This is a genomic window from Polaribacter sp. 11A2H (genome assembly GCF_011379025.1).
Classification (GTDB): domain Bacteria; phylum Bacteroidota; class Bacteroidia; order Flavobacteriales; family Flavobacteriaceae; genus Polaribacter.
In genome coordinates, this window is the sequence record NZ_WTLD01000002.1 from 57,672 (window position 1) to 114,707 (window position 57,036).

General features: G+C 31.1%; 63 protein-coding genes (1 of these 63 cut by a window edge). 45 read left to right on the top strand and 18 right to left on the bottom strand.

Features of this window, described 5'->3' with window-relative positions; all coding sequences use genetic code 11:
- Window positions 1-28: the 3' end of a hypothetical protein gene (locus tag GQS58_RS02725; protein WP_166382636.1), read on the top strand. The gene continues 719 nt to the left of window position 1, outside the view; the window shows 28 of its 747 coding nt (coding positions 720-747); its start codon lies off the left edge, out of view; the stop codon is at window positions 26-28.
- Window positions 29-171: 143 nt separating this feature from the next.
- Here the strand turns inward: GQS58_RS02725 and GQS58_RS02730 are convergent, their stop codons facing one another.
- The gene (locus tag GQS58_RS02730; RefSeq protein ID WP_166382638.1) at window positions 172-1,443 is read right to left on the bottom strand and encodes a replication-associated recombination protein A; all 1,272 of its coding nucleotides are present in this window, start codon (window positions 1,441-1,443) and stop codon (window positions 172-174) included.
- A gap of 77 nt (window positions 1,444-1,520) precedes the next feature.
- Here GQS58_RS02730 and GQS58_RS02735 point away from each other — a divergent pair, with 77 nt between their 5' ends.
- Window positions 1,521-2,198, top strand: a complete 678-nt coding sequence (locus tag GQS58_RS02735; RefSeq protein ID WP_166382640.1) for a rhomboid family intramembrane serine protease — start codon at window positions 1,521-1,523, stop codon at window positions 2,196-2,198.
- A gap of 103 nt (window positions 2,199-2,301) precedes the next feature.
- On the opposite strand, the gene rlmB is transcribed toward GQS58_RS02735, so the two are convergent.
- From rlmB to GQS58_RS02770, 7 genes are all read right to left on the bottom strand, one after another.
- Window positions 2,302-3,063 carry a 23S rRNA (guanosine(2251)-2'-O)-methyltransferase RlmB gene (gene rlmB, locus GQS58_RS02740; protein ID WP_166382642.1) on the bottom strand — a complete coding sequence of 254 codons (762 nt, stop codon included), beginning with the start codon at window positions 3,061-3,063 and terminating at the stop codon, window positions 2,302-2,304.
- 134 nt (window positions 3,064-3,197) lie between these two features.
- Window positions 3,198-4,730 (bottom strand): RagB/SusD family nutrient uptake outer membrane protein, encoded by a 1,533-nt coding sequence (locus GQS58_RS02745; protein ID WP_166382644.1) that lies wholly within the window; start codon window positions 4,728-4,730, stop codon window positions 3,198-3,200.
- A 14-nt stretch (window positions 4,731-4,744) separates the two neighbouring features.
- Window positions 4,745-8,002 carry a SusC/RagA family TonB-linked outer membrane protein gene (locus GQS58_RS02750; RefSeq protein ID WP_166382646.1) on the bottom strand — a complete coding sequence of 1,086 codons (3,258 nt, stop codon included), beginning with the start codon at window positions 8,000-8,002 and terminating at the stop codon, window positions 4,745-4,747.
- A gap of 371 nt (window positions 8,003-8,373) precedes the next feature.
- A complete protein-coding gene (locus GQS58_RS02755; protein ID WP_166382648.1) occupies window positions 8,374-9,546 on the bottom strand; it encodes a hypothetical protein in 1,173 nt (390 codons plus the stop codon).
- Between the two features lie 26 nt (window positions 9,547-9,572).
- A complete protein-coding gene (locus tag GQS58_RS02760; RefSeq protein ID WP_166382650.1) occupies window positions 9,573-11,000 on the bottom strand; it encodes a SusD/RagB family nutrient-binding outer membrane lipoprotein in 1,428 nt (475 codons plus the stop codon).
- A gap of 11 nt (window positions 11,001-11,011) precedes the next feature.
- Window positions 11,012-14,263 (bottom strand): SusC/RagA family TonB-linked outer membrane protein, encoded by a 3,252-nt coding sequence (locus GQS58_RS02765; protein ID WP_166382652.1) that lies wholly within the window; start codon window positions 14,261-14,263, stop codon window positions 11,012-11,014.
- A 116-nt stretch (window positions 14,264-14,379) separates the two neighbouring features.
- Window positions 14,380-16,044 carry a POTRA domain-containing protein gene (locus GQS58_RS02770; protein ID WP_166382654.1) on the bottom strand — a complete coding sequence of 555 codons (1,665 nt, stop codon included), beginning with the start codon at window positions 16,042-16,044 and terminating at the stop codon, window positions 14,380-14,382.
- A gap of 176 nt (window positions 16,045-16,220) precedes the next feature.
- Between GQS58_RS02770 and rpsL the strand changes: the two genes are divergently transcribed.
- The 36 genes from rpsL to GQS58_RS02950 all read left to right on the top strand — a co-directional run bounded on the left by rpsL (window position 16,221) and on the right by GQS58_RS02950 (window position 38,836).
- Window positions 16,221-16,595 (top strand): 30S ribosomal protein S12, encoded by a 375-nt coding sequence (gene rpsL, locus GQS58_RS02775; RefSeq protein WP_018943587.1) that lies wholly within the window; start codon window positions 16,221-16,223, stop codon window positions 16,593-16,595.
- A gap of 137 nt (window positions 16,596-16,732) precedes the next feature.
- Window positions 16,733-17,212 carry a 30S ribosomal protein S7 gene (gene rpsG, locus GQS58_RS02780; protein WP_087522435.1) on the top strand — a complete coding sequence of 160 codons (480 nt, stop codon included), beginning with the start codon at window positions 16,733-16,735 and terminating at the stop codon, window positions 17,210-17,212.
- Window positions 17,213-17,217: 5 nt separating this feature from the next.
- Window positions 17,218-19,335: an elongation factor G gene (fusA, locus tag GQS58_RS02785; protein WP_166382656.1), complete on the top strand. Its 2,118-nt coding sequence runs from the start codon at window positions 17,218-17,220 to the stop codon at window positions 19,333-19,335.
- A gap of 19 nt (window positions 19,336-19,354) precedes the next feature.
- Window positions 19,355-19,660 carry a 30S ribosomal protein S10 gene (gene rpsJ / locus GQS58_RS02790; protein ID WP_004568745.1) on the top strand — a complete coding sequence of 102 codons (306 nt, stop codon included), beginning with the start codon at window positions 19,355-19,357 and terminating at the stop codon, window positions 19,658-19,660.
- Between the two features lie 352 nt (window positions 19,661-20,012).
- On the top strand, window positions 20,013-20,630 hold the full coding sequence (gene rplC, locus GQS58_RS02795; protein ID WP_165732597.1) for a 50S ribosomal protein L3: 618 nt from the start codon (window positions 20,013-20,015) through the stop codon (window positions 20,628-20,630).
- Window positions 20,630-21,259 carry a 50S ribosomal protein L4 gene (gene rplD, locus GQS58_RS02800; RefSeq protein ID WP_165732598.1) on the top strand — a complete coding sequence of 210 codons (630 nt, stop codon included), beginning with the start codon at window positions 20,630-20,632 and terminating at the stop codon, window positions 21,257-21,259. Before rplC ends, rplD begins: the two co-directional genes overlap by 1 nt.
- 9 nt (window positions 21,260-21,268) lie before the next feature.
- Window positions 21,269-21,559 carry a 50S ribosomal protein L23 gene (gene rplW, locus GQS58_RS02805; RefSeq protein WP_166382658.1) on the top strand — a complete coding sequence of 97 codons (291 nt, stop codon included), beginning with the start codon at window positions 21,269-21,271 and terminating at the stop codon, window positions 21,557-21,559.
- A 12-nt stretch (window positions 21,560-21,571) separates the two neighbouring features.
- Window positions 21,572-22,396 (top strand): 50S ribosomal protein L2, encoded by an 825-nt coding sequence (rplB, locus tag GQS58_RS02810; RefSeq protein ID WP_166382660.1) that lies wholly within the window; start codon window positions 21,572-21,574, stop codon window positions 22,394-22,396.
- Window positions 22,397-22,402: 6 nt separating this feature from the next.
- Entirely contained in the window at window positions 22,403-22,681 is a 279-nt protein-coding gene (gene rpsS, locus GQS58_RS02815) for a 30S ribosomal protein S19 (RefSeq protein WP_068451508.1), read from the top strand.
- A gap of 6 nt (window positions 22,682-22,687) precedes the next feature.
- Window positions 22,688-23,092 (top strand): 50S ribosomal protein L22, encoded by a 405-nt coding sequence (gene rplV / locus GQS58_RS02820; RefSeq protein ID WP_166382662.1) that lies wholly within the window; start codon window positions 22,688-22,690, stop codon window positions 23,090-23,092.
- An 11-nt stretch (window positions 23,093-23,103) separates the two neighbouring features.
- Window positions 23,104-23,829, top strand: a complete 726-nt coding sequence (rpsC, locus tag GQS58_RS02825; protein WP_166382664.1) for a 30S ribosomal protein S3 — start codon at window positions 23,104-23,106, stop codon at window positions 23,827-23,829.
- A gap of 22 nt (window positions 23,830-23,851) precedes the next feature.
- Window positions 23,852-24,283: a 50S ribosomal protein L16 gene (rplP, locus tag GQS58_RS02830; protein ID WP_165732601.1), complete on the top strand. Its 432-nt coding sequence runs from the start codon at window positions 23,852-23,854 to the stop codon at window positions 24,281-24,283.
- 11 nt (window positions 24,284-24,294) lie between these two features.
- On the top strand, window positions 24,295-24,486 hold the full coding sequence (rpmC, locus tag GQS58_RS02835; protein ID WP_100947456.1) for a 50S ribosomal protein L29: 192 nt from the start codon (window positions 24,295-24,297) through the stop codon (window positions 24,484-24,486).
- A 20-nt stretch (window positions 24,487-24,506) separates the two neighbouring features.
- Complete coding sequence (gene rpsQ / locus GQS58_RS02840; protein WP_065320234.1) at window positions 24,507-24,764, top strand: 30S ribosomal protein S17; 258 nt, start codon at window positions 24,507-24,509, stop codon at window positions 24,762-24,764.
- A gap of 1 nt (window position 24,765) precedes the next feature.
- Window positions 24,766-25,134 (top strand): 50S ribosomal protein L14, encoded by a 369-nt coding sequence (rplN, locus tag GQS58_RS02845; RefSeq protein WP_068451523.1) that lies wholly within the window; start codon window positions 24,766-24,768, stop codon window positions 25,132-25,134.
- A 13-nt stretch (window positions 25,135-25,147) separates the two neighbouring features.
- Window positions 25,148-25,450, top strand: coding sequence for a 50S ribosomal protein L24 (gene rplX, locus GQS58_RS02850; RefSeq protein WP_068451526.1), 303 nt, complete (start codon window positions 25,148-25,150; stop codon window positions 25,448-25,450).
- A gap of 8 nt (window positions 25,451-25,458) precedes the next feature.
- Window positions 25,459-26,010: a 50S ribosomal protein L5 gene (gene rplE, locus GQS58_RS02855; RefSeq protein WP_068451529.1), complete on the top strand. Its 552-nt coding sequence runs from the start codon at window positions 25,459-25,461 to the stop codon at window positions 26,008-26,010.
- Window positions 26,011-26,013: 3 nt separating this feature from the next.
- A complete protein-coding gene (gene rpsN, locus GQS58_RS02860; protein WP_165732603.1) occupies window positions 26,014-26,283 on the top strand; it encodes a 30S ribosomal protein S14 in 270 nt (89 codons plus the stop codon).
- A gap of 164 nt (window positions 26,284-26,447) precedes the next feature.
- A complete protein-coding gene (gene rpsH, locus GQS58_RS02865) occupies window positions 26,448-26,846 on the top strand; it encodes a 30S ribosomal protein S8 (RefSeq protein WP_068451535.1) in 399 nt (132 codons plus the stop codon).
- Window positions 26,847-26,855: 9 nt separating this feature from the next.
- Window positions 26,856-27,401 carry a 50S ribosomal protein L6 gene (rplF, locus tag GQS58_RS02870; RefSeq protein WP_166382666.1) on the top strand — a complete coding sequence of 182 codons (546 nt, stop codon included), beginning with the start codon at window positions 26,856-26,858 and terminating at the stop codon, window positions 27,399-27,401.
- Between the two features lie 11 nt (window positions 27,402-27,412).
- On the top strand, window positions 27,413-27,763 hold the full coding sequence (rplR, locus tag GQS58_RS02875) for a 50S ribosomal protein L18 (RefSeq protein WP_165732605.1): 351 nt from the start codon (window positions 27,413-27,415) through the stop codon (window positions 27,761-27,763).
- A 3-nt stretch (window positions 27,764-27,766) separates the two neighbouring features.
- Window positions 27,767-28,291, top strand: coding sequence for a 30S ribosomal protein S5 (rpsE, locus tag GQS58_RS02880; protein ID WP_166383213.1), 525 nt, complete (start codon window positions 27,767-27,769; stop codon window positions 28,289-28,291).
- An 11-nt stretch (window positions 28,292-28,302) separates the two neighbouring features.
- Window positions 28,303-28,485 (top strand): 50S ribosomal protein L30, encoded by a 183-nt coding sequence (rpmD, locus tag GQS58_RS02885; RefSeq protein ID WP_036783629.1) that lies wholly within the window; start codon window positions 28,303-28,305, stop codon window positions 28,483-28,485.
- A 13-nt stretch (window positions 28,486-28,498) separates the two neighbouring features.
- Complete coding sequence (gene rplO / locus GQS58_RS02890; protein ID WP_166382668.1) at window positions 28,499-28,948, top strand: 50S ribosomal protein L15; 450 nt, start codon at window positions 28,499-28,501, stop codon at window positions 28,946-28,948.
- A 13-nt stretch (window positions 28,949-28,961) separates the two neighbouring features.
- On the top strand, window positions 28,962-30,284 hold the full coding sequence (gene secY / locus GQS58_RS02895; RefSeq protein WP_166383215.1) for a preprotein translocase subunit SecY: 1,323 nt from the start codon (window positions 28,962-28,964) through the stop codon (window positions 30,282-30,284).
- A gap of 1 nt (window position 30,285) precedes the next feature.
- The gene (gene infA, locus GQS58_RS02900; protein WP_004568721.1) at window positions 30,286-30,501 is read left to right on the top strand and encodes a translation initiation factor IF-1; all 216 of its coding nucleotides are present in this window, start codon (window positions 30,286-30,288) and stop codon (window positions 30,499-30,501) included.
- Between the two features lie 13 nt (window positions 30,502-30,514).
- Window positions 30,515-30,631 (top strand): type B 50S ribosomal protein L36, encoded by a 117-nt coding sequence (gene ykgO / locus GQS58_RS02905; RefSeq protein WP_004568720.1) that lies wholly within the window; start codon window positions 30,515-30,517, stop codon window positions 30,629-30,631.
- A complete protein-coding gene (rpsM, locus tag GQS58_RS02910; RefSeq protein ID WP_166382670.1) occupies window positions 30,631-30,996 on the top strand; it encodes a 30S ribosomal protein S13 in 366 nt (121 codons plus the stop codon). The genes ykgO and rpsM overlap by 1 nt, the downstream gene beginning before the upstream one ends.
- Before the next feature lie 77 nt (window positions 30,997-31,073).
- On the top strand, window positions 31,074-31,457 hold the full coding sequence (rpsK, locus tag GQS58_RS02915) for a 30S ribosomal protein S11 (protein WP_036825729.1): 384 nt from the start codon (window positions 31,074-31,076) through the stop codon (window positions 31,455-31,457).
- Window positions 31,458-31,539: 82 nt separating this feature from the next.
- Complete coding sequence (rpsD, locus tag GQS58_RS02920; protein ID WP_166382672.1) at window positions 31,540-32,145, top strand: 30S ribosomal protein S4; 606 nt, start codon at window positions 31,540-31,542, stop codon at window positions 32,143-32,145.
- A gap of 93 nt (window positions 32,146-32,238) precedes the next feature.
- Window positions 32,239-33,231: a DNA-directed RNA polymerase subunit alpha gene (locus GQS58_RS02925; protein WP_165732609.1), complete on the top strand. Its 993-nt coding sequence runs from the start codon at window positions 32,239-32,241 to the stop codon at window positions 33,229-33,231.
- Between the two features lie 60 nt (window positions 33,232-33,291).
- Complete coding sequence (rplQ, locus tag GQS58_RS02930; RefSeq protein WP_166382674.1) at window positions 33,292-33,765, top strand: 50S ribosomal protein L17; 474 nt, start codon at window positions 33,292-33,294, stop codon at window positions 33,763-33,765.
- Window positions 33,766-33,857: 92 nt separating this feature from the next.
- On the top strand, window positions 33,858-34,976 hold the full coding sequence (carA, locus tag GQS58_RS02935; protein WP_166382676.1) for a glutamine-hydrolyzing carbamoyl-phosphate synthase small subunit: 1,119 nt from the start codon (window positions 33,858-33,860) through the stop codon (window positions 34,974-34,976).
- 127 nt (window positions 34,977-35,103) lie between these two features.
- A complete protein-coding gene (gene eno, locus GQS58_RS02940) occupies window positions 35,104-36,393 on the top strand; it encodes a phosphopyruvate hydratase (protein WP_166382679.1) in 1,290 nt (429 codons plus the stop codon).
- A gap of 177 nt (window positions 36,394-36,570) precedes the next feature.
- On the top strand, window positions 36,571-37,857 hold the full coding sequence (locus GQS58_RS02945; RefSeq protein WP_166382681.1) for a citrate synthase: 1,287 nt from the start codon (window positions 36,571-36,573) through the stop codon (window positions 37,855-37,857).
- Between the two features lie 64 nt (window positions 37,858-37,921).
- Complete coding sequence (locus tag GQS58_RS02950) at window positions 37,922-38,836, top strand: dimethylarginine dimethylaminohydrolase family protein (RefSeq protein WP_166383217.1); 915 nt, start codon at window positions 37,922-37,924, stop codon at window positions 38,834-38,836.
- 171 nt (window positions 38,837-39,007) lie between these two features.
- Here the strand turns inward: GQS58_RS02950 and GQS58_RS02955 are convergent, their stop codons facing one another.
- The 7 genes from GQS58_RS02955 to GQS58_RS02985 form a co-directional block, all read right to left on the bottom strand.
- A complete protein-coding gene (locus tag GQS58_RS02955) occupies window positions 39,008-39,703 on the bottom strand; it encodes a DUF4369 domain-containing protein (RefSeq protein ID WP_166382683.1) in 696 nt (231 codons plus the stop codon).
- Window positions 39,704-39,741: 38 nt separating this feature from the next.
- The gene (locus GQS58_RS02960) at window positions 39,742-41,049 is read right to left on the bottom strand and encodes a DUF819 domain-containing protein (protein WP_166382685.1); all 1,308 of its coding nucleotides are present in this window, start codon (window positions 41,047-41,049) and stop codon (window positions 39,742-39,744) included.
- A 544-nt stretch (window positions 41,050-41,593) separates the two neighbouring features.
- Window positions 41,594-41,758 (bottom strand): Arc family DNA binding domain-containing protein, encoded by a 165-nt coding sequence (locus GQS58_RS02965; protein ID WP_166382687.1) that lies wholly within the window; start codon window positions 41,756-41,758, stop codon window positions 41,594-41,596.
- A 1-nt stretch (window position 41,759) separates the two neighbouring features.
- Entirely contained in the window at window positions 41,760-42,683 is a 924-nt protein-coding gene (locus tag GQS58_RS02970; RefSeq protein WP_166382689.1) for an alpha/beta hydrolase family protein, read from the bottom strand.
- 1 nt (window position 42,684) lies between these two features.
- Complete coding sequence (locus GQS58_RS17030; protein WP_205860367.1) at window positions 42,685-43,185, bottom strand: hypothetical protein; 501 nt, start codon at window positions 43,183-43,185, stop codon at window positions 42,685-42,687.
- A gap of 1 nt (window position 43,186) precedes the next feature.
- Window positions 43,187-43,354 (bottom strand): DUF4177 domain-containing protein, encoded by a 168-nt coding sequence (locus tag GQS58_RS02980; RefSeq protein WP_166382691.1) that lies wholly within the window; start codon window positions 43,352-43,354, stop codon window positions 43,187-43,189.
- Window positions 43,355-43,393: 39 nt separating this feature from the next.
- Complete coding sequence (locus tag GQS58_RS02985; RefSeq protein ID WP_166382693.1) at window positions 43,394-44,254, bottom strand: SPFH domain-containing protein; 861 nt, start codon at window positions 44,252-44,254, stop codon at window positions 43,394-43,396.
- Window positions 44,255-44,376: 122 nt separating this feature from the next.
- On the opposite strand from GQS58_RS02985, the gene GQS58_RS02990 reads away from it, so the two are divergent.
- From GQS58_RS02990 to GQS58_RS03000, 3 genes are all read left to right on the top strand, one after another.
- Window positions 44,377-45,156: a S1/P1 nuclease gene (locus tag GQS58_RS02990; protein ID WP_166382695.1), complete on the top strand. Its 780-nt coding sequence runs from the start codon at window positions 44,377-44,379 to the stop codon at window positions 45,154-45,156.
- 216 nt (window positions 45,157-45,372) lie between these two features.
- Window positions 45,373-45,879, top strand: a complete 507-nt coding sequence (locus GQS58_RS02995) for a TlpA disulfide reductase family protein (protein ID WP_166382696.1) — start codon at window positions 45,373-45,375, stop codon at window positions 45,877-45,879.
- 17 nt (window positions 45,880-45,896) lie between these two features.
- Window positions 45,897-46,502: a thioredoxin family protein gene (locus tag GQS58_RS03000; RefSeq protein WP_166382697.1), complete on the top strand. Its 606-nt coding sequence runs from the start codon at window positions 45,897-45,899 to the stop codon at window positions 46,500-46,502.
- A 104-nt stretch (window positions 46,503-46,606) separates the two neighbouring features.
- On the opposite strand, the gene GQS58_RS03005 is transcribed toward GQS58_RS03000, so the two are convergent.
- Window positions 46,607-47,848: a DEAD/DEAH box helicase gene (locus tag GQS58_RS03005; RefSeq protein ID WP_166382699.1), complete on the bottom strand. Its 1,242-nt coding sequence runs from the start codon at window positions 47,846-47,848 to the stop codon at window positions 46,607-46,609.
- A 615-nt stretch (window positions 47,849-48,463) separates the two neighbouring features.
- On the opposite strand from GQS58_RS03005, the gene GQS58_RS03010 reads away from it, so the two are divergent.
- The gene (locus GQS58_RS03010; protein ID WP_166382701.1) at window positions 48,464-50,443 is read left to right on the top strand and encodes a protein-disulfide reductase DsbD family protein; all 1,980 of its coding nucleotides are present in this window, start codon (window positions 48,464-48,466) and stop codon (window positions 50,441-50,443) included.
- An 8-nt stretch (window positions 50,444-50,451) separates the two neighbouring features.
- Window positions 50,452-51,951 (top strand): aminotransferase class V-fold PLP-dependent enzyme, encoded by a 1,500-nt coding sequence (locus tag GQS58_RS03015; protein ID WP_165732628.1) that lies wholly within the window; start codon window positions 50,452-50,454, stop codon window positions 51,949-51,951.
- A 327-nt stretch (window positions 51,952-52,278) separates the two neighbouring features.
- On the opposite strand, the gene GQS58_RS03020 is transcribed toward GQS58_RS03015, so the two are convergent.
- Together GQS58_RS03020 and GQS58_RS03025 are read right to left on the bottom strand one after the other, a co-directional pair.
- Complete coding sequence (locus tag GQS58_RS03020; protein ID WP_166382703.1) at window positions 52,279-53,181, bottom strand: DMT family transporter; 903 nt, start codon at window positions 53,179-53,181, stop codon at window positions 52,279-52,281.
- A 163-nt stretch (window positions 53,182-53,344) separates the two neighbouring features.
- Window positions 53,345-53,791, bottom strand: coding sequence for a GNAT family N-acetyltransferase (locus GQS58_RS03025; RefSeq protein WP_166382705.1), 447 nt, complete (start codon window positions 53,789-53,791; stop codon window positions 53,345-53,347).
- A 545-nt stretch (window positions 53,792-54,336) separates the two neighbouring features.
- Here GQS58_RS03025 and GQS58_RS03030 point away from each other — a divergent pair.
- Together GQS58_RS03030 and GQS58_RS03035 are read left to right on the top strand one after the other, a co-directional pair.
- Entirely contained in the window at window positions 54,337-55,926 is a 1,590-nt protein-coding gene (locus GQS58_RS03030) for an FMN-binding glutamate synthase family protein (RefSeq protein ID WP_166382708.1), read from the top strand.
- Window positions 55,927-56,209: 283 nt separating this feature from the next.
- Window positions 56,210-56,638 (top strand): GNAT family N-acetyltransferase, encoded by a 429-nt coding sequence (locus GQS58_RS03035; RefSeq protein WP_166382710.1) that lies wholly within the window; start codon window positions 56,210-56,212, stop codon window positions 56,636-56,638.
- The last annotated feature ends 398 nt before the right edge of the window (window positions 56,639-57,036 follow it).

Below are 57,036 nucleotides of genomic sequence, written 5' to 3' on the forward strand. Positions count from 1 at the left end.
AACAAAACACTACACAATTAAGTTTTAATCAATTCCGTACATTAAATTAGAAATACCTCAGATTGGTTTTCTAATTTTTTAGAGTCTTGTATGTATAATAAAAAAGAGGTCACTTAGAAATTGTTTCTAAGTGGCCTCTTTTTTATTATCATATATTTATATGATTAGATTTTAATAATTATAACTGTTTTTCCATCTGTTTTTTAAGATTTCTCTAAACTGATTTTCTCTAGCATTATTACCTGGTTCATACAATTTGGTTCCAGATATTTCATCAGGTAAAAATTCTTGTTCTACAAAGTTATTTGGGTAATTATGTGAATATTTGTAGTTTTTACCATAATCTAAGTCTTTCATTAATTTAGTTGGTGCATTTCTTAAATGAATAGGAATAGATAGGTCTCCTGTTTTTTGCACTAAATTTTGTGCCTCATTAATAGCCATGTAAGAAGCATTACTTTTAGCAGAATTAGCCAAATAAATGGCACATTGACTTAATATAATTCTAGATTCTGGATGGCCAACAACAGAAACTGCTTGGAATGTGTTATTTGCTAAAATTAATGCAGTTGGGTTTGCATTACCAATATCTTCTGAAGCAGAAATAAGTAGTCTTCTGGCAATAAATTTTACATCTTCGCCTCCTTCAATCATTCTAGCCAACCAATAAACCGCCCCATTAGGGTCACTTCCTCTAATCGATTTTATAAAAGCAGAAATAATGTCATAATGTTGTTCGCCTGTTTTATCATATCTAACAGTGTTTTTCTGAATTTTAGCGAGTACTAAATCGTTGGTAATTTCAATTTCATCCTCTGCAGAGACTAATAATTCAAAAATATTTAAAAGCTTTCTAGCATCTCCACCAGATACTTGTAATAATGCATCTGTTTCTTTTAAAGTAATTTTTTTAGTTGATAAAAGTTCGTCTTTCTCCATAGCTCTATGTAAAAGAGCAACAAGATCTGTTTTATCAAAAGAATTTAAAATATATACTTGGCAACGAGAGAGTAGGGCAGGAATAACTTCGAAACTTGGGTTTTCTGTGGTTGCACCAATTAAGGTTACCCAGCCTTTCTCTACAGCTCCTAAAAGTGAATCTTGTTGAGATTTACTAAATCTATGAATTTCATCAATAAATAAAATAGGATTTTTAACAGTAAACAACCCTCCGCTTTTTTTTGCCTTTTCTATAATTTCTCGTACATCCTTTACCCCAGAACTAATAGCGCTTAAGGTATAAAAAGGGCGTTTAGATTCCGTAGCAATAATATTGGCAAGTGTAGTTTTTCCAATTCCTGGAGGTCCCCATAAAATTAATGAAGGAATGATTCCTTTTTTAATTAAATTGGTTAAAACACCTGTTTTACCTACTAAATGTTGCTGACTGATATAGTCTTCTAGAGTTTTAGGTCTAATTCTTTCTGCCAAAGGTTCATTCATTCAGTAAAAATAATAAAGATTTCTGACAGAAATTGTAAAAATCGACATTGGTTCTATTTTTGTTAATTTTATACCAGATGAAAGAGGAGAATCATTTAAATATATCAAAATCAATTTTTTTAATTCCGGTTGTATACATTGTTGCAATTTGGTTTATTTATTGGATTGAAATACAATTTGACATTAATTTTAATAAATACGGTGTTTTTCCTAGAACTTTTGTTGGTTTTAGAGGTGTTTTCTTGACTCATTTTATACATAGTAATGTAAGTCACCTTTTTAATAATTCCATTCCCTTATTTGTGCTTTTAAGCAGTCTTTTTTATTTTTATAGAGAAGTAGCTTATAAAGTACTGCTTTTCGGCGGTTTTTTTACAGGTTTCATAACTTGGTGTATAGCAAGAGAGGCTTACCACATTGGTGCAAGCGGAATTGTTTATTTGCTTTTTAGTTTTGTTTTTTTTAGTGGAATTATAAAAAGACACTTTAGGTTGGTCGCATTGTCTTTAATTATAATATTTCTATATGGAAGTATGATATGGTATGTGCTCCCTATAAAAGAAGGTATTTCTTGGGAAGGACATTTATCTGGTTTTATAGTAGGATTTCTTTTTGCAATTACGTTCAGAAATAAAGGAATTATTAGAGAAGAACATCAATTTATAGAAACAGAATTCGATACTTTATTTGACGAACATGGTAATTTTGCACCACCAAAAGTAGAGGAGGAGTTGAGTGATGAAAGTGATAACTAATTTTTTTGTTTTCTCGCTTAAGTTAGATAAAAGGAGAATTAGAAAAAGCTGTATATAATTACTTACATACAGCTTTGTTTTAAATATATACTTTCTTTAATATCTAACTACCTACTACAATTCTTTGTCTTACCGCTTCATATAGTAAAACACCACATGCAACAGATACGTTTAAAGAAGCTATTTCACCTAACAAAGGTAATTTTGCTTTATAGTCTACCATTTTTAATATAGAAGGGTTTACACCTCTATGCTCAGAACCCATAATTATGGCAATTGGTTGTTTAAAATCGATATCATATACAGAGTCTTCTGTCTTTTCTGTAGCTGCGACTGTTTTAATATCTGATGCTTGTAATAAAAACATAGCATCTTTAATGTGATCTACTTTACAAATAGGAATTTTAAAAGCTGCACCTGCAGATGTTTTTATTGTTTCTGCATTTACCGGAGCACTTCCATTTTTTTGAATGATAATTCCGTTGACTCCAGAACATTCTGCTGTTCTAATGATGGCTCCAAAATTACGTACATCAGAGACTTGATCTAACAATAAAAATAAAGGTGTTTTATCACTCTCTACTGTTTTTTCAATCAATTCTTCTAAATCGTAAAATTCTACTGGAGATATTTGTGCAACAGCACCTTGATGATTACTGTTTTTAGATAATCTATCTAACTTTTCTACAGGCACCATGCTCGTAGTAAGGTTGTTTGTTTTGATTAACTTATTCAATTCATAAAACAATTCTCCTCTTAGTCCTTTCTGTAAGTATATTTTATTAATTGAAGAACCACTTTCTATGGCTTCAATTATGGCTCTAATTCCAAAAATATTGGTTGTTGGTGTACTTTCTGTTGTCATGCAGCAAAGATAAGGTAAATCAATAAGTTAGTTTTTATAAAATTATGTTTTTTGAGTTTATAGTAAACAAAAAAAATGCAACATTGATGTTTTATCATCAATGTTGCATTAGAAATAGTTAGCCTAATTATTATTTAATTAATAAAAGGATTATTTTGAATCTCTGATAATGGAATTTCTAAAGTAAGTCTATCGTCATTATATGGAATAGTTTCACCTACTAAATATAAATGATTACTACCTCTAGTTACATTAGCCTTGTTTCTTTTTAGTGCAAAATAACTTTTACCTTCTCCAAAAAATTCAATACGTGTTTGTAAATAGATTTCATCAACTAAAGCTTGTCCTGATAAAGCATCAACATAACTATAATCAGATGCAGAATCGAAACGGTTTGCTAAAATTTCCTTTAGACGATTTTTAGCATCTGCATCAAATCCTATTTTAGCATTCATTTCTGCAGATAACATATATAATTCATCTATACGCATGTAGATATAATCATCTTCAATAACTCTTTGTCCTGCAATAGCTCTACCATTGTTATAAAACTTATTAAAAGGAATTAATAAATCTTCATTTTCTAAATCGTTATCATTATTACCATCTGCCTGAGATGCGTCAATATCTGCTTGAGTAGCAAATTGAAGTTTTCTTTGATCAGTATTTTTAATTTGATCAAATAAACCTTTGTCAATAGCTTTTTTATCTCCAGCCCATTGATAACTATAAGTATATATATCCATTTGTCCCCACCATGAAATTAAGTCTAGTGATGTGTCTGTAGTAATGTCTGCACCCCATAACCAACTAGGAGAATTAACAGAGTTAAAACCACCAGTAGTTTCTGTCTTACTAGTAAGAGGTAATCCTGCATGTGCAATAACTTTTTCAGCTAGGTTTCTTGCTAATAAATTAGTTTCAGGAGTATTCATAGATCCATATACATATGCTAGTAATGTATTTGCTACATCATCATTAACCTCAAATAATTCAGTTCTATTATAATCTTTTAAAAGCAATGCTCCTTGCTTTAAGTCATCAATCATTTGATCATATACAACCTTAGTTTCACTTTGTTCTAATGCATCTCCTTTAGTGTCTATATATAAAGGTAATACTTTACTAGATGCAGAGTATTCTGTAATGTAAAGTTGTGTAAGGTAAAAATAAGCATAAGCTCTCATTGTTTTTGCTTGTCCCATAGTTACTTTATTTGAGTCAGTAATTACGGCATCATTACCACCTAAAGCATCTATAATTTTATTAGCAGATCCTATTACTCTGTAATAATATCTCCATGCTGAATAGTTTGCTCTAGTATATGTGTTGTCTACCGTTATTAATAATTGTGCAAAATTACTGTATCTATTGTAAGTATTACGAGTCAAAGCTAAATCTCCAGAAAGAAAATCTGTATAAATATCATAACCTTTTTGTCCAAAATCTGCATGATCTGTAGTTCCACCTGTTCCAGTTGTATACATAGAGTTAAATAAACCACTAAGTGTACCTGCTAATACTCCAGGATAAATTTGTCCCGTTTCACCAACATCAGATATTGAAATATACTGTGTTGGAGTTTCTTCTAAAAACTCCGAACTACAACTTGTAGTTAACGTTACTATGGCTATTGCCAGTAGTGATTTTATATATTTTGTTTTCATTTTATATGTTTTTATTAAAATTTAACTCTTACTCCAAATGTAAGAGTAGATAAAGGTGCATAAGAATAAGTAGATGTTGCTCCTGTTTCAGAAGTATTTGGATTAAAACCTCCTCTTTTACTATTAATAAAAAGATTGTCTCCAGACACCCATAAGCTTATTGCTGCAATATTATTTTTTGTAAGATACTTACTTGGTATATTATAACCAATTCTAGCATTATTTAAAGCTAAATAGTCTGTAGAAGTAATAAAACGAGTAGATATTGAGTTAACCTGTGTGTTTCTATCGCTAATTAATTTTGGTACATTAGTTATGTCTCCTGCTTCTTTCCAACTATTTCTAATATCGGTATGCCAGTTGTTCGATCCTATTTGATCGTTGCTCAATAATCTTGAATAAGCTCCATCATAAGCGTAACCTCCTACACTATACGCAAACTGAGTACTAATTGTAAAGTCTTTTATTCTTGCATTAATTCTAAAAGCACCTCTTACATCAGGGATTACTGAGTGTCCTGTATATTTTTGAGTAGCATCTGCATAAACATTAGTTGTTGTTTTCTTAATATTAGTGTTGTTTGGATTTGCATTTTTATATTCAGTTAAACTAGATATAGCTTCACCAGAATCTAAGGCATCATTACCATTAGCATCAAAATAATATTGATTCCAAAGTGGATCTCCATTATTTACATCTACTCCAGACCATTCTCTTATGTAAAAATCATATAAACTATGACCTTTAGAACGACCATAGTTTCCACTTTGATCAAGAACTTTAGCTAATCCTGTAGACTTTTCAATTGGCATTTGCGTTAATTCATTACTTAATACTTCTCCATTTAATGATAAATCTAAGCTATAATCACTTTTACTAATAATGTGTGTTGTTATGTCAAATTCCAAACCTCTGTTAACTAGAGCTCCATCATTAACTGTAATTAAAGCTTCTGAAGTTGATGGTGATAATCTTTTATCGAATACTAAATCATCAGTATTTTTAATGTAATAATCTATATTAGCCTCAAGAACATTATTAAAAGCTCTTACTTCAATACCTGTTTGAAACATTTTAGAGGTTTCCCATGTTAAATTTGGGTCTTGAATATTATTAGGAACTAAAGATATTTCTCCTAATAAATTATTTATAGAATAAGTGTTTTGACCACTGTAGTAATCTGCACCAGCTTCATCTCCAACTAATCCGTAACTAGCTTTCAATTTCAAGAAGTTAATTGATTCAACATTGCTTAAAAAAGATTCATTACTCATTACCCAAGAAGCTCCAACAGAACCAAATGTACCCCATTTGTGTTGAAAGAATCTTGAAGAACCATCTCTTCTTATTGAACCTGTTAAGTAATAGGTCGAATCATAGTTATAGTTAACTTGAGAAAAATAACTTTCTAAAGATCTTTTAAGCATATATCCAGTAGCAGGAGATGAGTTAACAACATAATTGTTAGCTTGATCAAGTCCGTTTTGTAAGTTCACTACATTTTGCTTGCTAATTGTACCATATTCGTATTGGTTTTTATTTGTTTCGTGTGCAGCTAATACATCAAAACTATGAGAACCTAAAGTTTTAGAATATCTAATAATATTTAATAAATTTTGTGTAATATCAGTAGTACTAACTTTAAATAAACTTCCGTTTTGTCCTGCTGCAGATCCATAAAAAGGATTATTTATAACACTTCTGCTTCTATTGTAATATTGAAGACCATAACGAGTTTCAAAAGAAAGGTTTTCTGCTAAATCTAATTTTAGAGAAAAGCTACCATTTACAGAGTGACGGTTATTACCATCTTTATCATATTGAGAATCTGCAATTGCATTTGTTAATGCACCGAAACCTCTACCTACACCATAATCATATTCATTTCCACCATATCTAGTATCAGGAATAAAATTACCGCTATCATCTCTCGAGTATAAAGGGTAAATTGAAGGAATATTATCTGAAAACCAAAATACACTACCAGAATCTTCAGATTGTCCATTTGCTAATGTCTCTCCATATGTATAACCTAAATTTGCTGATGCAGTTAGCCATTCTTTTGGTTTATGGTTAATATTTAACCTTGCTGAATAGCGTTTATATGAAGAATTTTTTAAATAACCTTTATGATCTAAGAAACCAAAAGATGAAAAATACTTCGTTTTTTCTGTACCACCACTCATTTTTAAGTTAGCTTCAGTTAAGAAAGAAGTTTGAAATCCATTATCAGACCATTTCTCAGGAGTATATCTTGTTGTTACACCTGAACGAATTTTTCCAGTTGCTGGATCAATTAATTCTGATACATTACTTACGTTGTAGTTGTTATATTTAGAGTTTATACCTCTACTAGAATATAAATTAGCATTTGCATAAGCGATAGGATCACTTGTTGGATCAATTGATAAAGCTCTATTAGCCATTGCCATCCATGATAACTCAGTATACTCATTTGCACTGTCAATTACATCGTATCTTGGTAACAATTGTAAATTTACACCTGTTTTTACATCAACTTCAATAGAGGAAGCACCACGTTTACCTGTTTTAGTTGTAATTAAGATTACACCATTTGCACCTCTAGCTCCATAAATTGCTGTTGCAGCAGCGTCTTTTAATACTGTTGTAGTTGCAATATCAGATGGGTTTATTGAATTTAAACTACCATTATCAAACCTATTTCCGTTAGAGTCGAAAGAAGATGTTGTCATTGGTACTCCATCGATTACATATAAAGGGTCTCTATTACCGTTAACAGAACCAAAACCTCTAACTCTAATTTGAGCTACTGTACCAGGTTGTCCTGAAGTGTTAATTACATTTACACCAGCAATTTCTCCAGCAAGCGCTTGAGAAACATTAGAGAAATTTTTAGCCTCTAATACTTCTGCTTTTACTTCCTTAATTGAACCTGTAAAAGCTTGTTTAGTTGTAGTTCCATATCCGACTACCACTACTTCATCTAATATGTTGTCTTCATCAACGGATAATTTTACGTTTACAACATTAGAAGCTCCTACTGTTTTTTGTACAGTATTAAATCCTAAGTATCTAAATACTAAAACATCCCCTTTTTTAACTTGTACAGAGAACTTTCCATCAAAATCAGTTTCTGTTCCTTTGTTTGTTCCTTTTACTGATATACTAACTCCAGGTAAAGGGCCCGAATTTTCTGTAACTGTTCCGGAAACAGTTTTGTCTTGTGCAAAAGAAACTTGCACTATTAACGCTAAGAGTAGCGTTAATATTCCATTAAACTTTGTCTTCATTGTATAATTATTTGAATTAATTAATTCCAAAAGTCTTAAATTAATCTTAATAAAACAATTTTTTAACATTAATAGTTTTAGGTTAGATAAGGTTGTATTTGAATACTCTTGCGTTAATCAGTTGTTTTTTAGTTATTTATGTTGTTTTTTTTTGAAATATGAGGATATCTTAATCTTTTTCCTAATTTATGTTAAAGTTTAGTTGTTGCTTTATTAAGTGTGTTTAAAGCTTTTTTTTCTCTTATTAATTATTTAAAAGTAAATGTTTTATAAAAATTAGTTCAATATATTTCGGTATCTCTTGCATTTTTATATTAAAAAAAAAGAGGTTGCCAATTATGGCAACCTCTTTAAAAGAACGTTTAAGGTATTTATTGTTTAATTTCAGCTTCTCCGAATTCAATAGATATTTCTGTTAAACTGGTTCCTCCATTTGTGGTAATAATATCAGCTATTTTTATCATACCATATGTAGTAACATTAGTGTCAGGTTTTCCTTCTTCTGTAACAATTCTAGTTATTTTATAAATATATAAATCGCCATTTGCTGTGTCGCTAACTTCTGTCAGTTTAGTTCCTGCATCATAAAGCCTTTTTGCAACTAGTAAGTCTTTTTCTGCATAAAGTTTATCTACTGTATTGTAGTAGTTACTTTCAGTAGATAAATCTCCAACTTTTACAAAATCAATATCTGTAGTTCCTTCTTTTTCAAAACCACTGTTATTTTTAAATTTGATTTCACCATCCTCTGTATTAGTGTCTGTGTAAAAAGTAGCGGTACTTAAGTTTAGTTTATTTTTAGTAAGATCTGAGCTTAATGTTACCTTATTGCTAGTTGCAAAAGTTTGACTTATTATTGGCATATAAGTTTCTAATGAATCAGTTAATGATCCACTTTTAGCTATAAATCTATAATAAAGAGTATCTTTTACTGCTAAATTGTAACCGTAAGAAGCATCGGTGAAATTAAGAAAGATAATTTCATCTCCTTCAACATTTAAATTAGATCCAAGAGGTGTAGTAGATGCATAAGTTCCAGCCTTTCCTTTTTTCCACTCTAAAGATACATTATCTATTGTTGCAGATTTGGTAGACGTTTTAAATGTTAATGTATCTCCAACAGTAGAGTTGTAAACAATAGCATCTAAACCTTTTTCTAAAGAAATTGCTTTAGTGATTTTTATCGTAAAATCTTTTGAATAAGGGTTACCGTTAGAAAGTGTAGTAACAGCGTTAACATTAACTCCATCTTCTTCTTGACCGTTTAATGTGCCTAATATAGAAGAATTAAAGGTTGCTTTTTCTCCTATTATTGATGCATTAACTGTAGTTGTTCCTCTTGTTAATTGCATGTCGCTTACAGTAACATCTTCTGCCGTTATAATAGAGAATTCCATGGTATGGTTTTCATCAAGGTTACTTATAGTAGCTGTATTTAATACAATATTTGCGCCTAAATTAGCATAATTTATTTCACTTTCATCTTCATTACAAGAAGAAAGTATGCTAATAGATAAAATAAAGAATATTTTAAGTTTTTTCATAATTTATATTTTTATGATTATTTTAATTAAAGTTTATCAAAAAATAGTTTTGTTTCTAATTCATCTCCGCCAATACTTGTGCTGGCAGCATTTAAATTAGTTTCATTCAAAGAAAGTTCAACCGTTGGGTATGTTAATCTGTAAGGAGGTTGGTTGTTGGTTGTTTTAGCATCAGCAGGAGCTGTTAAAACAGGGAAATCTAAACGTCTCCATTCTGTCCAAGATTCAAAACCTCTATTATACAAAGCTAACCATTTTTGAGTTCCTATTTTTTGTTTATAGTTACCAGTTGCGCTAGCGTATGCTACGCTTCCTTGCGCTAAGTATGTGTTAGCTTCTGCATCAGTTCCTCCCCAATATTTTATAGAAGCAGCAATTGCATTATTGTAATTAGTTTCTGCACTACCAGTAATAAAACCTCTTTCAATAGCTTCTGCTAATAAAAATTCAACTTCATAATAGGTCATCAAAGGAGCTTCTAATGTTGGGTCTTTTCCAATTTTATCAGAAACGTGTGAGAATTGACTGAATGAGTTTAATTCTCCGGAAATACCTCCTTTATAAACACCTTCGTATAGTGTAAAAAAGTCATCTCTACGTGGATCATTTAAGCTTGTCATCATATCTACAATAGTATTTGTAGGAACATAATCATCACGTCCAGATAATACTAGAGCAGCGTAAATGGGGCTTGTGTAAGGAGCAGCACTTTCAAATGCTATTTTCATATTATCTGCTGCAGAAGTAAATACACCGCCGGTTATTGCTGCGTTAACTACCGTTTTTGCTTTTGCAGGATCAGAATCAGCAATTAACATACCCATTTGAAGTTTCAAAGAGTTTGCGAATTTTAACCATTGTGAAATATCTCCATTATAAACAATATCTTCTGAAGAAGAAAAACCAACTTCACTAGTTATAAACTTAGAAATTACATTAGCATCAAGTCTATCAAGTAAATCATTATAGATTGTTTCTTGATTATCAAAAACTGGGTTTAATGTATTTATATCTAATGCTTCAGTGTATGGAACGTCTCCAAATGAAGTAACTAGAACATAATAGGTGTAAATCTCATAAAGTTCTATAGTTGCTACTTTATTTGTTTGTACATCTGGTAAACCTGATACTAAACTTTTAGATTCTTTAAAGTTTTTTAGTACATCTTTGTATAGGGTTTCCCAATGAAACTCATCAATATTTCTTGTCTTTAAATCATAATTTGCTTCATCTGTATAAGTAGTTTCTGTCCAGTTCTGCATTATAAGACGGAAAATATTCTCATTTACACTAGTTTCTGTTATTTGGTTAAATAACTTATACTGTGCGCTAGTAAAAAGAGATGCATCTGTAGTGATGGCAAAATCTTTTTTATTTACGTTAAGTTCTTCTAAATCTTTAGTACAAGAAAGTGTAACTAAAGCAAAAAGGGCTATTATTATATTTTTTTTCATTTTTCTATGTATTAAAATTGAAGTTTAACATTAAGTGCAAAATTTCTAGTAGTAGGTAAAGATCCAGAAGATAAACCTTGAATATTACCAGCACCAAAACCTGTTTCAGGATCTGCATCAGGTATGTTTTTACTGATGATCCATAAGTTAGAACCGACAAGTGTTAAAGATAAGTTATCTAAAGATAATTTAGAAGCAACATCTTTTGGGAAGCTGTAAGCTAAACTAACTTCACGTAATTTAACGAAAGAAGCATCATAAACAAACTCACTTAAAGGAAGTGTTTGATAACCTGTACTACCAAAACCACTTGCATCTAATCTAGTTGTGTTTGGTGTACCGTCTGCATAAACTCCTTCATAAATAAAACCACCACCATTTGCCAGTGTATTTCTTACAGGGTTGCCTAAGTCGTTAATGTAATCTGAACTAGCTAAAACTCCTGTAGCTTGCCCATAACGTTGATCTAAAGAAAACATTTCTCCACCATGTCTAATATCTATAAAGAAGCTTAGAGATAAGTTTTTGTATGAAAATGTGTTTCTAATTCCTGCTAACCAATCTGCGTTACCGTTACCAATAATCTGGTCAGAAGCGCTAGCTACAGGTATTCCGTTTGCACCTATTATTTTCTGTCCATTTTCATTATAAGTATAATCATTCCCTTTCAAAGAACCATAAGATTCTCCTACTCTTGCTACAACTTGTGCATTAAAAGAACCTAACAATAATTCATCTAAACCTTCTGCTAAAGATACAACTGTATTTTTGTTCTTAGACCAGTTAACGTTTAAATTCCATTTTAAGTCTTCGGTTATGTCAAACTCTGTAAAAGCAGATATTTCAATACCTTTGTTCTCTAACTCTCCTGCGTTTATAATTTTACTAGAATATCCAGTAGTTTCACTTACAGAAACAGGTACAATTTGATCTGTTGTATTTGTTTTGTAGTAAGCAACATCAAAACCTAGGTTTCCTTTTTCTAAAAACTTCATTTCTAACCCTACTTCGTATGATCTAGATATTTCAGGTTTTAAATTAGGATTCTTTTTAGAGTTACTAACAGCTGCGGCAGCGTTTCCTTGAAAAGAAGTTAAACTTGTATAAGTGTCATTTATTTGATCAAAACTTGTAGCATTTCCAATCTGTGCCCAGTTAGCTCTAAATTTACCAAATTTGATAAAACTAGATTCCATGTTCTGAGAAAATATATAAGAACCAGATACTGCAGGGTAGTAGTATGAGTTATTTTCAGTTGGTAAAGTAGATGTTTTATCTCTACGCAATGTACCTTCTAAGAATAAGAAATCTTTGTATCCTAGAGTAGCACCAGCAAAAAAACTTTGAACCTCTATAGTTTCGTCTCTTTCTTTAGGGTTAGGTAATGGATCGGTAGAGTTTTGAAGAGAATATACACCAGGTACTTTTAACCCACCATTTGTTGCAGCTGTAATCATGTTTAAAGTACTGTTTCTTATGTTTCCACCTAAGAATGCGCTAAAGCTTAAATCATCAGAGAAGTCTTTAGAATAGTTTATTAATGCATCTAAATTTGTTTCTCTAGAGTTAATGTTTCTTCTTAAATATCCAGAAGTTTGATCACTTCTATTGTAACTACCGTCACTTCCTTCGTTAATACCAAACGCAGTAGGTACAGATCCAATAGCTCTTCTTTCTTCTTGTATTTCGCTATACTGATCTACAGAAGCCTTACCTGTTACACTAAGGTTTTCTATAATTTCATATTTTAACTCAGCATAACCAGTAAATCTATTTCTACCGTCACTTTGAAAGTTTTCATAACGTGTCCAGTATGGATTATCCCAATATATTGGTGTTAAATCGGTAGGTGATTTAGGGTTCCATGTAATATTTTCACGTGTTAAAAAGTAAGCATCTTTTTGTTTTTTATAATCAACGTTATTTTGCCCCCATTGACGCATAAAACCTACAATATTGTCATTGTATCCTGTAGAGTTTCTACCAACCGTTGCTGTATTAATGTAAGTTGCGTAACCTGTTGCTTCTAATTTATCTGTTAACTTAGCAGTTGCAGCTAAAGAGAATGTGTTTTTACTCTGTGAGCTATTTGGTAATAAGCCTGTAGCATCATAATTAGAGTATGAAAGTCTAAATGAACCTTGGTCAAGTCTTTTTGACACAGAAACTGAATTTGTGTAAGAAGTTGGAGTTTCAAAGAAAGTTATTGGTCCATTTTTAGTTGCTGTCCAAGGAGAAGCAACACCATAAGTGTCTGGTAATTGAGGGTATAATGCATCCCATTGTATTAAATTTAAATTAGAATCAAATTTAGGTCCATAAGAAGCATCATCGTTTACGTTAGAGTAGTTATCTATAATACCATCACCATTAAAGTCTGATGGGGCAAAATTATACTGGTTTCCACCATAACCAGCACCGTAACCTCTTTGAAATTTTGGAAAAGTACTTTTATCTATACTTCCAGTAGTAACATTAGATGATATTGATACTGAGTAGTCTTTAGAATTAGATCCTTTACCTTTTTTAGTATTAATAACAATAACACCATTTGATGCTCTAGAACCATATAGTGCAGTTGCTGCAGATCCTTTTAAAACGTTCATAGATTCAATGTCATCTGGGTTAATGTCAGAAACAGGGTTTCCATAATCATAACCGGTAGCTCCTTGAGATTGAGTTCCTGTATTTGTGTTTCTGTTAGAAATTGGTACACCATCAATAACAAATAAAGCTTGGTTTGAACCGGTTAGAGACGTTTGCCCTCTAATAACAACATTGGTAGACCCACCCATGTTATTTGTTCTTTGAATAGAAAGACCTGCAACTTTACCAGAAAGTTGGTTAAGTACATTTGATTCTTTTACCGTTGATAGCTCTTCATTTCCAATTTCTTGTGTTGCGTATCCTAAAGATTTTTTACTTCTTTTAATACCTAATGCAGTAACAACAATTTCATCAAGAACACTAGCATCTTCTTCCATTGCTATGTTAATTATGTTGGTGCTTCCAATTGTTTTTTCGATAGTTTTAAATCCTACATAGCTAAAACTTAAGACATCTCCTTGTTTTGCTGTGATAGAATATTTTCCATCAAAATCTGTTTGTGTTCCACTGTTTGTGCCTTTAATGACTACACTTACTCCAGGTAGTGTGCCAGATGCGTCTGATACAGTCCCAGAAACCTTTTTTTCTTGTGCAAAAGAAATTTGCATCAGAAACGCTAATAGTAGCGTAAAAAATCCTTTAAACTTTGTTTTCATTATTATTTGAATTTGAATTATTTTACTCAAATATCTGTATTAATTATCTATTGTGCAATTGTTTTTCTTAAAAAATGTTAAAAGAAGGTTAATCGGAGTTAAGTTGTTGCGAATAATTAAAAATAATTTTTCCAGTTTATCGTTAGTTTAATGCTCTTAAGGTCTGTTTCTTGTTGTTTGGCTTTTCCTAAAGAAAGGCTCATATTTATTTGTGAGTTACTTGTATTAAATAAATAGCCTAAGCCTAATCCTATTAGATTTTGTTTTTTAGAGTTTAAATTTACTTTAGCCAAATCTGTTATGGTATATAGGTAAGATTTTTCTGATGTTAAGTATCTGTATTCTAAATTTACAAATGTGTATTTATTAGTAAATAGACTTTGTTCATTAAAACCTCTTATGGAACTTGCGCCTCCAATTCTAAATAGTTCATTATTAATATAAGAATCAGAATTTAAGTAACCTGTTTTGTTTTTGATAAAAATACTATTTCGTGAATTTAATTCCCATAAATAAGATGTAGATCCTTCAATTTTAAATTGGTTCGTAGTTTTGTTAGTTGTTTCTCTGCTACCAAAACTAGGGTTTATGTCTAGTTGGAATTTATTGTTTAAGAAATAATCATTTTTAGGGATACTATATTTTAATTGAACCCCTAAAAAATAATTACTATAGGTTTCAATATTATTAGATAATTTTTCTTTTAGATTTTCAGATTTTTCAGCATTATAAGTCAATGATAATTTAATTTTAGAATTAATGTGGTATCCAATCTTAGAATCAAACTTTGAGTTTATAAATGTAGAGTCTTGTTTATAGATAGAGAAAGTTAATTCTGGGCTAAATCTAGAGTTGAATATGTATGGTATTTCTGTATTTAATTTTAATTCTTGTTTTTCTTCACCAATACTATTCCAGAACAAGCCAAATTTTTCACCAGTATTTAAAATGTTGTTTAATTGTATTTCTAAATTCCCATTAAATAAGAGATCTCCATTTTCTTTAGATGCAAAACCTATAATTCCATCAAAACTATTATTCTGATGTTTTTTTAAATACATATATAATAATGTAGAGTCTTTTGTAAATAAAATTTCGGGAGATTTAATTTCCTTAATAAAATCTAAATTATTAGATGCTTCAGATATTTCTGAAATTTTTTGTTGATTAAATATATCTGACGATTTTATGTTAAAGTAATTTTTTAAATAGGATTTAGGGAAATTTTCATATCCTTTTATGATTACTTTATTTAGCGTTCTTTTTTTAGAAGGATTAATTATTAAATGGGCAAAAAGTGTTTTGCTTTTAATGGTGATGTTTTTTAATTTCACTTTAGAAAAAGACTTTCCTTCTAGTTCTAGGTTTGTAGAAATTTCAGAGAGTGTGGCTTGTAGTTTTTCTATTGGAATAGAAAATGTGTTTTCTTTTATTTTAAATTTTTCTAAATAAATTTCAGAACCTTTATTTGTTGTAATAATGGCACTGTCTATTTTACTATTTAGATTAAAGTAAACAATGTATTGCTGGTTTGTGTTTTTAACGCTATCTATTGTGTTTGTAAAATAACCTAAGTTTTTTAAATACTCAGAAATTCTATTAATTTCTAAGTCTAATAAAACGGTGTCTATGTGTTTTTTTTGATAATTAATTTTATTTAAAACGGCAGCTTCTGTTTTATTTATCGAAGTAAGTTTTAAAGAAGATGCTTGTGCAAAGGTTTCTGTATAAGAAAGCAGTGCAAGTAGCATACATATATAAGGAGTAATTTTTTTATTCAAAATGGATAAAATATAAGAATCAAAAGTAAAAGAAAATCCTAATAATTAACGAAAAAACAAACATTAAGAAAAAATAACTTGCTGATACTTGAATAATTAGAAAATAATTGTACATTTGCGGACTCTTAAAAAAGAGTAAAGGTTTAATTATAAACGAAAAACAGTAATAATTTAGTATGCCAACTATTCAACAATTAGTTCGTAAAGGAAGAACCAAAATAACTAAGAAGAGTAAATCGGCTGCTTTGTCGTCTTGTCCTCAAAGACGTGGAGTGTGTACTCGTGTTTATACTACAACACCAAAGAAACCTAATTCAGCAATGCGTAAAGTTGCCAGAGTTAGATTGACAAATGGTAATGAGATAAACGCATACATCCCAGGTGAAGGACATAACTTACAAGAGCACTCGATAGTATTAGTTAGAGGTGGAAGGGTAAAAGATTTACCAGGTGTTAAATATCACGTAGTACGTGGTGCATTAGATACAGCGGGAGTTGAGGGTAGAACCCAAAGACGTTCAAAGTATGGTGCAAAACGCCCAAAGAAGTAAGAGTTATCGGTAAAGGGTTATAGTGCTTTAAGGTGGTAGTTAGTAGTTTGAGTTTTTCTTGAGCTTTTAGCTGTTGGTTTAATGTTTTGTGACAAAGAGCTAGTAACAAATTAATTAACTTTTTTAATGTAAAAGACATGAGAAAAAGAGCAGCAAAAAAAAGAGTCTTATTACCGGATCCTAAATTTAACGATCAGTTAGTAACGCGTTTTGTGAATAACTTAATGTGGAGCGGTAAGAAGTCTGTAGCGTTTAAAGTGTTTTATGACGCTTTAGAGCTAGTAGAAGAAAGAAAAGGAGAAGACGAAGAGAAGTCGGCTTTAGAAATTTGGAAAGATGGTTTGTCTAATGTAATGCCTCACGTAGAAGTAAGATCTCGTCGTGTTGGTGGAGCAACATTCCAAATACCAATGCAAATTAGACCAGACCGTAAAGTGTCTATGGCTATTAAATGGATGATTTTGTATACTCGTAAGAGAAACGAAAAAACGATGGCACAGCGTTTAGCTGCTGAAATTTTAGCTGCGGCTAAAGAAGAAGGAGCTGCAGTTAAAAAACGTACTGACACTCACAAGATGGCAGAAGCAAATAAAGCGTTCTCACACTTCAGATTTTAATAGAAATGGCTAGAGATTTAAAATATACAAGAAATATTGGTATTGCTGCGCACATTGATGCTGGTAAGACTACAACAACAGAACGTGTATTGTTTTATACAGGTGTTTCTCACAAGATAGGTGAGGTGCATGATGGAGCAGCTACAATGGACTGGATGGAGCAAGAGCAGGAAAGAGGTATTACAATTACTTCTGCTGCAACTACTTGTACTTGGCAATTTCCAAAAGAAAATGCTGAAATACTTCCAGAGACTAAAGATTACCATTTTAATATTATTGATACTCCAGGTCACGTAGATTTTACTGTAGAAGTAAATAGATCATTACGTGTTTTGGATGGTTTAGTTTTCTTATTTTCTGCAGTTGATGGTGTTGAGCCTCAATCAGAAACTAACTGGAGACTTGCTGATAACTATAAAGTGCCTCGTATCGGATTTGTTAATAAAATGGACCGTCAAGGATCTGATTTTATGATGGTTTGTGGTCAGGTAAAAACTATGTTAGGTTCTAACGCTGTGCCAATTGTTTTAAACATTGGTGATGAAGAGAACTTTAAAGGTATTGTAGATCTAGTTAAAAATAGAGCTATTATATGGCATGAAGAAGGAATGGGTGCAACATTTGATGTTGTAGATATTCCTGAAGACTTAAAAGAAGAAGCTAAATTATTACGTGCAAACCTTATTGAAGAAGTTGCAAGTTATGATGAGAATCTTTTAGAGAAATTCATGGAAGATGAAAATTCTATTACAGAAGATGAAGTGCATGCTGCACTTAGAGCTGCTGTTATGGATATGGCAATCATTCCAATGATTTGTGGTTCTGCATTTAAAAACAAAGGTGTTCAGTTTCTTTTAGATGCTGTATGTCGTTACTTGCCTTCTCCTATGGATAAGGAAGGTATTATTGGTGTGAATCCAGATACAGAAGAAAAAGAATTACGTAAGCCAAGTGTAGATGAACCTTTTGCTGCTTTAGCATTTAAAATTGCTACTGACCCTTTTGTTGGTCGTTTAGCGTTTTTTAGAGCATATTCTGGTCGTTTAGATGCTGGTTCTTATGTTTTAAATAACCGTTCAGGTAAAAAAGAACGTATTTCTCGTATTTATCAAATGCATGCGAATAAGCAAAATGCAATTGATTATATTGAAGCTGGAGATATTGGAGCTGCTGTAGGTTTTAAATCTATTAAAACAGGAGATACTTTAACTGCTGAAAAATTCCCTCTTGTATTAGAGTCTATGGATTTTCCAGATCCAGTAATTGGTATTGCTGTTGAGCCTAAAACAAAAGCGGATGTAGATAAATTAGGAATTGGACTTGCTAAGTTAGCAGAAGAAGATCCTACTTTTACAGTGCGTTCAGACGAAGCTTCAGGACAGACTATTATTTCTGGAATGGGTGAGTTGCACTTAGATGTACTTGTAGATCGTTTAAAACGTGAGTTTAAGGTTGAAGTTAATCAAGGACAGCCTCAAGTTGAATATAAAGAAGCAATCACTGCTGTAACTGATCATAGAGAAGTTTATAAAAAGCAATCTGGTGGTCGTGGTAAATTTGCTGATATTGCATTTACAATAGGGCCTGCAGATGAAGGTGTTCAAGGATTACAATTCGATTCTGTTATTAAAGGTGGTAATGTTCCTAGAGAATTTGTTCCTTCTGTAGAGAAAGGATTCAGAGAAGCTATGAAGAATGGTCCATTAGCAGGATACGAAATGGATTCAATGAAAGTTACTTTAAGAGATGGGTCTTTCCACGCAGTGGATTCTGATGCATTATCTTTTGAGTTAGCTGCAAGAATGGGGTATAAAGCTTCTGCAAAATCTGCAAAAGCAAAAATCATGGAACCTTTAATGAAGGTAGAAGTGTTAACTCCAGAAGCTAACATGGGTGATATCGTTGGAGATTTAAATAGAAGAAGAGGTCAAGTTAACGACATGAGTGATCGTGCTGGATCTAAAGTTGTAAAAGCAATTGTTCCTTTATCTGAAATGTTTGGATATGTTACAGCTTTAAGAACTATGTCTTCTGGTAGAGCAACATCTACTATGGAATTTTCACATTATGCAGAAACTCCTTCTAATGTATCGGAAGAAGTAATTGCAAAATCTAAAGGTTAATCTACTTAATATTTACAAGATGAGTCAAAAAATTAGAATTAAATTAAAGTCTTACGATTACAATTTAGTAGATAAATCTGCTGAAAAAATTGTAAAGACGGTAAAAAGTACTGGTGCTGTTGTAAACGGACCAATACCATTACCAACACATAAAAAGATTTTCACTGTATTACGTTCTCCACACGTAAATAAAAAATCTAGAGAGCAATTTCAATTAGCTTCTTACAAAAGATTATTAGACATTTATAGTTCTTCTTCGAAAACTATTGATGCTTTAATGAAACTTGAGTTACCAAGTGGTGTTGAAGTAGAAATTAAAGTTTAATTAAACTTTAATTAAACTTTAATTGAAGTTCTCATGAAAGTGAGACTCTCTAAAAAAAAAGTAATTTTATATTAACTTTCGGTTTAATTTTGTTAAACCGAAAGTTTTTTATACTTTTGCAACCCGAAATAGAGTAGGGTGACGCTGTTTTTTGAGTAAAATTAAGAAATAGTAACATGTCCAGAGCGTTTCGCGAAGGAAAAACGGAAAAAACAAAATCAGCGTTGAATTTGTTTGCGCTGTTTTTTTTGGTCGAAATTTAAAGGACGAAAATGAAACAATTGTTTCAAAAAATAAATTATTAATATAGACGCGCTGGATAAATAGATCTATCGTCTAAAATTTTAACTAAATGTCTGGGTTAATAGGAAGAAAGATTGGGATGACCAGCTTATTCGATGAGAACGGGAAGAATATTCCTTGTACTGTAATCGAAGCAGGTCCTTGCGTTGTCACTCAGGTCAGAACCGAAGAGGTTGACGGCTATAGTGCGTTACAGCTTGGTTTCGATGACAAAAAAGCAAAAAGTTCTAACAAAGCGTTAGATGGCCACTTTAAAAAAGCTGGTACCACTGCTAAGAGAAAAGTCGTTGAATTTCAAGGATTTGAAGAGAGTTTTAAATTAGGAGATTCTATTACAGTAGGTCACTTTGAAGAAGGCGAGTTCGTTGATGTATCTGGTGTATCTAAAGGTAAAGGTTTTCAGGGTGTTGTAAAACGTCATGGTTTTGGTGGTGTAGGTCAAGCTACTCACGGACAGCATAACCGTTTAAGAGCTCCGGGTTCTATTGGTGCTGCGTCATATCCTGCAAGAGTATTCAAAGGAATGCGAATGGGAGGCCGTATGGGTGGAGATAAAGTGAAAGTACAAAACTTAAGAGTATTAAAAGTAGTTGCTGAAAAGAACTTACTTGTTGTTAAAGGAGCGATTCCTGGACACAAAAATGCTTTTGTAACTATTCAGAAATAATGGAAGTAGCAGTTTTAGATATTACAGGAAAAGATACAGGTAGAAAGGTTGAGCTTTCTAAAGATGTATTTGGAATAGAACCTAACGATCACGCAATTTATTTAGATGTAAAGCAATATTTGGCTAACCAACGTCAAGGAACGCATAAGTCTAAAGAAAGAGCAGAAATTACTGGTTCTACAAGAAAGATAAAAAAACAAAAAGGAACTGGTACTGCAAGAGCAGGATCTATCAAGTCTGGTGTTTTTAGAGGTGGAGGGCGTATGTTCGGTCCAAGACCAAGAAGTTATTCTTTTAAATTGAATAAAAACTTAAAGCGTTTAGCACGTAAGTCTGCTTTAAGTATTCAAGCAACAGATAATAACTTAGTAGTTATTGAGGATTTTGAATTTGATAGTCCAAAAACAAAAAACTTCACAAATTTATTAGGTGCATTAGCTTTAGATGCTAGAAGATCTTTATTTGTTTTGAACGGATTAAATACGAATGTGTATTTATCTTCTAGAAACTTAAAAGGTACTACAGTAATAAATGCTGCAGATTTAAATACTTATGGTATTTTAAATGCTAGTAAGATTATTATTACTGAAGGTTCTTTAGAAGGAATTAATACAAATTTAACCAAATAGGGATTCATAATGAGTATTTTAATAAAACCTATTATCACGGAAAAAGCAACAAATGATAGCGAAGTATATAATCGCTTTACATTTATTGTAGATAAAAAAGCTAATAAATTAGAAATCAAAGGAGCTGTAGAAGCAACTTACGGTGTTTCTATTTTAAGCGTTAAGACTTTAAACTATCCAATACAAAGAAATACTAAGTTTACTAAAAAAGGTTTAGTTACTGGTATTAAAAGTGGATACAAAAAGGCTGTCGTTCAAGTAGCAGAAGGAGAAAGCATTGATTTTTATAACAATCTTTAAGAAAAGACAAAAATGTCAGTTAGAAAATTAAAACCAATAACACCAGGTCAGCGTTTTAGAGTTGTAAATGGGTTCGACACCATAACAACTGATAAGCCGGAGAAAAGTTTACTTGCTCCGAAAAAACGATCTGGAGGTCGAAACAGTCAGGGTAGAATGACAACACGTAATATAGGTGGTGGTCATAAACAAAGATATCGTATTATCGATTTTAAAAGAGATAAAGCAGGTATTCCCGCAACAGTTAAAACTATAGAGTACGATCCAAATCGTACTGCATTTATTGCTTTACTTAGTTATGCTGATGGAGAAAAGCGTTATGTAATTGCACAAAACGGTTTAACAGTAGGTCAAACAATTGTAGCAGGTAGTGCTATTGCTCCAGAAATTGGAAATGCAATGTCATTAAGTGAAATTCCTTTAGGAACTGCAATTTCTTGTATTGAATTACGTCCAGGTCAAGGTGCCGTTATGGCTCGTTCTGCTGGTTCTTTTGCTCAATTAATGGCAAGAGACGGTAAGTATGCAACAGTTAAGTTACCTTCTGGTGAAACAAGATTAATCTTGTTAACATGTATGGCTACTATTGGAGTTGTATCTAATTCAGATCATCAATTATTAGTATCTGGTAAAGCAGGTAGAAGAAGATGGTTAGGTAGAAGACCAAGAGTTAACGCAGTAAGAATGAATCCTGTCGATCACCCAATGGGTGGTGGTGAAGGTCGTGCTTCTGGAGGTCATCCAAGATCTAGAAATGGTATTCCTGCTAAAGGATTTAAAACTAGATCTAAGACTAAAGCTAGTAATAAGTACATTATAGAACGTAGAAAGAAATAATAAGTTATGGCAAGATCATTAAAAAAAGGACCTTACGTTCACTATAAATTAGAGAAAAAAGTGTTAGCTAATGTAGAAGCTGGTAGCAAAACTGTAATTAAAACTTGGTCTAGAGCAAGTATGATTACTCCAGATTTTGTAGGACAAACTATTGCTGTTCATAACGGACGTCAGTTTGTACCAGTTTTTGTAACAGAAAACATGGTAGGGCATAAATTAGGCGAATTTTCACCAACTCGTTCTTTTAGAGGACACGCTGGTGCAAAAAATAAAGGAAAAAAATAGTAGGATATGGGAGTTCGTAAAAAAAACATGGCAGATCAGTTAAAAGCAGATAGAAAGCAACGTGCTTTCGCGAAGCTTACTAACTGTCCTACATCACCGAGAAAAATGCGTTTAGTCGCAGATCAGATAAGAGGAGTTGAAGTTGAAAAAGCTTTACAAATCTTAAAATTTAGCCCAAAAGAAGCTTCAATTAATTTAGAGAAATTGTTGTTGTCTGCAATTGCAAACTGGCAAGCTAAAAATGAAGAGGCATCTATAGAAGAGGCTAAATTATTTGTAAAAACAATTTGTGTTGATAGCGCAGGAATGTTAAAGAGATTAAGACCAGCTCCACAGGGGCGTGCACATAGAATTCGTAAGCGTTCTAATCACGTTACTTTAGAGTTAGGTAGTAAAAATTTAAGCAATTAATCAAAGTAGAAATGGGACAAAAAACTAATCCAATAGGAAATCGTTTAGGAATCATCAGAGGTTGGGAATCTAACTGGTACGGTGGTAATGACTACGGAGATAAATTAGCTGAAGATTTTAAAATAAGACAGTATGTAAATGCTAGATTATTTAAAGCAAGTGTTTCTAGAGTAATTATAGAGCGTACTTTAAAACTTGTAACCGTTACTATCACTACTGCACGTCCAGGTATCATTATTGGTAAAGGAGGTCAAGAGGTAGACAAGTTAAAAGAAGAGCTTAAGAAAATTACAGGTAAAGAAGTTCAAATTAATATTTTTGAAATTAAACGTCCAGAATTAGATGCAAAATTAGTTGCAGTTAGTGTTGCACGTCAAATTGAAAATAGAATTTCATACAAGAGAGCTACTAAGATGGCTATTCAGGCTACTATGCGTATGAACGCTGAAGGAATTAAAATTCAAATTTCAGGTCGTTTAAACGGAGCTGAAATGGCACGTTCAGAACATTATAAAGAAGGAAGAATTCCACTTTCTACTTTTAGAGCTGATATTGACTATGCACTTGTAGAAGCTCATACTCAATACGGAAGACTAGGTGTTAAAGTATGGATTATGAAGGGTGAAGTTTATGGAAAAAGAGAATTATCTCCATTAGTTGGCTTGTCTAAAAAACAAGGTGGTAATAAAGGTGGTGGTGATAGATCTAAACGTCCTCAACCTCGTAAAAGAAAATAATTTTTAAAATTAGAAATTAAAAATGTTACAGCCAAAAAGAGTAAAATACCGTAAGGTACAGAAGTCGAAAGGAAATATGACTGGTATTTCTGGTAGAGGAAATCAACTTTCTAATGGAATGTTTGGTATCAAATCACTAGACCAGAATTTATTAACTTCTCGTCAAATAGAAGCAGCTCGTATCGCGGCAACTCGTCATATGAAAAGAGAAGGTCAGTTATGGATTAAAGTATTTCCAGACAAGCCTATCACTAAGAAACCTTTAGAGGTACGTATGGGTAAGGGTAAAGGAGCACCAGATCATTTTGTTGCAGTTATTAAACCAGGTAGAATTTTGTTTGAAATCGGTGGAGTATCGATAGAAGTAGCAAAAGAAGCTTTACGTTTAGCAGCTCAAAAACTTCCTGTAAAAACGAAGTTTGTAGTAGCAAGAGATTTTGATATTAACGCATAATTCTAAATAAAATGAAACAATCTGAAGTAAAAGAATTATCTATAGCTGATCTTAATGAAAAGCTTGGAGCGTTGCAAAAGAATTATACTGATCTTAAAATGGCTCACGCAATAACTCCTTTGGAGAATCCATTGCAATTGAGAGGTTTAAGAAGAACTGTAGCAAGAATTGCAACAGAATTAACAAAAAGAGAATTACAATAATTCTATAGTCAGTTTTAAAGATGGAAAAAAGAAATCTTAGAAAAGAGAGAATTGGTGTTGTTTCTAGTAACAAAATGGAAAAATCTATTGTTGTTGCAGAAACTAAGAGAGTAAAGCACCCAATGTACGGTAAATTCGTATTAAAGACGAAGAAGTATGTTGCACACGACGAACAGAATGATTGCAACGAAGGAGATACTGTTAGGATCATGGAAACAAGACCTATGAGTAAATCTAAACGTTGGAGATTAGTAGAAATCCTAGAAAGAGCTAAATAATATGTTACAGACAGAATCAAGATTAAAAGTCGCAGATAACACTGGAGCAAAAGAAGTTTTAGTGATTAGAGTTTTAGGAGGAACAAGAAAACGTTACGCAAGTATTGGAGACAAGATTGTAGTAGCTGTTAAATCTGCAACTCCAAACGGAACTGTAAAAAAAGGTCAAGTATCTAGAGCAGTTGTTGTGAGAACGAAGAAAGAAGTAAGACGTAAAGACGGATCATACATCAGATTTGATGATAACGCTTGTGTACTTTTAAATCCTACAGAGGAGATGAGAGGAACTCGTGTATTTGGACCTGTTGCACGTGAGCTTCGTGAGAAACAATTCATGAAAATAGTATCATTAGCACCTGAAGTGCTTTAAATCATTATACAAGATGAAGAAGTTCAAATTAAAATCAGGAGATACTGTAAAAGTAATTGCAGGAGATCATAAAGGATCTGAAGGAAAGGTTTTACAAATCATTAAAGAGAAGGATAGAGTTTTAGTAGAAGGTGTTAACTTAGTTTCTAAGCACACTAAACCTAGCGCTCAAAACCCTCAAGGTGGTATTGTAAAGAAAGAAGCTTCACTTCATATATCTAACTTAATGTTAGTAGAAGATGGTGTAGCTGTGAGAGTAGGTTATAAGGTTGATGGAGATACTAAGACTAGAGTCTCTAAAAAAACTAAAAAATAAGAATAATCATGAGTTACGTACCAAGATTAAAAGCAGAATACAAGGAAAGAGTTATAAGTGCTCTTACTGAAGAATTCAGTTATAAGAATGTAATGCAAGTGCCAAAATTAGAAAAAATAGTTGTTTCTAAAGGTGTTGGTGCTGCAATTGCAGATAAGAAATTAATAGATTATGCTTTAGAAGAGTTGACTAAAATTACTGGTCAAAAGGCTGTTTCTACAATGTCTAAAAAAGATATTGCTGCATTTAAATTACGTAAAGGAATGCCAATTGGTGTTAAAGTTACTTTACGTGGAGATAAAATGTATGAATTTTTAGATAGATTAGTTACCGCTTCTTTACCACGTGTAAGAGACTTTAACGGTATAAAAGCTAATGGTTTTGATGGAAGAGGTAATTACAATTTAGGTATTACTGAACAAATCATCTACCCAGAGATTAATATTGATCAAGTTAAAAAAATTAGTGGAATGGATATTACATTTGTAACATCTGCAGCTACTGATAAAGAAGCTAAATCATTATTAGGAGAATTAGGTTTACCATTCAAAAAAAATTAAGAAATGGCTAAAGAATCAATGAAAGCGCGTGAGCGTAAGAGAGCAGCAACTGTTGCAAAATATGCTGAAAAGAGAAAAGCTTTAAAAGAAGCTGGAGACTATGATGCATTGCAAAAATTACCTAAAAACGCTTCACCAGTTAGAATGCATAATAGATGTAAATTAACTGGACGTCCAAAAGGATATATGAGACAATTTGGTTTATCTCGTGTTACTTTTAGAGAAATGGCCAATCAAGGTTTAATACCAGGTGTTAAAAAGGCATCTTGGTAGATAATTTTAAATAAAGCTCAAATATAAAAATAGAATGTGTATCTTTGCACGCTCTATTTTTTTTGAGTATAAGAATTTTAACTGATTATAGGTTCATTTATCACAGAGAAATCTGTAGCATAAATAGAGATATTTGAAAACCGTAATCGCAATTTTATATAAATATGTATACAGATCCAATCGCGGATTTTCTTACTAGAGTAAGAAATGCAATCGCAGCAGGACACAGAGTAGTGGAAATTCCGGCTTCAAACTTGAAGAAGGAAATGACTAAAATTTTGTTTGATCAAGGGTATATTTTAAGCTACCAGTTCAATGACGATAAAGTTCAAGGGACAATTAAGATCGCTTTAAAGTACGAAAGAGAAACAAAAGAATCAGTAATTAGAAAGATTCAACGAATCAGTACACCAGGTTTACGTAAATATGTTGGCTCTACAGAGATGCCAAGAGTATTAAACGGACTTGGAATTGCTATTGTTTCTACATCTAAGGGTGTAATGACAAACAAAAAAGCACGTCAAGAGAATGTTGGAGGAGAAGTTTTATGTTATGTTTATTAATCTATAGAAATGAGTAGAATTGGAAAAAATCCTGTTAGCATTTCACAAGGTGTAGATGTTAACGTAAAAGACAATGTTGTTACTGTTAAAGGGAAATTAGGTGAGTTAACTCAGACTATTTCTAAAGGAATTACAGTATCAATTGAAGATGGTATTATCACTTTAGATAGAGCATCAGAAAGTAAAGACCATAAAGCACAACATGGTTTAATGAGAGCTTTAATCGCAAATATGATTGAAGGTGTAAGTAAAGGTTGGACTAAAGATTTAGAATTGGTAGGTGTAGGTTATAGAGCATCTAATCAAGGACAAAAATTAGATTTAGCTTTAGGTTTCTCTCATAATATTGTTCTAGAGATAGCTCCAGAAGTTAAAATAGAAACAGTATCTGAGAAAGGGAAAAACCCGATCATTAAATTATCTTCATTTGACAAACAATTAGTTGGTCAAATAGCTGCAAAGATTCGTTCTTTCAGAGCACCAGAGCCTTATAAAGGTAAAGGAGTTAAGTTTGTTGGTGAAATATTAAGAAGAAAAGCAGGTAAATCTGCATAATATATAGCATTATGGCATTATCAAAGCTACAAAGAAGAGCTAGAATTAAGCGTAGAATTAGAAAAATTGTTTCTGGTACTGCTACTAAACCAAGATTATCGGTTTACAGAAGTAACAAGGAGATTTACGCTCAATTAGTAGACGATGTAAACGGAGTGACATTAGCTTCAGTTTCATCTAGAAATAAAGAAATAAACGCAAGTACTAAAATCGAGGCAGCTACAGCAGTTGGTAAATTAATCGCTGAAAAAGCTACTAAAGCAGGAGTTGAAACAATCGCTTTCGATAGAAACGGGTATTTATATCACGGTAGAGTTAAAGTATTAGCAGACGCTGCAAGAGAAGCGGGTTTAAAATTTTAAGAAATTATGCAAGGATATAAAAACGTAGAAAGAGTAAAACCTAGTGGGTTAGATCTTGTAGATAGATTAGTAGGAGTACAACGTGTTACTAAAGTAACAAAAGGTGGTAGAGCATTTGGTTTCTCTGCAATCGTAGTTGTTGGAGATAGTAATGGTGTTGTTGGACATGGTTTAGGTAAATCTAAAGATGTTGCATCTGCAATTGCAAAAGCAATTGAAGACGCAAAGAAAAATTTAGTTAGAATTCCTATTTTAGATGCAACTTTACCTCATGAACAAAAAGGTAAATTTGGTGGAGCTAAAGTTTTTCTTAAGCCTGCATCTCATGGTACTGGAGTTATTGCTGGTGGTGCTGTAAGGCACGTACTAGAGTCAGTTGGTATTCATGATGTATTATCAAAATCTCAAGGATCATCAAATCCTCATAACGTAGTTAAGGCAACTTTTAATGCTTTATTACAATTACGTAGTGCAGCAGGTATTGCTAAACAAAGAGGGATTTCTTTAGACAAAGTATTTAACGGATAAACCTAAGAACGATGGCAAGAATAAAAGTTACACAAGTAAAAAGTCAAATCGGACGTCTACAAAGTCAAAAGAGAACTTTAGAGGCATTAGGTTTACGTAAAATGAACCAAACTGTAGAGCATGAGGCAACTCCTTCTATAGTTGGTATGGTAAATACAGTTAAACACTTAGTTTCTTTCGAAGAAATTAAATAAGATATTTAAAAAAATGAGTTTACATAATTTAACACCGGCAGAAGGTTCCATTAAAAAAGGAAAAAGAATTGCAAGGGGTGAAGGATCTGGAAAAGGTGGTACCGCTACAAGAGGTCACAACGGACAGAAATCTCGTTCTGGTTATTCTAAAAAGATTGGTTTTGAGGGAGGGCAAATGCCGCTTCAAAGACGTGTACCAAAATTTGGTTTCACAAATATTAATCGTGTTGAATATCAAGGTATCAATATCGATAAATTACAATCTTTAGTTGATAGTGGAAAGATAACAGATACAGTTACTTTAGATACTTTAATTGCTAATAGATTGGCAAGGAAAAACGACTTAATTAAAATATTAGGGAGTGGTGAGTTAAAAGCTAAATTAAATATAACTGTACATAAATTTACAGCAACAGCAAAAGCAGCTATCGAAGCGGCTGGAGGAGAAGCTGTTACTTTATAACATCCCGTAAATGATGAATTTTATTAATAGATTAAAAGAGATTTTCAGTATTGAGGAGTTGAAAAATAAAATTCTTCTTACAATCGGTTTAATAGCTGTGTATCGTTTTATGGCTTCTGTTCCATTACCAGGAATAGATCCATTACAACTTTCAGCTTTAAAAGAGAGTACTTCTGGAGGTCTTTTAGGTTTATTGAATGCATTTACAGGAGGAGCATTTGCTAGAGCGTCAGTAATGGCACTTGGTATTATGCCTTATATTTCAGCGTCTATTGTTGTTCAGTTAATGGGAATTGCGGTTCCTTATTTACAAAAACTTCAAAAAGATGGCGAAAGTGGACGTAAAAAAATTACACAAATAACAAGATGGTTAACAATAGGTATTACGTTAGTGCAAGCACCTACGTATATTACTGCTATTAAAACTCAATTTGGTTTAGGACCAGAGGCTTTTTTAGTAAGTGGAGCTACTTTTTGGGTATCATCAATTATCATTTTAACCGCCGGAACAATTTTTGCAATGTGGTTAGGTGAGCGTATTACAGACAAAGGTGTTGGTAATGGTATTTCATTATTAATTACTGTAGGTATTATTGCTAACTTTCCAGCTGCATTTTTACAAGAGTTTGTTGCTAAAACAACAAATGCGGGTGCAGGTGGTATTATGATGGTTTTAATAGAAATGATTGTTTGGTTTGTAGTAATTTTATTAACTGTGCTATTAGTTACTGCGGTTCGAAAGATTGCAGTTCAATATGCTAGAAGAACAGTTGTAGGAAATGTTCAAAACGTTGCAGGTTCAAGAGATTATATTCCTTTGAAGTTAAATGCAGCAGGTGTTATGCCTATTATCTTTGCTCAAGCAATTATGTTTTTACCAGTTGCTTTGGCTCAGAGATTTCCAGCAATTGCTAGTTTACAGGATATGAATGGTTTATGGTACAATGTTATTTTTGCATTGTTAATTGTCATTTTTAGTTATTTCTATACTGCTATTACTATTCCTACGAATAAAATGGCGGATGATTTAAAAAGAAGTGGTGGTTTTATACCAGGAATTAGACCAGGAAAAGACACAGCAGATAGATTAGATTCTGTATTATCTAGAATTACGTTCCCAGGATCGTTATTTTTAGCAGCATTATCAATCTTACCATCAATTGTAGTTCAGTTTGGAGTACAACAGAGTTGGGCCATGTTTTATGGTGGTACATCATTAATAATTATGGTTGGAGTTGCAATTGATACGTTGCAACAAATTAATTCGTACTTATTAAATCGTCATTATGATGGTTTAATGAAAGCGGGAAATAGCAACAGAAAATCGAATAAATAATATGGCTAAACAATCAGCAATTCAGCAAGACGGAACAATTACAGAAGCATTATCTAATGCAATGTTTCGTGTAGAATTAGAAAATGGACATATTGTTACGGCACACATTTCTGGTAAAATGCGTATGCATTATATCAAATTATTACCTGGAGATAAGGTAAAATTAGAAATGAGCCCATACGATTTATCAAAGGCAAGAATTACTTACAGATACTAAAAAAACAAAACAGATGAAAGTTAGAGCATCAGTTAAAAAAAGAAGTGCCGACTGCAAAATAGTTCGCAGGAAAGGTAGATTATACGTGATTAATAAACAAAATCCTAGATTTAAACAAAGACAAGGGTAATGGCAAGAATAGCAGGTATTGATATTCCAAAGAATAAAAGAGGTGTTATCGCATTAACTTACATCTTTGGTATAGGAAGCAGCAGAGCAATTAAAGTTCTAGCAGAAGCAAAAGTAGATGAGAGCATTAAAGTTCAAGACTGGACAGATGATCAAATCGCAGCAATTAGAGAACAAGTAGGATCTTTCACTATTGAAGGTGAACTACGTTCTGAGGTACAGATTAACATCAAACGTTTGATGGATATCGGTTGTCAAAGAGGTATTCGTCATAGACTTGGTCTTCCTTTAAGAGGACAAAGAACTAAGAATAACTCTCGTACAAGAAAAGGTAAGAGAAAAACTGTAGCTAACAAGAAAAAATAAGTTAGATAAAGTAATAAAGATCTAATAATAGTCTTGACTATAAAGTTAGAAAACTAAATTACTAAAACTGAAAAATTATGGCAAAAGCAAGTTCAAAAAAGCGTAAAGTAATAATTGATGCTATTGGAGAGGCGCACGTAACTGCATCTTTTAACAACATCATTATTTCTTTAACAAATAAAAAAGGTGACGTTATTTCTTGGTCATCTGCAGGTAAAATGGGTTTTAGAGGTTCTAAAAAGAATACTCCATATGCAGCTCAATTAGCCGCAGAAGATTGTGCAAACGTTGCAAAAGAAGCAGGTTTACGTAAAGTAAAAGTGTATGTAAAAGGACCGGGTAATGGTAGAGAATCTGCTATTAGATCTATTCATAATGCAGGTATTGAAGTAACAGAAATTATTGATGTTACACCTATTCCTCATAATGGATGTCGTCCACCGAAGAGAAGAAGAGTATAATTTAATTTTTTAACTTGATAGGAACAAGATTATCGAAGGAGAAAGCCTTAATTCATAATCCCTATCTATAACAACAAAAGAAATGGCAAGATATACAGGACCAAAAACTAAAATTGCTCGTAAGTTTGGTGAAGCAATTTTTGGAGAAGATAAAAACTTCGAAAAAAGAAATTTCCCTCCAGGACAGCATGGAAATGCAAGAAGAAGAGGAAAGAAATCTGAATATGCAACTCAATTAATGGAGAAGCAAAAAGCGAAATATACTTATGGTATTTTAGAGCGTCAATTCAGTAACTTGTTTAAACAAGCACAAGCTGCTTCTGGGATTACAGGTGAAATCTTATTACAATTATGTGAATCTCGTTTAGATAACGTTGTTTACAGAATGGGTGTTTCTAACTCTAGAAGTGGAGCTCGTCAATTAGTTTCTCACAGACACATTACTGTTAATGGAGAAATAGTTAACATACCTTCTTATAGTTTAAATGAAGGAGATGTTGTAGCTGTAAGAGAGAAATCTAAATCTTTAAGTGCTATTGAAAATGCATTAGCTTCTAACAGCAATGTTTTCGAATGGTTAACTTGGAACACAGATACTAAATCTGGAACTTTTGTAAAAGCACCAGAAAGATTACAAATTCCAGAAAACATCAAAGAACAATTAATCGTAGAATTATATTCTAAGTAATAAATTAATCACATTGAAATTCGGCCAAAGGGTTTATAAACATTTCTTCACGTTTATAAACCGCGCAACCGAGTAACAATTAAAACGAAGAGAATGGCAATTTTAAATTTTCAAAAACCAGATAAGGTTATTATGATTGAATCTACTGATTTTACAGGTAGATTTGAGTTTAGACCTTTAGAACCAGGTTTTGGTTTAACAATAGGAAACGCTTTAAGAAGAGTTCTTTTATCTTCTTTAGAGGGGTTTGCAATTACATCATTAAGAATTGATGGTGTAGAGCATGAATTTTCTACTGTATCTGGAGTTGTAGAAGACGTTACAGAAATTATTTTAAACTTAAAACAAGTTCGTTTTAAGAAACAAATAGAAGAAACAGATAGAGAAACTGTATCTATTTCATTATCTGGTCAAGAGCAGTTTACTGCAGGAGACTTACAGAAATTTATCTCTGGTTTTCAAGTATTGAATCCAGATTTAGTAATTTGTAACATGGATAAGTCTGTAAAGTTAAATGCAGAAATTACTATAGAAAAAGGTAGAGGATTTGTGCCTGCAGAAGAAAATAAAAAAGCTTCAGCACCTATAGGAACAATCTTTACAGATTCTATCTACACACCAATTAAGAATGTAAAGTATGCAATCGAAAATTTTCGTGTAGAACAAAAAACGGATTATGAGAAATTAGTTTTCGATATCGATACTGATGGATCAATCAATCCAAAAGATGCATTAACTGAGGCTGCAAAAATATTAATACACCACTTTATGTTATTCTCTGATGAGCGTATCACTTTAGAGGCAGATGAAATTGCACAAACAGAAACGTATGATGAAGAGTCATTACATATGCGTCAGTTATTAAAAACTAGATTAATCGATATGGATTTATCTGTTAGAGCTTTAAATTGTTTAAAAGCTGCAGAAGTAGATACATTAGGAGATTTAGTTTCTTTTAACAAAAGTGATTTAATGAAGTTTAGAAACTTTGGTAAAAAATCATTAACAGAGCTAGAAGAATTAGTGATTGTTAAAGGTTTAAGTTTCGGTATGGATTTAACAAAATACAAATTAGATAGAGATTAATTTTTCATAATTTGCTCCTCATAACGAGTTGATGCAAGATGAAATTATAAAACAAAGGTCATGAGACACGGAAAAAAGCATAATCATTTAGGAAGAACTACTTCACACAGAAAGGCAATGTTAGCTAATATGACATGTTCTTTAATAGAACATAAACGTATTAACACTACAGTGGCTAAAGCAAAAGCATTAAGAGTTTTTGCAGAACCATTAATAACAAAGTCTAAAAGTGATACTACTCACAACAGACGTGTTGTATTTTCTCACTTACGTGATAAATATGCAGTTACAGAATTATTTAAAGAAATCTCTGTAAAAGTTGCAGATAGACCAGGAGGTTATCTTCGTATTATTAAGTTAGGAAATCGTCAAGGGGATAATGCTCCTATGGCAATGGTAGAATTAGTTGATTACAACGAAATTTACAATCCTAATGGTAAAAAAGCTAAGAAAACTACACGTAGAGGAAAAAGCAAAAAAGCAGATACTCCACAGGTAGAAGGAACAGCAACAGAAGAAAAATCTGAAGAATAAAAAATGAAAATTTTTTAATTTATATAAAGGGATAAGCGTTTACGTTTATCCCTTTTTTTATATTTTTGTACTAAGAAACACAACAACTATCAATGAAATATCAAACACGAAAAAAGGCGCTTGTCTTATTAGCAGATGGAACAATTTTTTATGGTAAATCCGTAGGAATCGAAGGAACTTCTACTGGAGAAATCTGTTTTAATACAGGTATGACAGGATATCAAGAAATTTTTACAGACCCTTCATATTTTGGTCAATTAATGGTTGCAACAAATGCTCATATTGGTAATTATGGGGTAAATGATAATGAAGTTGAATCTGATGGAATAAAAATTTCAGGTTTAATTTGTAGAAATTTTAGTTTTACACATTCTAGAGTAGATTCTAATGGTAATTTAAAAGATTGGTTTACAAAGCATAATCTTGTTGCTATTTCTGATGTTGATACTAGAGCATTAGTAGCTTATATTAGAGATAATGGAGCAATGAATGCTATTATATCTACAGATGTAGATAATATTGAAGCATTAAAAAAACAGTTATCTGCTGTACCTATTATGGAAGGCTTAGAGTTGGCTTCTAAAGTATCTACAAAAGAACCTTATTTTGTAGGTGATGAGAATTCTGAAATTAAAATATCTGCTTTAGATATTGGTATTAAAAAGAATATTTTAAGAAACTTAGTAAAAAGAGGAGCTTATATAAAAGTGTTTCCTTACAACGCTAAATTTGAGGATTTATCTGCTTTTAATCCTGATGGTTATTTTATTTCTAATGGACCTGGAGATCCAGAACCATTAATTGAAGCGCAAGAAGTGGCTAAAGAAATTATAAAAAGAAATTTACCATTATTTGGTATCTGTTTAGGTCATCAGGTGATTGCTTTAGCTAATGGAATTTCTACCTATAAAATGCACAATGGTCATAGAGGAATTAATCACCCTGTAAAAAACTTATTGACTGGTAAAGGAGAAATTACTTCTCAAAATCATGGTTTTGCTATCAATAGAGAAGAAACGGAAGCTAATAACAATGTAGAAATTACACATGTACATTTAAATGATCATACTGTTGCTGGTATTCGTATGAAAAATAAGAATGTTTTTTCTGTACAATACCACCCAGAAGCAAGCCCAGGACCGCACGATTCTGAGTATTTATTTGATCAATTTATAAAAAATATTAAGGAAGCTAAATCAGTGATAAGTTAACATTCGTTAATTTGATTCAACTGAAAACGTTTTCGTAAGTAACTATTTAAAACCACTCATTTATGAGTGGTTTTTTGTAAATTAGCAGTATAAATTAAAGACATAAATTAATTAAATAATAAATATAATGAGTATAATAATTAGCGTTCACGCACGTCAAATTTTTGATTCAAGAGGTAATCCAACAGTTGAAGTAGATGTAACTACAGAAAATGGAATTTTAGGTAGAGCAGCAGTTCCTTCTGGAGCTTCTACAGGAGAGCACGAAGCAGTAGAATTACGTGATGGTGGTAAAGATTACATGGGTAAAGGTGTTTTAACAGCAGTATCTAATGTAAATAATATTATTGCACCAGAATTGTTAGGAACTTCTGTTTTTGAGCAAAATACTATTGATCAATTAATGATTGATTTAGACGGTACTCCAAATAAATCTAATTTAGGAGCTAATGCTATTTTAGGAGTTTCTTTGGCTGCTGCTAAAGCTGCTGCTAACGAGTTAGGAATGCCTTTATATAGATATGTAGGTGGTGTTTCTGCTAATACTTTACCATTACCAATGATGAATATCATTAATGGTGGTTCTCATTCTGATGCTCCAATTGCATTTCAAGAATTTATGATTATGCCAGTTAAGGCAAAAACATTTACAGAAGCAATGAAAATGGGTTCTGAAATTTTTCATAATCTTAAAAAGGTTTTACACGATAGAAATTTATCAACTGCTGTTGGAGATGAAGGTGGTTTTGCACCAAATTTACCAGGAGGTACAGAAGATGCTATTGAAACTATCGCATTAGCAGTTAAAAATGCTGGTTATGTTTTTGGTGAAGAAATTAAAATTGCATTAGATTGTGCTGCTGCAGAATTTTATGTGAATGGTAAATATGATTACACAAAATTTGAAGGTGATAAAGGTGTTATCCGTTCAAGTAAAGAACAAGCAGATTATTTAGCTGAATTGACTGTAAAATATCCTATTATCTCTATTGAGGATGGAATGGATGAAAATGATTGGGATGGTACAAAATATTTAACAGAATTAATTGGAGATAAAGTACAATTAGTTGGTGATGATTTATTTGTAACTAATGTAGAACGTTTATCTAAGGGTATTGAAAACGGTATTGCAAACTCTATCTTAATTAAAGTAAACCAAATTGGTAGTTTAACAGAAACTATTGCAGCTGTAAATATGGCTAAAAATGCAGGTTATACTTCAGTAATGTCTCATAGATCTGGTGAAACAGAAGATAATACTATTGCAGATTTAGCAGTAGCATTAAACTGTGGACAAATAAAAACTGGTTCTGCTTCTCGTTCTGATAGAATGGCAAAATACAACCAATTATTACGTATTGAAGAAGAATTAGGAGCAACTGCTTATTTTCCAGGTTTAAAAGCTTTTAACCTATAAAAATATTTTTTTTAAATATAATACTACCTCATAAGAAATTATGAGGTTTTTTTTGTTTTATATTCATATAAATTACTTTTATTTTAAAATTTCTAAAATCTATTACTAGACCCTTTTAAAATGCTCGAAAATTTGGTATCTTCGTCAAACTTAACAATACTAAAAAATCATCATTAAATGTCAGATACAGCTAAATTACAAATTGGAGATAAATCTTATGAATTTCCACTTGTAAAAGGAACAGAAAATGAAGTAGCCATAGATATTAAAACTTTAAGAGGAGTAACTAATGGAGTGATAACTATTGATCCTGGTTTTAAGAACACAGGTTCTTGTGAAAGTGCTATTACTTTCTTAGACGGTGAAAAAGGTATTTTACGCTATAGAGGTTATTCAATTGAAGAATTGGCTGAAAAAGGAGACTTTTTAGAAGTATCTTACGCTTTAATATTTGGAAATTTACCAACTAATGAACAATTAGAAAAATTTCATAAAGATATTAGAGATCATTCATTAGTAGATGATGATGTTAGAAAAATATTAGAAGCTTTTCCTAAAACAGCACATCCAATGGGTGTTTTGTCTTCTTTAACAAGTGCATTAACAGCTTTTAATCCATCTTCTGTGAACATAGAGTCTACTGAAGATATGTACAATGCTATTGTGCGTATTATGGCTAAATTTCCTGTTTTAGTTGCTTGGACTATGCGCAAGAAACAAGGAATGCACTTAAATTACGGAAAAAAATCTTTAGGGTACGTTGAGAATTTAATGTACATGATGTTTAAACAACCTAATGAAGATTTTGTAATTAACCCAATTGTTAAAGATGCTTTAGATAAATTATTAATTTTACATGCAGATCATGAGCAAAACTGTTCTACGTCTACAGTAAGAATTGTAGGTTCTTCTCATGCAGGATTATTTGCATCTCTTTCTGCAGGAATATCTGCACTTTGGGGACCATTACATGGTGGAGCTAATCAGGCTGTTTTAGAAATGTTAGAAGGTATAAAAGCTGATGGTGGAGACACTAAAAAATACATGGCTAAAGCAAAAGATAAAAATGATTCTTTCCGTTTAATGGGGTTTGGACATAGAGTTTATAAAAACTTTGATCCTAGAGCTAAAATTATTAAAGCTGCAGCAGATGAAGTTTTAAATGATTTAGGTGTTACAGATCCTATTTTAGATATCGCTAGAAGTCTAGAGCAAGAAGCTTTAAGTGATCCTTATTTTGTAGAAAGAAAATTATACCCTAATGTAGATTTCTATTCAGGTATAATCTACAGAGCTATGGGAATACCAACAGAAATGTTTACAGTAATGTTTGCTTTAGGACGTTTACCAGGTTGGATTGCTCAATGGAAAGAAATGCGTCTTAACAAAGAACCAATAGGTAGACCACGTCAAATTTATACAGGTGAAAATTACAGACCATTTGTTGAAATAGAAAAAAGATAAATTTTATTACATTTACAAAAACAAAGCTTCATATTTTATGAAGCTTTTTTTATCCATATTATCTATGTTAGAACTAAATATTAAAAACGAAACCTCAAGATTAAGGGCTGTAATTTTAGGTACTGCCAAAAGTAATGGAGGTGTGCCAAGAGTAGAAGACTGCTATGACCCTAAAAGTATAGAGCATGTTTTAGCGGGTACATACCCTAAAGAATCTGCAATGAACTTAGAGATGGAAGCTGTTGCTGAAGTTTTAAAAAAGTATAATGTAGAAGTATTTAGGCCAGATATAATTGAAAATTACAATCAAATATTTTCCAGAGATATTGCTTTTGTTATTGATGATACTTTTATAGAAGCTAATATTCTTCCAGATAGAGAAAAAGAGTATAAGGCAATAGATAAAGTAATATCACAAATAGACCCTTTAAAAGTGGCTGTTTTACCTAAAGAATGTCATATAGAAGGTGGTGATGTAATGCCTTGGAATGAGTATATTTTTGTTGGGACATATTCTGGTAGCGATTATTCAGATTTTATTACAGCACGTACTAATATGGACGCTGTAATTTCTCTTCAAGAATTATTTCCTCATAAAAAAGTAAAATCTTTTGAGTTAAGAAAATCAAATACAGATGCAAAAGATAACGCATTGCATTTAGACTGCTGTTTTCAGCCAATAGGAAAAGACAAAGCTATTCTTCATAAAAATGGTTTTTTAATTGAAAGAGAATATGAATGGTTAGTAGATTTCTTTGGAAAGGAAAACATTTTTGAAATAACAAAAGAAGAAATGTATAGCATGAATAGTAATATTTTTTCAATTTCTGAAGAAGTAATTATTTCAGAAAAAAACTTTACAAGATTAAATACCTGGCTTAGAGATAATGGTTTTACCGTAGAAGAAGTATCCTATTCGCAAATAGCAAAGCAAGAAGGATTGCTTAGATGCTCTACATTGCCTTTAATTAGAGATTAAAGAATATGTTTCAACTACTTATAATTGTTCTTAAAATGCAATCATTTTTTAGATAAAAGAAGTTTGAAATGTATTTACTATATTTTAAAATTGACTGTTTGTCACTTTTTAAAACTAAAAAAAACGAGCAATTTGCTCGTTTTTTTTAGTTAATAGAATAAAATATTTTCACTATTTTTCTTTGATTGAATTTAAGTATTCTTGAAAACGTATTCCGTAATCAGAGTTTTTTACTTTATCAGTTAAAGAATTGTTTACCGTATCTAACATTTTTAAACTAGCATCATACATTTCTGTTAAGCCAATGTAAGGCGCTACTTCTAAACCTGCATTTGTAATTGCAAAATTAGTAGTATATAGAACTCTTCTTTTTACAAGATTCTGATAGTCTCTCTCTAATTGAGTAACTAATTCTTGGTCGTTTGCTTTTTTAGCATCAAAATCTTTTTTGATGAATTCTAATCGCTGATCCTGAAATTTATTTTTAATTATATTATAATTATCTAAAATTTCTTGATTTTTAGAGCCTGTTATTTTTGGAGCGTAACCAAAATTTTCTACATTATCATTAATGGTAATAATTCCTTTTTCACCAAAAAATAAAATCCTTTTATCACTTGTATTTCCATCAAATGTTAAATAATATAATACAGGAGATTCTACATTATCAATTAAAGTAAATTTATCACTACCTAATAATTTTACAGAATCTACAGATACTAATAATGTATCTTTCATTTTTTGAAGGTATAGAGTTCCTTTTTTAAGACCTTTAATTTGACCTTGTACAGTCATATTTCCTTCTTTTTTAGAAGAACATGCCGTAATTAAAATTGATAGGACTAAAAGCGTAATAATTTTCTTCATAAATCTATATTTTTCGTATGCAAATATGCTCATTTTTTTTAAAGTGTTGCTGATAATTCCATTAAAATAGTACATAAAATTGCACCAATTGTCCCTATTGCGTACCCAAAAACGGCTAACAAAACACCAACAGTAGCTAAAGAAGGATGAAATGCTTGTGCTACAATTGGTGCAGAAGCTGCACCACCAACATTAGCTTGACTACCAAGTGCTAAAAAGAAATAAGGAGCTTTAATTAATTTGGCAACTATAATTAATAATCCAGCATGAATAGACATCCAAACAAGGCCAATAGCAATTAAACCTACATTATCAAAAATCATTGCTAAATCCATTTTCATACCAATGGTAGCAACCAAAATATAAATAAATACACTTCCAATTTTGCTTGCACCTGCACCTTCGTAATTTTTTGCTTTTGTAAAAGATAAAAGTACTGCAATAACTGTAGAAATACTAATTAACCAAAAGAAACTAGAACCTAAGAAAGTAAAGATGTTTCTCCAAGTTTCAGATTCTATACTAGCAACTAATTCACTGAAAAAAGCACTTAAATATGCTGCAGTAAAATGACCTAAACCAACGGTACCAAATGCAATAGCAAGAATTATCATAAAGTCTGTTACAGAAGGATTCCTTTTTACTTTTTTAGTAAATAAAGATACTTTATCTTTTAGATCTTCAATGGCAGAAGTATCTGCACCCAACCACTTGTCTATTTTATCTTTTTTACCAATTCCTATTAATAAGATAGCCATCCAAACATTAGCGACTACTATATCTACAAAGACCATTCCTCCATATTTTGCAGGGTTGTATTTATAAATTTCTAACATGGCTGTTTGGTTTGCACCACCACCAATCCAACTTCCTGCAAGTGTAGATAAACCACGCCAAACAGCATCAAAGTCAGAACCTCCAACCGTTTCTGGAGAGAAAATTGAAATTAGTAGAATTGCTATTGGTCCTCCAATAATAATACCTACAGTACCCGTAAAAAACATAATTAATGCTTTAGAACCTAGGTTAAAAATAGCCTTTAAATCGATGCTTAAAGTCATTAAAACTAGGGCAGCAGGCAATAAAAATCGACTAGAAATATAATACAATTGCGATTTTCCTTTTACAACTTCTCCCGCAGTGTTTAAGGTTTCCCATTCTGGGGATATGATGCCGGCAGTAGTAAAAATTGCAGGAATAAAATAGGCCATAAATAAACCAGGTACAATCTTATAAAACTTATGCCAGAAACCACTTTTTATATTTTCTGTATAGAAAACGAAACCGAGTGATAACATTAAGATTCCAAAAACGATTGCATCATTTGTAAAAGTGGGTGTTGTCATACTTAAATTGTTTTTTAAAGTCTGTTTTTAAAATAATTTCTACTTGCAACCTATAAAGATTACTATTTAAAAATTTTGTGTAAAAATAGCCTAATTTTATTCTTAGGCTTTCATTTATTTTTTTAAGGATACTTATGCTTGTACTGGTTGATTATAAGTCTTTTAGTTGATTTTTGTAAAAAGTTAGCTAAAATAGTTACATCTTGACAAAAGCAGTATTCATGCAAACCAGCAGCAATTTTTTTGTAATATTTATCTGTTATAGAGTAAATATATTATAGCTTATATAATTAAAAGCCTAAAACTATAAATTAATTAATAATTTCTTGTTTTGCATAATTATACCCTAAAAATAGGTTTTACCAAACTTTTATCAAATAGGCAATATACAAATTACTAAACGCTCAATATAAATTGAGCGTCTATTATTAATATTTAGGTTGTTTTAATCCTTTGGTTAAAGGAAATGGTTCTGCTTAGGCTTATAATAAGGGAATATTCTTGTTGATGTTATATTTGCTTAGTACTTTTCAAAGACCTACTTTTAATCTTCTTTTTTGGTGGGTTCTCTTTTTGCATTTTTAAGTGCTTGCATAAGCATCCATTCTATTTGTCCGTTTGTAGAACGAAATTCATCTGCAGCCCATTTTTCAATCGCTTTTATCATGTCTTCATTAACTCGCAACGCGAATGCTTTTTTCTTTGCCATGTTATCTTTTTATAAATAAACTGATGGTTTTAATTAGTTTATCTGAGATTTGGTATTCCGAAGAATAGTAAGATTTCATATTGTCTTCCTCTTTTTGAATGTCTTTTAAAACATGGTTCATGTTTTCTATAATCACTAATTTAGAATTTGTATTTGCTGCATGTAATATTTGGGCATCTTCTATGGATACTTGTAAATCTTTATCACCATTAATAATTAAAACAGGAATAGTTAGTTTTTTAATCTCGGTTTTGGGGTTTAACTGCATCCAATCGTATAAAAAAGGCTGATTTGGTTTGCCAAATATGCTCATTAAAAACGGGTGAACAGTTTTAATTTTACCTTTTACTCTTAAAGTATCAAATTGTTTCCTGGCAGCAATACCTAGTGGAGCATTGTTTTTTGTAATTTGTTTTATAATGGTTTCATCAATCTGTTCTCCCGCTCCAGCAATAGAAATATATTTATCAACTTCTTTAGCAGCCATCATTGCAATTAATGAACCTTGACTATGGCCAACTAAAATAATTTTAGAAAAACGGTTATTATTTTTAAAATAAGAAATTACTTTTTCTGCATCCAAAGTGAAATCTGTAATTTTTGTATGTGCTAATAACTTGCTATTATTTTTGTTTGCCGTTCTTTTATCATAACTAAAAAATGCAATATTTTCTTTATTGATAGAATCTCGAAATTGTTTAATATAGTTTGCTTTTACATTTTGTGCAGGCTGATTTCCGTTTCTGTCTATAGGGCCAGATCCATGAATCCAAATTACTAAAGGCGTGTTTTCTTTCGTAAAAGTTAAGGTTCCCGGAAGCTCTATTGCTCCATTTTTTATTAAAATTTCTTCAGATTTCACTTGTGCAAAAGAAACTGATATTCCAAAAAGGGTGATTACTAAATAGGTAATTATTCGAATCATATTAATTTATTTTTAAACTATAAGTTTTTAAAACTCTTTTTGCTTCTTCTTTTAATTGAGTTCCGATTAATAATTTTCTTCCATCTTTTAGTATTAATTGAATGCCAATATCACCAGAAACATTTACCGCTTTTTCTTTTCCTTTATTAAAGAAAAAACCACCTCTTAAGCCCCAACCACCAAATTCTGTAATAGGTTGATAGTTTCTTACATAGGCTTTAGAAATTGTATTCCAAGGAATTGATTTTATTGAAAAATGTAAAGGAAAAAATTGATAATGAATTCCTTTTTCATCAATTCTAGTGGTTAGTTTAAAAAAGAAAATTAATGAAACGGATAATACAATAACCCCAATTGTAATTAAAAACTCTTGAGTAGACAAATTTGCATCTTCTTTTAAGTATTTTTTTATCATCATTGCTACAGGAACAATGGAAGCGATAATTAATACTACAATTAACCAAGTTTGTCTAAAACTTTGTTCTTCTTTAAAAACTTTCATTTTATCTGTTTTTGTCTTTTTCCAAAACGGCATAAACGCCACCATTGGTATTTGCATATACATTAATTACGCGCCAACCTTGTTTAGCGTGTTCATTTATTTCGTCTTCAAAGTTTTTCTGGCTGTTAGACCAACTTATTTTTTGTTTTAAAAATTTGTACTCTTTCATATTTTAGTTTTTTAGGCTTCTATTTAGATATATGATATTTTAATGACTCAAAGTACCTGCATTTACAACCGGAGACGCTTCTTTATCTCCACACAAAATAACTAATAAATTACTTACCATTCCTGCTTTGCGTTCATCATCTAACTCAACAATTTGTTTTCTACTTAATTCGTTTAAAGCCATTTCTACCATTTCCACAGCACCTTGTACAATTTTATGTCTTGCAGCTACAATTGCAGTTGCTTGTTGTCTTTTTAACATGGCAGAAGCAATTTCATTAGCATAGGCTAAATACCCAATTCTTGCTTCTAAAACTTCAATACCTGCAATTGTTAAACGTTCGTCAATTTCTTTTTCTAAAGCTTCAGAAACTTCGTTAACACTAGAACGTAAAGTAATGTCTTCGTCATGGCCTTCATCTGCAAAATTATCATACGGATACATACTTGCTAATTTTCTTACAGCAGCATCTGTTTGTACTCGTACAAAGTTTTCGTAATTATCAACATCAAAAGCAGCTTTATATGTATCTGTTACTCTCCAAACCAAAATGGTAGAAATCATAATCGGATTTCCTAATTTATCGTTTACTTTTAAACGTTCAGAATCGAAATTACTAGCTCTTAAAGAAATTGTTTTTTTCTTATAAAGAGGATTTGCCCAATACAATCCATTCGCTTTAATAGTACCTACATATTTACCAAATAGTAAAATTACCTTAGAAGTATTTGGGTTTACAAGAATAAATCCGAAGAAACCAATAAAGCCAATTAGACTAACAATCATATATACAATTGTTTCTTCCATTGCAGATAATACAATTCCGCCAATAAATAATAGTAGTACGATTAATAACATTAAATAACCGTTTGCTGGTTTAATAATTTTTTCTGCTTTCATATAGATTTATTTAAAGTGATATTAAAATGATATCGTAAAGATATAGTATTATTTTTAAGATTTACAAATTTGGTGAAGAATAATTTTATAAATTTGTTGAAACATAATTTTAAAAACACAAAATGAAGATTAAAGTACTTTTTATACTATCGATATTTTTATTCTCAAATTTTTCAGCAGAAGAAACTGTTTTTTGGGGACCAACAGGACATAGAACTACGGGGAAAATAGCTGAGAATCATTTAACAAACAAAGCCAAAAGAAAAATTGATAAATTGTTAAAAGGACAAAGTTTGGCATTTGTATCCACCTTTGGTGATGAAATAAAATCTGATAAAAAATACAATGAATTTTATTCTTGGCATTATGTAAATATGGGCTTAGATGAAAAGTATGCAGATGCAGAAAAAAATCCGGCAGGAGATATGGTTACTGGTATCTATAAATGTATAGAGATTTTAAAGGATGACAATAGTTCTGAAGAAGATAAAGTTTTCTATTTAAAAATGTTGGTACATTTAGTTGGAGATTTACACCAACCAATGCATGTTGGACAAAGAGAAGACAAAGGTGGTAATACTATACAGCTTCAGTGGTTTGGTAAGGGTACAAACTTACACTCGGTTTGGGATTCTAAAATAATAGAAGAATATAACATGAGTTATATTGAATTGGCTGAAAATGCAAAAGATTTATCAAAAGCAGAAATTAAAGCTATTGAAAAAGGAACTGTTGTAGATTGGGTAGATGAAGTTCATGAGGTTACAAAAGAAGTTTATAAATCTGTAAAAGTTGGTGAGAATTTAAAATACAGATATTCTTATAATCATTTAGGAACTGTAAGAACTCAATTGCAAAAAGGAGGAATTCGTTTGGCAAAAATTTTAAACGATATTTTCTAGTAAAAACAATATTTCTAATAAAAGAGGCTGTTTAAAAAGGGCGTTTTTTGTCAATCTGAATTTATTTCAGATTCTTATGAATTTTGAAATTCAGTACGTTGAGATACTGAAACAAGTTCAGTGTGACAATATATAATCCTTTTTTAGACAACCTTTTTTTTGTTAAGGATTAGTTAATTGTTTTTTAATAAGATATCTTCTTTGTAATTTTATAAAATGCTAAAAAACGGTTTCTATACTTTGTTATTTTTCTCCCTTTTATTTTCCTGTAAAAAAGGAGAAGTAAAAGAAGTATCACAAAAAGTAAGCTCAGTAAAGTCTTATACATATAATGAGTTAAAGCCTTTGTTAGAAAAAAATGATGGTAAAACGTATGTAGTAAATTTTTGGGCAACTTGGTGTGCGCCTTGTGTAAAAGAATTACCTGCATTTGAAAAATTAAACCAAGAATATGCAGCTAAAAATGTAGAGGTTATTTTGGTGAGTTTAGATTTTCCTAAACAAGTAGATAAAAGATTAATTCCTTTTATTAATAAACATAATTTACAGTCTAAAGTGGTTTTATTAAATGATATAAATGAAGATGTTTGGATTAAAGCAATCGATTCTACTTGGTCTGGAGCATTACCTGCCACATTAATTTACAATGCAAAAGGTAGAAAGTTTTACGAACAATCTTTTGATTATGAAAAACTAGAGTCTGAATTAAAAACGATTTTATAAACGAATAAATGAACGATATGAAATATACAAAATCAATTTTAATATTATTTGTAGTTTTATTAGCAAGTGCTTTTACTATAAAAACTGCAGATGGTTACCAGGTAGGTGACACTATAGAAGATTTTAAGTTAAAAAATATTGATGATAGAATGGTTTCTTTATCAGATTATTCTGATGCAAAGGGATTTGTTATCATTTTTACGTGCAATACGTGTCCGTATTCTATAGCTAATGAAGATAGAATAATTGCTTTAGATTTAAAATATAAGAAATTAGGTTTTCCTGTAATTTCAATTAATCCAAATGACCCAAAAGCATCTAAAGGAGATAGTTTAGAAGACATGAAGGTTAGAGCAGCAGAAAAAGGATTCATGTTTCCTTATTTGTTAGATGAAGGGCAAAAGGTATATCCTAAATTTGGAGCAACAAAAACACCACATGTGTTTATTGTAAGCAAGCCAAGTATGAAAGTTGAATATATTGGTGCAATAGACAATAGTTCTAGAGATGAAGATGCTGTAACAGAAAAATATGTAGAAAATGTTATTGATGCTTTATTGTTAGGCAAAAAACCAACAAAAACAACCACAAGAGCAATTGGTTGTTCTGTTAAGGTATTATAAGAGAAATGATTTAGAGATTAATTGAACTTTTTCCTCTATTTACAAAAAATCCCAAGTTTTCACTTGGGGTTTTTTATGCTATAATTTTAAAAGGTGGGCTAAGTTTAATACCAACGTTTTTTATTCTTCTTAGAAGCTTCAGACTTTCTTCCTTTGTTATGTTTGCTTTCCGTGTTTGGTTGTTTTTTTCTGTGTTTTGGAGGAGCAATAGGGTAAGGATGTTCTGCAATAATTTTAATTCTTTTTTCAATTAAAGTTTCAATTAATTTAATATATGCATTTTCATCTGGAGAGCAGAAAGAAAATGCAATTCCAGATTTACCAGCTCTACCAGTTCTACCAATTCTGTGAATATACGTTTCTGGTATGTTTGGTATATCAAAATTAATAATGGCATCTACATTTGTAATGTCAATTCCACGCGCTGCAACATCTGTCGCAATTAAAATATTTGCTTTTTTATCTTTAAAATCTTCTATAGCTTTGTTACGTATAGCTTGGGTTTTATCACCATGAATACTCGTAACTTTATACCCGTTTTTAAGTAGTGATTCTTCTAATTTATCGACACCAAACTTTGTACGTCTAAAAATAATTATTTTCCCGTTTATGGTGTTTCTTAACAAATGCAAACATAAATCGGTTTTGTTTTTCTTTGGAAGATAATACAATAACTGACCAATATTTTTTGCGGTAGTTTCTTCTGGATTTATTTCAATCTTAATAGGACTTTTTAAAATCCTTTTAGCCAATTCATCTATTTTTTCTGGAATTGTTGCAGAAAAAAGTAATGTTTGTTTTTGCTTAGGACATAATGCTTCTATTTTTTTAACATCGGCAATAAAGCCCATGTCTAGCATTAAATCTGCTTCATCTAAAACAAAAATTTCAATAGCACTTAAATCGATGTTTCCTTGTAATTGTAAATCAATTAATCTACCAGGAGTTGCAACCAAAACATCTACACCTTCACCTAATATTTCTTTTTGAGGTTCTAAAGATACACCACCAAAAACAGCAGTAGTTTTTAAATCGGTGTATTTGCTGTAGCTTACAAAATTTTCTAAAATTTGTATTGCCAACTCACGAGTTGGTGTTATAATTAATGATTTTATCTTCTTTTTAGCTTTTTTATCCTCTTCTACTTCTTTATCTAATAAAAGCTGAATTATTGGCAAAGCAAAAGCAGCAGTTTTTCCAGTACCTGTTTGTGCAGAAACAATTACGTTTTTTTTAGCTAAAACTAAAGGAATTGCTTTTTCTTGTACTTGTGTTGGTCTGTGAAATCGCTCTTCAGCAACTGCTTTTAAGATAGATTTATGTAAAGGTAATTCAGAAAACTGCATTGATTATTTTTTATGCAAAGATAGTTTAATTGTATCAATGCATTTTGTATTTATAAAATTTTGAATAATGAACGTTTTATTTACATATATAAATGGATTTCACTTGAAATGGATTCTTGTTTTATAGCTTTTTATATTTGTAGATTTTTAATATCTATAATAAAAAGATGATTAGAATGATGTGTCTATTTTTAGTCTAACCAATTCTTACCCGAAATTTAACTGGATCTAAAAAAGACGTTATCAAGCTAAGCTTTTGTACAATTTGATGCTAATCCGGATAAAGTTGATATCTTAGTAGCTGTTTAACTTCTATAAATTAGAAAAGTTGCAGAAGGCAAATTGACCTTAAAAAGTTTAGAAAAAAAAATGAAGTTATAGATTATAAGCAAAAGCCAAATTTTAATGGTTTTAAAGTGGATTTATTTAGATCATTTTATAGGCGGAATTATAATATAATTAACCTATTAAACTTTGTAGGCATCCTTAGAAATATTAATATTGGGGCTTTAAAAAAAGGGGCTCACTATTTATGTAAAACGTAATTAGTAAGACCTTATTACTCTCCTTTAACTTAAAAGTTTTAAAAATAAAACTGATACCAAATAGAAACAGATGAAGAAAATAATTTTAATTTTATTATTAACACTTGGGTTTACATCACACGCTCAGGTTTTTGAACCTGTAAAATGGACTACTTCTGTAGAAAAAGTATCAGAAATAGAATACAACCTTGTAGCAAAGGCAAGTATAGATAGAGGTTGGCATTTATACTCACAAAATGTACCAGAAGACGGACCAATACCTACTTCATTTACTTTTGAAGAAAATGAAGGTTATTCTTTAATAGATAATGTTGTAGAAGAAGAGGGACATACAATAGATGATCCTGTTTTTAATATGGTTATTAAGTTTTTTGAAGACAGTGCAACTTTTAAACAAAAAGTAAAAATTACAAGTACAGAACTTACTGCAATAATAGGAGAAGTAGAGTTTATGGTTTGTGATGATAGCAAATGTCTTCCGCCTACCTATGTAGATTTAGAATTTAAGTTAAAAAATACAACGGTTACAAAAGATATCTCAGCTGCAAGTATAACATCAGAAAAAGAAAGTGTTATAAAAAGTACCACGACAAACACACCAAGTGAAGACAATAATCAAAGAGGTTTAATTTCAATCTTTTTAATTGCCTTTATATCTGGTTTTGCTGCATTGTTAACGCCTTGTGTGTTCCCGATGATACCAATGACGGTGAGCTTTTTTACAAAACAAAGTAAAACAAAGGCTGCAGGAATTAAAAATGCAATTATTTACGGACTTTCAATTATTGTAATTTATGTTTTATTAGGTGTTTTAGTCAGTCTTCTTTTCGGAGCAGATGCATTAAATGCACTTTCTACAAATGTGTGGTTTAACGTTATCTTCTTTGTTTTATTATTGGTTTTTGCAGCCTCTTTTTTAGGTGCTTTCGAAATTATGTTACCAAATTCTTGGGCAAATAAAGTAGATTCTCAAGCAGATAGAGGAGGTTTAATTGGAATCTTTTTTATGGCTTTGGCACTGGCTATTGTATCCTTTTCTTGTACAGGCCCTATTGTTGGTACTTTATTAGTAGAAGCTGCAGCCGGAGGAAGTCAAATAGGTCCAATTGTGGGCATGTTAGGTTTTTCTTTAGCAATTGCTTTACCATTTGCATTATTTGCAGCTTTTCCTGGTTGGTTAAATTCTTTGCCAAAATCTGGTGGTTGGTTAAACACTGTAAAAGTAGTTTTAGGATTCTTAGAACTTGCTTTGGCTTTCAAATTCTTATCGAATGCAGATTTAGTGCTTCAATTACATTGGTTAGAAAGAGAAGTGTTTATTGCTATTTGGATTGCCGTTTTTGGAGGGTTAACTTTATATCTTTTCGGAAAAATACAATTACCACATGATTCTCCGATAAAACATATTTCTGTTGGTAGATTAGGTTTGGGATTATTTTCATTAACTTTTACATTATATATGTTACCAGGTTTATGGGGAGCACCTTTAAATTTAATTAGCGCTTTTCCACCACCACAGCATTATAGCGAATCTCCTTACGGAGTAGGTTATATGAAACTAGGTTCTGGAGATGCTTCTCAGACAGAAATTCCTGATGGAGCACATTTAATGCCTCCACATAATATTTTATCATTTAATGACTATGATAAAGGTTTGGCGTATGCTAAAAAAGTAGGGAAGCCAGTAATGATGGACTTTACAGGACATGCTTGTGTAAATTGTAGAAAAATGGAGCAAAATGTTTGGGTGCAACCAAATATTTTAAAAATGCTTAAAAATGACGTAATTTTAATTTCTTTATATGTAGATGATAAACGAAAGTTAGCGGATGATGAAGTGGTAGAAAGCAAATTAAGACCTGGTAAAAAACTAAAGTATATTGGTCAGAAATGGAGTGAAATGCAAACCATTAAGTACAAGACTAATACGCAACCTTTTTATGTTTTAATGAATCATGATGAAGAAGATTTAAATGCGCCAGTAGGATATACGCCTAATAGCGATGACTATTATAATTGGATGAAAGAAGGTGTTAAAAAATTTAAATAATTTTAATTATGATTTCAGCAAATAAAAACAACATAGTAAAATCTGATTTAGAAAATTATTTTAATCAGTTTAAAAAAAATATTGTTGGTATTAACCAAACTTTTCAATCTCCGTATGGGGAACAAAAATTAATCTATACAGATTGGACTGCAAGCGGAAGATTATATCGACCAATTGAAGAAAAGTTAATAAATGAATTTGGACCGTTTATAGCAAATACACATACAGAAACCTCTACTTCTGGTGCTGCTATGACTCTAGCGTACCATGAAGCTAGAAGTATTATTAAACGTCATGTGAATGCAAATGATAATGATGTTTTAATTACTTCCGGTACAGGGATGACAGGTGTTGTTAATAAATTTCAGAGGATTTTAGGTTTAAAGGTTTCAGAAAATTTAAAAGAACATACTCATATTCCAGACGAAATTAGACCTATTGTTTTTGTTTCTCATATGGAGCATCATTCTAACCATACATCTTGGATAGAAACAATTGCAGATGTTGAGGTAGTTCCTTGTGATGATGAAGGTTTGTTATGTGTAAAGAAATTTGAAGAATGTATTAAGAAATACGAGCACAGAAAAATAAAGATTGCTTCTATAACGTCCTGTTCTAATGTTACAGGAATTAAAACAGCGTATCATGAAGTTGCAAAACTAATACATAAATACAACGGACTCTGTTTTGTCGATTTTGCTTGTTGTGCTCCTTATGTAGATATAAATATGCACCCAGAAAATGAAGACGAACAGTTAGATGCGATTTTCTTTTCTCCTCATAAGTTTTTAGGAGGTCCAGGAACTTCTGGAGTTTTAGTTTTTAATAAAAAATTGTATAAAAACGTGGTGCCAGATAACCCAGGTGGAGGTACAGTAAGTTATACAAATCCTTGGGGACAGCATGATTATTTTGTAGATGTAGAAACAAGAGAAGATGGTGGAACACCAGGATTTATGCAGGCTATAAAAATTGCACTTTCTATTCAGTTGAAAGACAAAATGGGAGTTGTAAACATTAAGAAAAGGGAAGATGAAATAAATGCAGTAGTATTTGAAACTTTAGAAAGCCTTTCGGGAGTAAAAATATTAGCACCAAACCATAAAGACCGACTAAGTATTTTTTCTTTTTATTTTGAAAAACATCACTTTAATATGGTTGTGAAAATATTAAATGATAGATTCGGAATTCAAACTAGAGGAGGTTGTTCTTGTGCAGGAACTTACGGACATTTTTTATTGAATGTAGATCAAGCAACATCTAATAGAATAAAAGATGAAATATTGCTGGGTTGTAGTACAGACAAACCAGGTTGGATTCGCTTGTCAATTCACCCAACAATTACATCAGAAGAGTTAAGCTTTATTTGTAATTCTTTAAAAGAACTGTCAGAAAATATTGAAGAATGGTCTAAAGATTATAAGTATGATAATCTAAAAAATGATTTTTTACACAAGACTGTTCCACCTATTGAAAAAGAGTTGGTAAAAAAATGGTTTTCATTATAAAGTGATCACGTTAAGCGAGGTGTTTAATCAGAAAAAGTATTAATATTAAATTAGTAAATTAGTAAATTATCTATTTTCATCATTTCTAAGAATATAAAAAAGGGATTGTAGCAATACAATCCCTTCCTTTTTTCGTGAATTAATTTCATCTATTTGATTGATTTAGTGTATTTTAATTTATTTACTTTATCAGGAAAGTTTAAAGCACTATTTTTTTGCTCAAAGAGATTTTTGTTAAATCGATTAATTCTCAAGGTTTTCTATAATAATAGCAACGAATACTTAATAGATAGATCTGCTTTATTTACTTTAAAAACAGCTTAAAGCTTACCCACGAGGAACTAATTTGGGATCTTTCTTTTTCTCTCTAATTAAGTAAATTCCTATTAAAATTAGTGCGCCACCAAAAACATACCAAAAAGTAAATTTTTCTCCATCTAAAATGCCCCAAATCACCGCAACAATTGGCAGCAAATAACTTACGGTACTTGCAAAAACGGCAGAGGTATCTTGTATTAATTTAAAATATAATAACATGGCAATTGCGGTAGCAAAAACGGTTAAAAAAGCCAAATAACTTAAGGGTTCTGTAAATTCTGGTTTCATTTCAAAATTTTGAACAAAACCAGTAAAGTATAAAATGACCAAAGATGGAATTGCCCAAATAGAATACACAGCAGCAGTTAATTTTATAGCATTTAAATTCGGGATTCTTTCTTTTATAACTACCGCGTTTACACCATAAGATGCGCCAGCGAGTACAACCAACATAACATACCAGAAATTAGAATCTTCTGCATTTGCTTCAGAAAAATAGATAATACTTGCAGCTCCTAAGAAACCAATTACGGCACCAAGCATTTGTGTTTTTTTACTATTAATTCCAAATAATAAAAAACTAAAAATCATTACAAAAATGGGTACTAAAGAATCTAAAATTCCTGCCAGAGAACTACTTACTTGTGTTTGTGCAATAGGGAATAAATACATCGGTAAGAAATTACCGAAGAAACCAGCAATTGTTACCCATAAAATTGTTTTTTTCGACATTTTAAAAAGTGCAGGAATACCAATAACGCCTAATAGTAACCCAGAGCCAACAACTCGTATTGCTCCAATTTCATAAGGTGTAAAAACTACCAATGATTTTTTTATCAACATAAAGGAACTTCCCCATGTCAATGCAATTACAAGTAATAAAAACCATTTATTATTTACAAAATTTTTCATAATATTAAAGTAATAAAGCAGTTTTTTCTAATAACTATTTCTTATAAATAGCACATTTTATAAGTCTATATAGTAGATGTTTGAATAATTATTTCTATAGTATCTTTCTAATTGTAATAGATAGACATTAAATCATTTTTTAATTCAATTGAAGTTTGTTGGTTTAGCTATTTTTTAGAGTCATAATAATTCTTTTTTCATTCTCTAGAAAATAGTCTTCTATAATTGTTTCGCCTTTAAAACCTAGCTCTTTATAAATATTAATTGCTGCAGCATTATCAGGATGAACTGTTAAGCATATTTCTAAACAATTTTCATCTTTTAAAAGGTTGACCAACTTGTTCGTTAGTTTCTTTCCTATTTGTTTAGCCCTAGCTTCTGGATGCACACCTAATGATAGAACCCAAGCTTTTTGGTTATTGGTGTTTAACGCACCTACTGCAAAGCCTAAAATTTGATTATTTTCTTTAGCTACTATAAATAAACTGTTAGAAATGTCAAACAATTGACGAATTACAAAGGCAGGGTAACTACCTGCATTAAAAACAAGTTGCTCAAGTGCTAACACATCTTTTAAGTCTTCTTCTTTTACGGCTTTAATAGTAATCATATTCTTTTTTTTATGTTGCTGCTTTTATAATTTAAAATACTAGTTATTACCTGCATGCAGAAGTAAAACAAAATTAGTAAAGATTCTTATAAAACGATTATACTTCTAAAAAGAAAAAAGAGACTTATTAGTAAAGGAAAATGTGAATATTTACTAGTTTTTTAGAAATGAAAAGGAGTAAATCAACCAAAAATCTACCATATTATAAATCATTTAAAATTGTTTAACAATGCTATAAGGGTAAATGTAACTATTACTAATTTAGTTTTTATAAGTTTAATTTAAAAAAACACAAATATGGTATTGGTTTGCAATGTGGATAAGTAAGAAGAGGTAAAGTATTGCTGCCGTTTTATTTTACTAAAATGGCTATAACTCCTATCTTTTAAAATTTAATCTTTTAAAAACATAGTTCTATACTGAGGTTACAAGGTTTTTTTTAGAGGAATATAATTCATAGATTTACAAATTAATCTTGTTGTTAAATTTGATTGAATTAAAATAATCTATTAAAGTAAACTTTTTCAACAAAATCAATTTATCTTATGAAAGTTCGTGAATATTTTATAATTATATCTATTCTAATAGCAACTGCTGTTATTGTTATTGCACAATTTTGGTTTCCAATTATTTGGTCTTTTTTATTAATTGGTCCGTTAATTATTTTGGGGCTTTTTGATGTTTTTCAAACAAAACATACTATTAGACGTAATTTTCCTTTAATAGGTAGGTTTAGGTATATACTAGAATCTATTAGGCCAGAAATTATGCAGTATTTTGTAGAAACGGATACACAGGGTAGACCTTTAAATAGAATTTTAAGATCTTTAGTTTATAGAAGAGCAAAGGGAGAAAATGATACAGAACCTTTTGGGACTCAGATGGATTTGTACCATTCTGGTTATGAGTGGTTAGAACACTCTATGTATGCTAAACATAATCCAAAAGAAATTGAAGAATTTCCAAGGTTATTAATTGGTGGTAAAGATTGTAAACAACCTTATTCTTCTAGTTTACTTAATATTTCTGCAATGAGTTTTGGTTCTTTAAGTAAAAATGCTGTTTTAGCATTAAACAAAGGTGCAAAAATGGGGAATTTTGCACATAATACTGGTGAGGGAGCAATTAGTCAATACCATTTAGAACATGGAGGAGATTTAATTTGGCAAGTTGGTACAGGATATTTTGGATGTAGAAATGAAGACGGAACTTTTAATGAAACAACTTTTAAAGAAAATGCGACTAAACCATCGGTTAAAATGATAGAAATTAAACTATCACAAGGTGCTAAACCTGGTCATGGTGGAATTTTACCAGCTTCTAAAAATACAGAAGAAATAGCAAAAATAAGACACGTAAAACCAGGTATTGCTGTGCATTCACCTCCATCTCATTCAGCTTTTTCTAACCCAATTGAATTTATGCATTTTATAAAAAAATTGAGAGAACTTTCTGATGGAAAACCTATTGGTTTTAAATTATGTTTGGGAAGAAAACAGGAGTTTATGGATTTTTGTGAAGCAATGATTTTTACAGGAATACAACCAGATTTTATTACTGTTGATGGTGGAGAAGGAGGTACCGGAGCCGCGCCTGTAGAATTCTCTAACTCAATGGGAATGCCGTTGCGTGAAGGTTTAATTTTTGTACATGATACGCTAATTGGTTTTGGATTAAGAAAAGATATTAAAGTAATTGTAGCGGGGAAAATTATATCAGGATTTCACATGGCTAGAGCAATTTCTTTAGGAGCAGATGGTTGTAATAGTGCACGTGCAATGATGCTTGCCATTGGTTGTATACAAGCGCTACAGTGTAATTCTAATACTTGTCCTGTTGGTGTAGCAACTCAAAATAAATCTTTAGTAAAAGGATTAGTTGTAGAGGATAAAGCACCAAGAGCAAAAAGATATCACGACGCGACTATTCATAGTTTTTTAGAACTGGTTGCGGCTGCAGGTTTAAATGAACCTAGTGAGCTAACAAGAGATCATATTAGTAAAAGAGTAGGTTTATATAATGTAAAAACTTACGAAGATATTTATCCTTACTTAAAAGAAGGGTGTTTGCTTGATATAAGTACGATTCCTTTAGATTATAAAAAATTCTTTCATCTTACAAGAGTTATGAGTTAGATAAACAAATACGTAGTATAAAGGTGATATTTTCTAATTAGGAAGTATCACCTTTTTTTATTTATAATGTGATGAAAATTCTTACATACTAAATTATAGAAATTCTTTGTTTTTATAATTTACCCTTTTTATCGCTTTGATTTACTTGAAGAATCTGAGAAAAGAGGACTAAAAATAGTGTCTTTTCTAAAAATCTAAAAGGATAGCTTAAAAGCAGCCATTGACGATTTTTTTATCTAAATTAGGAGTTGAAAATAAGAAATTAAAATCAAATTTTATTCTGATGAAAATTTATAAGCTAGAAACGGTAAATGACCATATTTTAAAAGCATTTATAAAGTTAATTCCACAACTTAGCACTAGTTGTATATTACCTAGCCAAAAAGATTTGGAAGATATTGTTGGCTCTGATAATACGGTACTTTTTATAGCCGAAGAAAATAGTAATATATTAGGTACGCTAACTCTTGTTTTTAATAAGATACCTACCGGTAATAAAGTTTGGATAGAAGATGTAGTGGTTGATAATGCTGCAAGAGGTAAGGGAGTTGGAGAAAAATTAACTCAATTAGCTATAGAATATACATCTAATAAAGGTATTAAAAACATCAATTTAACATCGAGTCCAGATAGAGTTGCAGCTAATAAATTATATCAAAAACTAGGTTTTATCAAAAGAGAAACAAATGTTTATAGACTAACAATTGAATAGTTTTTTGTTAAATACTCAATAAATGATTTAAGTAACATCATTTTAGTTTTTTATTGTTTGAGATATTTCCTTGAATGAGACATTGACTTTTTTAATATAGAAGAACCTCAATGTGAATTATTTTAAAATTATCATAGAAAAGTTTAACTTATTCCTGAAATAAAATGAAGTCAATTTTACATTTAAGTTTTCCTTTATTTCATACTTCATTTAAATCTTCTGAAGAAAAGTAATTTTAAAGAAATATTTTAAGTTTTGTTACTTATATTAAAGATCTTAATATAGAAAAGACACTCAATAAAAGAAGTATATTTTTTCTAACTCATTATAGATTCATTATTATCTTAAAACAGAAAAACTTTAGTATTTTTATTGCCTTATTAAACTTCCATACGCCA

Bases quoted from the DNA above. Each gene is read 5' to 3' on its own strand.
- GQS58_RS02730 (WP_166382638.1), bottom strand. From the start codon at position 1,443: ATGAATGAACCTTTGGCAGAAAGAATTAGACCTAAAACTCTAGAAGAC.
- GQS58_RS02735 (WP_166382640.1), top strand. From the start codon at position 1,521: ATGAAAGAGGAGAATCATTTAAATATATCAAAATCAATTTTTTTAATT.
- rlmB (WP_166382642.1), bottom strand. From the start codon at position 3,063: ATGACAACAGAAAGTACACCAACAACCAATATTTTTGGAATTAGAGCC.
- GQS58_RS02745 (WP_166382644.1), bottom strand. From the start codon at position 4,730: ATGAAAACAAAATATATAAAATCACTACTGGCAATAGCCATAGTAACG.
- GQS58_RS02750 (WP_166382646.1), bottom strand. From the start codon at position 8,002: ATGAAGACAAAGTTTAATGGAATATTAACGCTACTCTTAGCGTTAATA.
- GQS58_RS02755 (WP_166382648.1), bottom strand. From the start codon at position 9,546: ATGAAAAAACTTAAAATATTCTTTATTTTATCTATTAGCATACTTTCT.
- GQS58_RS02760 (WP_166382650.1), bottom strand. From the start codon at position 11,000: ATGAAAAAAAATATAATAATAGCCCTTTTTGCTTTAGTTACACTTTCT.
- GQS58_RS02765 (WP_166382652.1), bottom strand. From the start codon at position 14,263: ATGAAAACAAAGTTTAAAGGATTTTTTACGCTACTATTAGCGTTTCTG.
- rpsL (WP_018943587.1), top strand. From the start codon at position 16,221: ATGCCAACTATTCAACAATTAGTTCGTAAAGGAAGAACCAAAATAACT.
- rpsG (WP_087522435.1), top strand. From the start codon at position 16,733: ATGAGAAAAAGAGCAGCAAAAAAAAGAGTCTTATTACCGGATCCTAAA.
- fusA (WP_166382656.1), top strand. From the start codon at position 17,218: ATGGCTAGAGATTTAAAATATACAAGAAATATTGGTATTGCTGCGCAC.
- rpsJ (WP_004568745.1), top strand. From the start codon at position 19,355: ATGAGTCAAAAAATTAGAATTAAATTAAAGTCTTACGATTACAATTTA.
- rplC (WP_165732597.1), top strand. From the start codon at position 20,013: ATGTCTGGGTTAATAGGAAGAAAGATTGGGATGACCAGCTTATTCGAT.
- rplD (WP_165732598.1), top strand. From the start codon at position 20,630: ATGGAAGTAGCAGTTTTAGATATTACAGGAAAAGATACAGGTAGAAAG.
- rplW (WP_166382658.1), top strand. From the start codon at position 21,269: ATGAGTATTTTAATAAAACCTATTATCACGGAAAAAGCAACAAATGAT.
- rplB (WP_166382660.1), top strand. From the start codon at position 21,572: ATGTCAGTTAGAAAATTAAAACCAATAACACCAGGTCAGCGTTTTAGA.
- rpsS (WP_068451508.1), top strand. From the start codon at position 22,403: ATGGCAAGATCATTAAAAAAAGGACCTTACGTTCACTATAAATTAGAG.
- rplV (WP_166382662.1), top strand. From the start codon at position 22,688: ATGGGAGTTCGTAAAAAAAACATGGCAGATCAGTTAAAAGCAGATAGA.
- rpsC (WP_166382664.1), top strand. From the start codon at position 23,104: ATGGGACAAAAAACTAATCCAATAGGAAATCGTTTAGGAATCATCAGA.
- rplP (WP_165732601.1), top strand. From the start codon at position 23,852: ATGTTACAGCCAAAAAGAGTAAAATACCGTAAGGTACAGAAGTCGAAA.
- rpmC (WP_100947456.1), top strand. From the start codon at position 24,295: ATGAAACAATCTGAAGTAAAAGAATTATCTATAGCTGATCTTAATGAA.
- rpsQ (WP_065320234.1), top strand. From the start codon at position 24,507: ATGGAAAAAAGAAATCTTAGAAAAGAGAGAATTGGTGTTGTTTCTAGT.
- rplN (WP_068451523.1), top strand. From the start codon at position 24,766: ATGTTACAGACAGAATCAAGATTAAAAGTCGCAGATAACACTGGAGCA.
- rplX (WP_068451526.1), top strand. From the start codon at position 25,148: ATGAAGAAGTTCAAATTAAAATCAGGAGATACTGTAAAAGTAATTGCA.
- rplE (WP_068451529.1), top strand. From the start codon at position 25,459: ATGAGTTACGTACCAAGATTAAAAGCAGAATACAAGGAAAGAGTTATA.
- rpsN (WP_165732603.1), top strand. From the start codon at position 26,014: ATGGCTAAAGAATCAATGAAAGCGCGTGAGCGTAAGAGAGCAGCAACT.
- rpsH (WP_068451535.1), top strand. From the start codon at position 26,448: ATGTATACAGATCCAATCGCGGATTTTCTTACTAGAGTAAGAAATGCA.
- rplF (WP_166382666.1), top strand. From the start codon at position 26,856: ATGAGTAGAATTGGAAAAAATCCTGTTAGCATTTCACAAGGTGTAGAT.
- rplR (WP_165732605.1), top strand. From the start codon at position 27,413: ATGGCATTATCAAAGCTACAAAGAAGAGCTAGAATTAAGCGTAGAATT.
- rpmD (WP_036783629.1), top strand. From the start codon at position 28,303: ATGGCAAGAATAAAAGTTACACAAGTAAAAAGTCAAATCGGACGTCTA.
- rplO (WP_166382668.1), top strand. From the start codon at position 28,499: ATGAGTTTACATAATTTAACACCGGCAGAAGGTTCCATTAAAAAAGGA.
- secY (WP_166383215.1), top strand. From the start codon at position 28,962: ATGAATTTTATTAATAGATTAAAAGAGATTTTCAGTATTGAGGAGTTG.
- infA (WP_004568721.1), top strand. From the start codon at position 30,286: ATGGCTAAACAATCAGCAATTCAGCAAGACGGAACAATTACAGAAGCA.
- ykgO (WP_004568720.1), top strand. From the start codon at position 30,515: ATGAAAGTTAGAGCATCAGTTAAAAAAAGAAGTGCCGACTGCAAAATA.
- rpsM (WP_166382670.1), top strand. From the start codon at position 30,631: ATGGCAAGAATAGCAGGTATTGATATTCCAAAGAATAAAAGAGGTGTT.
- rpsK (WP_036825729.1), top strand. From the start codon at position 31,074: ATGGCAAAAGCAAGTTCAAAAAAGCGTAAAGTAATAATTGATGCTATT.
- rpsD (WP_166382672.1), top strand. From the start codon at position 31,540: ATGGCAAGATATACAGGACCAAAAACTAAAATTGCTCGTAAGTTTGGT.
- GQS58_RS02925 (WP_165732609.1), top strand. From the start codon at position 32,239: ATGGCAATTTTAAATTTTCAAAAACCAGATAAGGTTATTATGATTGAA.
- rplQ (WP_166382674.1), top strand. From the start codon at position 33,292: ATGAGACACGGAAAAAAGCATAATCATTTAGGAAGAACTACTTCACAC.
- carA (WP_166382676.1), top strand. From the start codon at position 33,858: ATGAAATATCAAACACGAAAAAAGGCGCTTGTCTTATTAGCAGATGGA.
- eno (WP_166382679.1), top strand. From the start codon at position 35,104: ATGAGTATAATAATTAGCGTTCACGCACGTCAAATTTTTGATTCAAGA.
- GQS58_RS02945 (WP_166382681.1), top strand. From the start codon at position 36,571: ATGTCAGATACAGCTAAATTACAAATTGGAGATAAATCTTATGAATTT.
- GQS58_RS02950 (WP_166383217.1), top strand. From the start codon at position 37,922: ATGTTAGAACTAAATATTAAAAACGAAACCTCAAGATTAAGGGCTGTA.
- GQS58_RS02955 (WP_166382683.1), bottom strand. From the start codon at position 39,703: ATGAAGAAAATTATTACGCTTTTAGTCCTATCAATTTTAATTACGGCA.
- GQS58_RS02960 (WP_166382685.1), bottom strand. From the start codon at position 41,049: ATGACAACACCCACTTTTACAAATGATGCAATCGTTTTTGGAATCTTA.
- GQS58_RS02965 (WP_166382687.1), bottom strand. From the start codon at position 41,758: ATGGCAAAGAAAAAAGCATTCGCGTTGCGAGTTAATGAAGACATGATA.
- GQS58_RS02970 (WP_166382689.1), bottom strand. From the start codon at position 42,683: ATGATTCGAATAATTACCTATTTAGTAATCACCCTTTTTGGAATATCA.
- GQS58_RS17030 (WP_205860367.1), bottom strand. From the start codon at position 43,185: ATGAAAGTTTTTAAAGAAGAACAAAGTTTTAGACAAACTTGGTTAATT.
- GQS58_RS02980 (WP_166382691.1), bottom strand. From the start codon at position 43,354: ATGAAAGAGTACAAATTTTTAAAACAAAAAATAAGTTGGTCTAACAGC.
- GQS58_RS02985 (WP_166382693.1), bottom strand. From the start codon at position 44,254: ATGAAAGCAGAAAAAATTATTAAACCAGCAAACGGTTATTTAATGTTA.
- GQS58_RS02990 (WP_166382695.1), top strand. From the start codon at position 44,377: ATGAAGATTAAAGTACTTTTTATACTATCGATATTTTTATTCTCAAAT.
- GQS58_RS02995 (WP_166382696.1), top strand. From the start codon at position 45,373: ATGCTAAAAAACGGTTTCTATACTTTGTTATTTTTCTCCCTTTTATTT.
- GQS58_RS03000 (WP_166382697.1), top strand. From the start codon at position 45,897: ATGAAATATACAAAATCAATTTTAATATTATTTGTAGTTTTATTAGCA.
- GQS58_RS03005 (WP_166382699.1), bottom strand. From the start codon at position 47,848: ATGCAGTTTTCTGAATTACCTTTACATAAATCTATCTTAAAAGCAGTT.
- GQS58_RS03010 (WP_166382701.1), top strand. From the start codon at position 48,464: ATGAAGAAAATAATTTTAATTTTATTATTAACACTTGGGTTTACATCA.
- GQS58_RS03015 (WP_165732628.1), top strand. From the start codon at position 50,452: ATGATTTCAGCAAATAAAAACAACATAGTAAAATCTGATTTAGAAAAT.
- GQS58_RS03020 (WP_166382703.1), bottom strand. From the start codon at position 53,181: ATGAAAAATTTTGTAAATAATAAATGGTTTTTATTACTTGTAATTGCA.
- GQS58_RS03025 (WP_166382705.1), bottom strand. From the start codon at position 53,791: ATGATTACTATTAAAGCCGTAAAAGAAGAAGACTTAAAAGATGTGTTA.
- GQS58_RS03030 (WP_166382708.1), top strand. From the start codon at position 54,337: ATGAAAGTTCGTGAATATTTTATAATTATATCTATTCTAATAGCAACT.
- GQS58_RS03035 (WP_166382710.1), top strand. From the start codon at position 56,210: ATGAAAATTTATAAGCTAGAAACGGTAAATGACCATATTTTAAAAGCA.